The 57671-nt window shown below is 59.9% G+C and carries 49 protein-coding genes and 1 tRNA gene (2 of these 50 only partly in view); 16 read left to right on the top strand and 34 right to left on the bottom strand.

Annotated elements, in window-relative coordinates:
- The 7 genes from KF841_08860 to KF841_08830 form a co-directional block, all read right to left on the bottom strand.
- Positions 1–2090 carry the 5' portion of an amidohydrolase family protein gene (locus KF841_08860; GenBank protein MBX3395466.1) on the bottom strand. Its footprint begins 763 nt before the window's first position, so only the first 2090 of its 2853 coding nucleotides appear in the window; its start codon is at positions 2088–2090; its stop codon lies beyond the left edge, outside the window.
- A gap of 108 nt (positions 2091–2198) precedes the next feature.
- On the bottom strand, positions 2199–3665 hold the full coding sequence (locus tag KF841_08855; protein ID MBX3395465.1) for an amidohydrolase family protein: 1467 nt from the start codon (positions 3663–3665) through the stop codon (positions 2199–2201).
- 110 nt (positions 3666–3775) lie between these two features.
- Entirely contained in the window at positions 3776–5104 is a 1329-nt protein-coding gene (locus tag KF841_08850) for an amidohydrolase family protein (protein ID MBX3395464.1), read from the bottom strand.
- Positions 5101–6258 carry an amidohydrolase family protein gene (locus KF841_08845; protein ID MBX3395463.1) on the bottom strand — a complete coding sequence of 386 codons (1158 nt, stop codon included), beginning with the start codon at positions 6256–6258 and terminating at the stop codon, positions 5101–5103. The genes KF841_08850 and KF841_08845 overlap by 4 nt, the downstream gene beginning before the upstream one ends.
- Before the next feature lie 99 nt (positions 6259–6357).
- Positions 6358–8238: an amidohydrolase family protein gene (locus KF841_08840; GenBank protein ID MBX3395462.1), complete on the bottom strand. Its 1881-nt coding sequence runs from the start codon at positions 8236–8238 to the stop codon at positions 6358–6360.
- Between the two features lie 464 nt (positions 8239–8702).
- On the bottom strand, positions 8703–10637 hold the full coding sequence (locus tag KF841_08835) for an adenylate/guanylate cyclase domain-containing protein (protein ID MBX3395461.1): 1935 nt from the start codon (positions 10635–10637) through the stop codon (positions 8703–8705).
- The gene (locus tag KF841_08830; protein ID MBX3395460.1) at positions 10634–11761 is read right to left on the bottom strand and encodes a hypothetical protein; all 1128 of its coding nucleotides are present in this window, start codon (positions 11759–11761) and stop codon (positions 10634–10636) included. The genes KF841_08835 and KF841_08830 overlap by 4 nt, the downstream gene beginning before the upstream one ends.
- Positions 11762–12179: 418 nt before the next feature.
- Here KF841_08830 and KF841_08825 point away from each other — a divergent pair, with 418 nt between their 5' ends.
- Complete coding sequence (locus KF841_08825) at positions 12180–12605, top strand: PilZ domain-containing protein (protein MBX3395459.1); 426 nt, start codon at positions 12180–12182, stop codon at positions 12603–12605.
- 42 nt (positions 12606–12647) lie between these two features.
- On the opposite strand, the gene KF841_08820 is transcribed toward KF841_08825, so the two are convergent.
- The 8 genes from KF841_08820 to KF841_08785 form a co-directional block, all read right to left on the bottom strand.
- Positions 12648–13037: a zinc ribbon domain-containing protein gene (locus KF841_08820; protein MBX3395458.1), complete on the bottom strand. Its 390-nt coding sequence runs from the start codon at positions 13035–13037 to the stop codon at positions 12648–12650.
- Between the two features lie 53 nt (positions 13038–13090).
- Positions 13091–13729 (bottom strand): nucleotide exchange factor GrpE, encoded by a 639-nt coding sequence (locus KF841_08815; GenBank protein MBX3395457.1) that lies wholly within the window; start codon positions 13727–13729, stop codon positions 13091–13093.
- Positions 13730–13921: 192 nt separating this feature from the next.
- The gene (dnaJ, locus tag KF841_08810; GenBank protein MBX3395456.1) at positions 13922–15052 is read right to left on the bottom strand and encodes a molecular chaperone DnaJ; all 1131 of its coding nucleotides are present in this window, start codon (positions 15050–15052) and stop codon (positions 13922–13924) included.
- 180 nt (positions 15053–15232) lie between these two features.
- On the bottom strand, positions 15233–16852 hold the full coding sequence (gene groL, locus KF841_08805) for a chaperonin GroEL (GenBank protein ID MBX3395455.1): 1620 nt from the start codon (positions 16850–16852) through the stop codon (positions 15233–15235).
- Positions 16853–16943: 91 nt separating this feature from the next.
- Positions 16944–17243 carry a co-chaperone GroES gene (groES, locus tag KF841_08800; GenBank protein MBX3395454.1) on the bottom strand — a complete coding sequence of 100 codons (300 nt, stop codon included), beginning with the start codon at positions 17241–17243 and terminating at the stop codon, positions 16944–16946.
- A 129-nt stretch (positions 17244–17372) separates the two neighbouring features.
- Positions 17373–19085, bottom strand: a complete 1713-nt coding sequence (groL, locus tag KF841_08795) for a chaperonin GroEL (GenBank protein ID MBX3395453.1) — start codon at positions 19083–19085, stop codon at positions 17373–17375.
- Between the two features lie 348 nt (positions 19086–19433).
- Positions 19434–21164 carry a DNA polymerase/3'-5' exonuclease PolX gene (polX, locus tag KF841_08790; GenBank protein ID MBX3395452.1) on the bottom strand — a complete coding sequence of 577 codons (1731 nt, stop codon included), beginning with the start codon at positions 21162–21164 and terminating at the stop codon, positions 19434–19436.
- A gap of 45 nt (positions 21165–21209) precedes the next feature.
- On the bottom strand, positions 21210–22418 hold the full coding sequence (locus KF841_08785; GenBank protein MBX3395451.1) for a glycosyltransferase family 39 protein: 1209 nt from the start codon (positions 22416–22418) through the stop codon (positions 21210–21212).
- A gap of 243 nt (positions 22419–22661) precedes the next feature.
- Between KF841_08785 and KF841_08780 the strand changes: the two genes are divergently transcribed.
- From KF841_08780 to KF841_08770, 3 genes are all read left to right on the top strand, one after another.
- The gene (locus tag KF841_08780) at positions 22662–23765 is read left to right on the top strand and encodes a 6-phosphofructokinase (protein MBX3395450.1); all 1104 of its coding nucleotides are present in this window, start codon (positions 22662–22664) and stop codon (positions 23763–23765) included.
- A 261-nt stretch (positions 23766–24026) separates the two neighbouring features.
- The gene (locus KF841_08775; protein MBX3395449.1) at positions 24027–25952 is read left to right on the top strand and encodes a hypothetical protein; all 1926 of its coding nucleotides are present in this window, start codon (positions 24027–24029) and stop codon (positions 25950–25952) included.
- A gap of 225 nt (positions 25953–26177) precedes the next feature.
- A complete protein-coding gene (locus KF841_08770; GenBank protein MBX3395448.1) occupies positions 26178–27023 on the top strand; it encodes a trypsin-like peptidase domain-containing protein in 846 nt (281 codons plus the stop codon).
- A 44-nt stretch (positions 27024–27067) separates the two neighbouring features.
- Here the strand turns inward: KF841_08770 and KF841_08765 are convergent, their stop codons facing one another.
- Positions 27068–27745 (bottom strand): methyltransferase domain-containing protein, encoded by a 678-nt coding sequence (locus KF841_08765; protein MBX3395447.1) that lies wholly within the window; start codon positions 27743–27745, stop codon positions 27068–27070.
- Positions 27746–28092: 347 nt separating this feature from the next.
- Here KF841_08765 and KF841_08760 point away from each other — a divergent pair, with 347 nt between their 5' ends.
- The 3 genes from KF841_08760 (at position 28093) to KF841_08750 (ending at position 32494) form a co-directional block, all read left to right on the top strand.
- On the top strand, positions 28093–29187 hold the full coding sequence (locus tag KF841_08760) for an alcohol dehydrogenase catalytic domain-containing protein (GenBank protein ID MBX3395446.1): 1095 nt from the start codon (positions 28093–28095) through the stop codon (positions 29185–29187).
- A 68-nt stretch (positions 29188–29255) separates the two neighbouring features.
- Complete coding sequence (locus tag KF841_08755; GenBank protein ID MBX3395445.1) at positions 29256–30017, top strand: hypothetical protein; 762 nt, start codon at positions 29256–29258, stop codon at positions 30015–30017.
- 371 nt (positions 30018–30388) lie between these two features.
- A complete protein-coding gene (locus tag KF841_08750) occupies positions 30389–32494 on the top strand; it encodes a glycogen debranching enzyme family protein (protein ID MBX3395444.1) in 2106 nt (701 codons plus the stop codon).
- Positions 32495–32540: 46 nt separating this feature from the next.
- On the opposite strand, the gene KF841_08745 is transcribed toward KF841_08750, so the two are convergent.
- The gene (locus tag KF841_08745; GenBank protein ID MBX3395443.1) at positions 32541–32864 is read right to left on the bottom strand and encodes a hypothetical protein; all 324 of its coding nucleotides are present in this window, start codon (positions 32862–32864) and stop codon (positions 32541–32543) included.
- 781 nt (positions 32865–33645) lie between these two features.
- Here KF841_08745 and KF841_08740 point away from each other — a divergent pair.
- Entirely contained in the window at positions 33646–33849 is a 204-nt protein-coding gene (locus KF841_08740) for a cold shock domain-containing protein (GenBank protein ID MBX3395442.1), read from the top strand.
- A gap of 125 nt (positions 33850–33974) precedes the next feature.
- On the opposite strand, the gene KF841_08735 is transcribed toward KF841_08740, so the two are convergent.
- Positions 33975–36200 (bottom strand): DEAD/DEAH box helicase, encoded by a 2226-nt coding sequence (locus tag KF841_08735; protein MBX3395441.1) that lies wholly within the window; start codon positions 36198–36200, stop codon positions 33975–33977.
- 320 nt (positions 36201–36520) lie between these two features.
- Between KF841_08735 and KF841_08730 the strand changes: the two genes are divergently transcribed.
- Positions 36521–37810, top strand: a complete 1290-nt coding sequence (locus KF841_08730) for a SpoIIE family protein phosphatase (GenBank protein MBX3395440.1) — start codon at positions 36521–36523, stop codon at positions 37808–37810.
- 113 nt (positions 37811–37923) lie between these two features.
- Here the strand turns inward: KF841_08730 and KF841_08725 are convergent, their stop codons facing one another.
- Both KF841_08725 and KF841_08720 read right to left on the bottom strand, forming a co-directional pair.
- Complete coding sequence (locus KF841_08725) at positions 37924–38883, bottom strand: decaprenyl-phosphate phosphoribosyltransferase (protein MBX3395439.1); 960 nt, start codon at positions 38881–38883, stop codon at positions 37924–37926.
- A gap of 119 nt (positions 38884–39002) precedes the next feature.
- The gene (locus KF841_08720; protein MBX3395438.1) at positions 39003–39512 is read right to left on the bottom strand and encodes a PilZ domain-containing protein; all 510 of its coding nucleotides are present in this window, start codon (positions 39510–39512) and stop codon (positions 39003–39005) included.
- A 220-nt stretch (positions 39513–39732) separates the two neighbouring features.
- Between KF841_08720 and KF841_08715 the strand changes: the two genes are divergently transcribed.
- The 3 genes from KF841_08715 to KF841_08705 all read left to right on the top strand — a co-directional run bounded on the left by KF841_08715 (position 39733) and on the right by KF841_08705 (position 42038).
- Positions 39733–40299 carry a sigma-70 family RNA polymerase sigma factor gene (locus tag KF841_08715; GenBank protein MBX3395437.1) on the top strand — a complete coding sequence of 189 codons (567 nt, stop codon included), beginning with the start codon at positions 39733–39735 and terminating at the stop codon, positions 40297–40299.
- Between the two features lie 8 nt (positions 40300–40307).
- A complete protein-coding gene (locus tag KF841_08710; GenBank protein ID MBX3395436.1) occupies positions 40308–40853 on the top strand; it encodes a hypothetical protein in 546 nt (181 codons plus the stop codon).
- Positions 40854–40976: 123 nt separating this feature from the next.
- Positions 40977–42038 (top strand): hypothetical protein, encoded by a 1062-nt coding sequence (locus tag KF841_08705; protein ID MBX3395435.1) that lies wholly within the window; start codon positions 40977–40979, stop codon positions 42036–42038.
- Positions 42039–42233: 195 nt separating this feature from the next.
- Here KF841_08705 and KF841_08700 read toward each other — a convergent pair whose 3' ends face one another.
- The 11 genes from KF841_08700 to KF841_08650 all read right to left on the bottom strand — a co-directional run bounded on the left by KF841_08700 (position 42234) and on the right by KF841_08650 (position 52469).
- Positions 42234–42437, bottom strand: coding sequence for a hypothetical protein (locus tag KF841_08700; protein MBX3395434.1), 204 nt, complete (start codon positions 42435–42437; stop codon positions 42234–42236).
- Positions 42438–42536: 99 nt separating this feature from the next.
- A complete protein-coding gene (locus KF841_08695; protein ID MBX3395433.1) occupies positions 42537–42692 on the bottom strand; it encodes a hypothetical protein in 156 nt (51 codons plus the stop codon).
- Positions 42693–43070: 378 nt separating this feature from the next.
- Positions 43071–44471: an MFS transporter gene (locus KF841_08690; GenBank protein MBX3395432.1), complete on the bottom strand. Its 1401-nt coding sequence runs from the start codon at positions 44469–44471 to the stop codon at positions 43071–43073.
- Between the two features lie 631 nt (positions 44472–45102).
- Positions 45103–45687 (bottom strand): BMC domain-containing protein, encoded by a 585-nt coding sequence (locus KF841_08685; protein MBX3395431.1) that lies wholly within the window; start codon positions 45685–45687, stop codon positions 45103–45105.
- A gap of 129 nt (positions 45688–45816) precedes the next feature.
- The gene (locus KF841_08680) at positions 45817–47322 is read right to left on the bottom strand and encodes an aldehyde dehydrogenase EutE (GenBank protein MBX3395430.1); all 1506 of its coding nucleotides are present in this window, start codon (positions 47320–47322) and stop codon (positions 45817–45819) included.
- Between the two features lie 123 nt (positions 47323–47445).
- Entirely contained in the window at positions 47446–47742 is a 297-nt protein-coding gene (locus KF841_08675; GenBank protein ID MBX3395429.1) for a EutN/CcmL family microcompartment protein, read from the bottom strand.
- 117 nt (positions 47743–47859) lie between these two features.
- The gene (locus tag KF841_08670; GenBank protein ID MBX3395428.1) at positions 47860–48168 is read right to left on the bottom strand and encodes a BMC domain-containing protein; all 309 of its coding nucleotides are present in this window, start codon (positions 48166–48168) and stop codon (positions 47860–47862) included.
- 152 nt (positions 48169–48320) lie between these two features.
- Entirely contained in the window at positions 48321–48941 is a 621-nt protein-coding gene (locus KF841_08665) for a hypothetical protein (protein MBX3395427.1), read from the bottom strand.
- Positions 48942–49130: 189 nt separating this feature from the next.
- On the bottom strand, positions 49131–50495 hold the full coding sequence (locus KF841_08660) for a PQQ-binding-like beta-propeller repeat protein (protein ID MBX3395426.1): 1365 nt from the start codon (positions 50493–50495) through the stop codon (positions 49131–49133).
- A gap of 57 nt (positions 50496–50552) precedes the next feature.
- Positions 50553–52028 (bottom strand): hypothetical protein, encoded by a 1476-nt coding sequence (locus KF841_08655; protein ID MBX3395425.1) that lies wholly within the window; start codon positions 52026–52028, stop codon positions 50553–50555.
- Between the two features lie 210 nt (positions 52029–52238).
- Positions 52239–52469, bottom strand: a complete 231-nt coding sequence (locus tag KF841_08650) for a hypothetical protein (GenBank protein ID MBX3395424.1) — start codon at positions 52467–52469, stop codon at positions 52239–52241.
- Positions 52470–52884: 415 nt separating this feature from the next.
- Between KF841_08650 and KF841_08645 the strand changes: the two genes are divergently transcribed.
- Positions 52885–53478: a DUF2062 domain-containing protein gene (locus KF841_08645; protein MBX3395423.1), complete on the top strand. Its 594-nt coding sequence runs from the start codon at positions 52885–52887 to the stop codon at positions 53476–53478.
- Here the strand turns inward: KF841_08645 and mutM are convergent.
- From mutM to ilvC, 3 genes are all read right to left on the bottom strand, one after another.
- The gene (gene mutM / locus KF841_08640) at positions 53457–54293 is read right to left on the bottom strand and encodes a bifunctional DNA-formamidopyrimidine glycosylase/DNA-(apurinic or apyrimidinic site) lyase (protein MBX3395422.1); all 837 of its coding nucleotides are present in this window, start codon (positions 54291–54293) and stop codon (positions 53457–53459) included. The genes KF841_08645 and mutM overlap by 22 nt on opposite strands.
- A 131-nt stretch (positions 54294–54424) precedes the next feature.
- A tRNA-Ala gene (locus tag KF841_08635) sits at positions 54425–54497 on the bottom strand.
- A 124-nt stretch (positions 54498–54621) separates the two neighbouring features.
- Positions 54622–55659, bottom strand: a complete 1038-nt coding sequence (ilvC, locus tag KF841_08630; protein ID MBX3395421.1) for a ketol-acid reductoisomerase — start codon at positions 55657–55659, stop codon at positions 54622–54624.
- Between the two features lie 119 nt (positions 55660–55778).
- On the opposite strand from ilvC, the gene KF841_08625 reads away from it, so the two are divergent.
- The 3 genes from KF841_08625 to KF841_08615 form a co-directional block, all read left to right on the top strand.
- Positions 55779–56642: a hypothetical protein gene (locus tag KF841_08625; protein MBX3395420.1), complete on the top strand. Its 864-nt coding sequence runs from the start codon at positions 55779–55781 to the stop codon at positions 56640–56642.
- Complete coding sequence (locus KF841_08620; GenBank protein MBX3395419.1) at positions 56639–57487, top strand: hypothetical protein; 849 nt, start codon at positions 56639–56641, stop codon at positions 57485–57487. Before KF841_08625 ends, KF841_08620 begins: the two co-directional genes overlap by 4 nt.
- Positions 57488–57640: 153 nt before the next feature.
- Positions 57641–57671: the 5' portion of a tetratricopeptide repeat protein gene (locus tag KF841_08615; protein MBX3395418.1), read on the top strand. Its footprint extends 2300 nt past the window's final position; 31 of the gene's 2331 nt are visible here — the first part of the coding sequence; its start codon is at positions 57641–57643; its stop codon lies off the right edge, out of view.

Here is a 57671-nt window from a genome sequence, read left to right as displayed (position 1 = left end):
CCGCGAACTCCGACGCTCTCGCCTCCGCCAATGATCGTCTCGATGCTCCCGACGACTTCTTCGCCGGTCAGCTTCATCTTGAGCACAAATTGCTGCGGTTCGGGCAATGGACCACCGGACACTTCACCTTCCCACGTTCCGGTTACGGGATCTTCCGGCGGCTTCTCGGTGACCACCTCGTCCGGCTTTTTCTCGAGTTCCGTTTCCTTCGACGCGGGAGCACCCTTGGCCTTGTATTCGGCCAGTTCCTTTTCATACTTGGCCCAGGCCTCGTCGTACTTCCTGCCCGCCGCAAGCGCCGCCCGAAGCCGGTTTACCGCCGCCTCGGAATCCTGACCACGAAGTGACAGCATAATCCCGGCTGTCTCCTTGACGATCAGCGCGTTCCGGTCGTCGCCGGCCGTGTGGATCGCCGCCACGCGGGCGCCGTTGCCGCCGGGACGATAGGGCGAGGTCAGCACCGTGGTGACACCTGCGCGACACACACGCTCAAACTCAGGTAGCGCCTGGAACAAAGCCCTGGCGATCGAAAGGTCCGCCGCAGCCGAGGAACGGTCGCCCTCACAGCCCAGATGCCCGCGAGCGTCGATGAAACCCGGCGTGACGACCGCATTCGGACCCGCATCGACGATCCGACTGAACGGCGGCACGGGAGTGGTTTCTCCGACGGCCGTCACTCGGCCCCGCTCAATCAGCACCGCTCCCTTCTCGACCCAGCGATCGCCGGTCCAGACCCGGCCGGCACGCACAATGAGCCGATCTTCCGCGACCCGATCTGCATCAAATGCGATACGGCCGTTGACATAGACGCGGCGAACCTGTGAGTTTGCAGCCAGTGGCTCGCCCGCCAGCACGACAAAATCCGCATCGCGGCCAGGCTGAATCGAACCGACGCGCCCATCAACGCCCAGTACTCGCGCGGCGTCCGATGTTACAGAAGCCAGCGCCTTGCGATCGGACAGACCGCTCCGCCTTGCAAGCGATGCATAAAGAAGCAAGTCGCCATGCGGCGCGCCTTCCGGACCGACCACCGCAATCGGCAGCGAATGAAGCTCTGGCGGAATCCTGACATTTTCGGTCAGCAAATCGGGTCCCGCGCCAAGATCCCAGCCTGGAGAAACGGGATTCACCGGCAATTCAAAAACGATTGGCGCTCCGGCTTCAGCCAGAAGCCCCGCGACGGCCGATGCCTCGCGAGCGCCCGTCAAGAGGAAAGCATGTTTGCGATTCCGGCAGAAGGCGACGGCTTGTTCAATATCAACCGCACGATCCGCATGTATTCGCAGCAGCGACTTCGCGCGAACACGCTCCGCGAGTGCCTCCATCGACGCATCAAAAAGCGGCCGCTCATTCGCATGAGGCTTTTGACGATCGGCGGCATACCGAAGCGCCGCCTCAAACGACTCATTCAACTGCAAGAGCTGAGTCAATCGCGACGAAGGTCGCTGAGCCTCGCTCGGCATGATCTGCAAGTCCGAGGACGGCGGGATCAGCCAGTTCTCCTTTTTCGGAGGATCGAACGCCGCCTCGCCGAGGTTGATCACAAGATCGGACTCTTCAAGCAGAACCGAATCCCCGGGCCGCGCACCGAGCTTGACAACGCCACCGACGCCGCTGACAAGGCGGTGACGCCCGGGATTCAGATAGGCTGTTGTGACGCCTCCGGCCAACAGGCGATCAAGATTCGCATAGGGATCGAACGCATCGACCGCTCGATACTGGGCTCCGACGGACTCCTGACCCATATGCCGCCGAGAAAGCCACGAATCGGCCGACACCAGACCGGGCACGATGATGGAATCCGGAAGCTCGATCACCTCCGTGAACGGCGGCGGAACAATCTCGGCCCCGACCGACACGATCTTCCCGTCCTTGACGAGAATCCTGCCGCCATCGATGCACCAGGCGTCGCCTCCCGCCATTGTGTAAACACGGCCGGCCTTGATCAGAAACGTCGGACCTTCGGCGTAAACAATTCCGGACGAACCAAATAACACGGCAAAGAGCGTCCATGCCGTCGCGCGCGTAACGGAGGCGCGTCGCCTTGCGACAGGATGGTTGGCTCGTGAAATGTCATTCGTTCGACGCATTACTGATTCACTCTCTCACTGACGACGCCGGCATGCGTTGCTACATCACTGCCGACCGCAACCCGCGCGCCCTCAAGCGAAGCCGGACGGCAGCGACCGAAATCTCCCTCATTCGACTTTGTCGCCGGACGGACTCGGTGGACGCGGTCCGCGCCGCCGCGGCGGGCCATCGCCTCGGGGGCGTCGCTCACCGCGAGGCCGATCTTCCGAGGGCGTGCGCATTTCTCGCTCTTCGGAAGATTCGTCGGCCTTGGTCGTCGTTGGCACGGGCTCGGTCGAGCTGCTCGGTCCCGCTTCTTCCGCGGGGGTACTGAACAGTTCGCGAAGTCGAATGTCGTCCGCCCGCTCGTATACCTGCTCGCCTTGAATGAACACTTTTTCAACCCAGGTCTGCGCGTCGAGCGGATCGCCCGTCAGCACCAGGATGTTCGCCTCCTTGCCGACCTCCAGCGAACCAAGCCGATCGCCCAGGCCCAGCATCTCCGCCGGCCAGAGCGTAATCGACTTGAGCGCATCGTCTCGCGAAATCCCCTCGCGAATGCATCGCGCGGCCTGAAACCAGAGATATCGTTCTCCAAGCGAAGACCCGGTCTTCCGCTGAAGGGCGAATTTCAATCCCGCTTTCGAGATGACCTTCGGGACAAAGGTCTCCTTCTCTTCGCCGGTGATTGGATCGGTCTCGATATGAACCAGCGTCGAATCCAACACGACCGGCAAACCTGCCTTTTTCAGTTCGCTGACGGCCTTGAAGCACTCGGAACCAAGAACCAGAACGGCCTGATCGACGAAGCCATGCGATCTGGCAATTCGCACCGCCGGCGCGACATCCATCGCATTTCCGCAATAGATGAACGCCCGAATCCTGCCCTGGGTGAGCAGCAGCAGGTTGCGGTTTTTCTCATCAATGTCCTCTTCGCGGATCAGTTCCTTTCCACGTTTCTGCTCCTCTTCGGGCGGTACATCGAGATCCTTGCCCTCCTCGCGCAGTCTGGCCTCGTATCGCTGCTCGGCAAGTTTCTTCATGTCTTCGTCCAGCTTCGCGAACGCCTCGCGAAGCGTCGCAAGCTGCAACATGCGGTCGTAGCCGCCTTTGGGACTCAGGCTCAGCTTCATCGCTGCATCCGGCAGCGTCGTCATCTGTTCCGGCGTCATGCCGATCGGATGCACCACGCGCGACATGCCGCCGATGACGCAATCATTGCCGTGAATCACATGAATCGACGTAACGCCGTCACGCAGGGAATCCTCATAAAACAGTTGTGACGGATCGATGGCATCGTACACGTTCAGGTACGGTGTGACCGGCGGCGACTCATTCGGCACGTCGATTCCGCGCGATGTATGGACATCAACCATTCCCGGAAAGAGCGTCCTGCCGCCGCAATCAATGACTTTCGCATCAAATGGCGCCTCGACGGTCTGTCCGATCGCCGCGATTCGGCCGTCTTTGATCAGAATGCTCCCCTTCTTGATCGGGTTGCCAACGACCGGAACGATGGCCGCGCCTTCCAGCAGCACCGTCTGCGCTCGAGCCGACGGAGCGATTGCGAACGCCAGCACGGCGACAGCGATCAATGACCGCCTCCCTAAGCAGTAACTCCCGGCCGGCGACACCATACGTCGGGACCGACAGCCGCCCGCGCCACGTTGTTCTTGATTCCTCATCGACAGTCCTCGCGTCCGCCTCATTCCGCTGTCCGATCCAGCACAATCTCGCCGCCGACAATCACCATGACCGGTCGCGACGTCAATTCAAACGGCTCACCGGACCAGACAACCAGATCGGCCGGCCGATTCCTTCCGATCTCCCCTGCAACGTCCTCGATCCCAAGCAACTTCGCCGGCGTCGTCGTCACCGCCGCCAGAGCCTGTTCGCGAGTCAGCCCGAACCGCATCGCATACGAGGCCTGCATTGCGAGCGAGGCCTCGCCCGACAGATCACTGGCCGTCAACGCCAGCGTGATTCCCGATCGCACCAGCTCGGCCGGCGTGCTGTAACGCGCACGATTCACTTCGCCCGAGCCGGCGCGAAATCCGGTTGGGTAATCGAAAATCGGGCCGTATATCACCGGCACTCCCGCAGCCTTCAACTCCGCGGCGCACCGTGCCGCATCCGTGCCTTCTTCAAGGACAAAATCGAAGCCGAACTCTTTCGCGACGCGCAGCGCCGCCAGGATATCCAGTTGCTGCCTGGCCTGAATTCGAATCGGAATTTCGCCTTTGAGTGCACGCTCAAGGAGCGGAAGCGCATTTTCCGATGGCGAACTGTCGCCGTGGGTGCCCGGACTTTCGCCCCGAATCGCCGCGGAGGCGTCGTGAAATGATTTCCGAAGAGTCCAGATGAGGCCCATCCGGGTCGTGGGGCGCCGCGTCATGAAAGACACATCGCCCCAGGGACCGCGGTTCCAGCCGCGTCGATACATCGGCTCCCGTCCGATGGTCACCTTCAATGCGTCGGCCGGTTTGATGGTGCGGGCGCCGATCGGACCACTCGTCCGCAGCGTAGCGCCGCGCGGTCCGATCACTGCGACCGGCTCAGCGGTTACATGAATTGCCGTAACGCCTGACTCTGCGAGCTGGCGCAAGGATTCATCGCGCAGATCAATGCTGTCAAGCACACGAAGCTGCGGCGTGCACTCCGTCTCGTTTTCCGGACCTTTGTAATTCTGAAATGCAGCCGCCGAAATGCAGGCGTCGATCAAGCCAGCCGTGATGACAGCGTTCGGCAATTCAATCACGCGAGCACCAGCCGGCACATCAATGTCGCGACCGAAATCAACCACTTCCCCGTCGCGAACAACAAGTATCGAGTCGATCAGCGGCTTCGTGGGCTTTTCATAGAGTTTGCCGACTTTGAGTACGACCGTATCAGCTGGCTCAGACGCCGGGGCAGATTTCGAATCGGCGGCCGGCACCCGTTCAGTCTGACCAAACAGTGGCGAAACCGCAGCCATCATCATCAGTGCCATGACGCCGGCGTGGCACACCCTCATCGAAAGTCGCGGTCTGGTCACCGAACCACCTCCGATTCCGAGTTGGTGTGCTTGCGCGAGTAAACCATGCGGCCCCCGATAAAGACCGCTTCAATGCGAGAGCTCAAACGCATCGGATCTCCGTCATAGAGAACAAAGTCCGCGTCCATGCCCGGCGCGATTTTCCCGATGCGTTGCTGCAATCCCAGAATCTCCGCCGGAATGGTCGTGATGGAAGCCAGCGCCGCCTTCCTGGAAAGCCCCTGGCGCATCGCGATGGCCGCTCCGACCCGCAGCAGTTCCGGCGCGTACCTCGGCGGCTGACTCGTTAACGCCACCGGCACGCCAACCGATTCGAGAATCGCCGGAGCACGCGTGAACCGAAACGGATCGCTGAATTCGTAGACGCCCAGTACGATCGGCTGATTGAAGGACCTGGCATCCTCAAGCCGCTCGGCGGCATAATTCGCATGAACCGGAATGCACTTCAAGCCCTCCTCTTTCGCAAAACGTGCGAGCGACGACATTGCGGCCGCGTCGTCCACTTCGACAAACGCCGCTCGCTCCGACCTGGCCCACTTCGCGAACGCTGATTCGTCTTTCTGGTCACCGCGCGTCGAAACAAGTCGGCGTCGCAGTTCATCCAAGGCGCCCTGAAGCGACGTCGGTGTTCGATCGGCAGCGAAAGCTCGTGACGCAAATGACAGATAAAGCGGACCATCGCCAAGTTGCCGCGATGATGCCTCACCGTCGCCGGTCTTCAGCACGTAAGTCGCACCGCCGACAATGTTCACACTTGATGGCGACAAAACAACCGTTGTCACACCAGCCGACGCCGCCCTGAGAAAGTCAGGATGGCTCGCGTTCACAAGGTCCACGGCGTGTGCGTTCGGCTCGATCGCGCGGGACGACTCGCCGGTGCGTCCCATCGTGCCCAGCATCACGTGTATGTCGATCAACCCGGGGCCGATGAAGCTGGTCGAACGATCGAGAACAACCGCGCCATCGGGCGGCTGAACACGCTTTCCGATTTTCTTGATTCGACCGTCCTGTACGACGAGTGTGACGTTTTTTACCAATTCGCCGTCAGGATCGAGATAGCCCTTGGCCCGAACCGAATACGTCAATTCCTCGGCGAATGACGCAGAGACCAGACACGAGAGTACCGCGACAAGCGTTACAAGATACTTACCCAAACGCCAATCCACGCGATGCGCGCAGCGAGTAGTCTGGTCACCTGTTCGCGCCACCCCAAGCTTGATCGAGTTGTGCGGCAAACGATTCAACGAAATTCCTCACGGCGCCGATGGATACACCCGCTTGCCGCCGACAAAGACGTACTCAACGACTGAATCAGGCGCGAGCGGGTGCCCTTTCCAGATGACGACATCGCCGGCTTTTCCCTTTTCAATGCTTCCAATTCGATCGGCAACCCCACATAGTCGCGCTGCATCGATCGTGATCGCCCGAAGGGCGGACTGCATAGGAAGGCCCTGGCCCGCCGCCAGCGCGGCGTTCTGAGCCAGGTAAGCGGATCTCGACCCACCCTCAACCGCACCGCTGCCGATCACAAGTGTCACGCCGGCGTCGCGAAGGCGGCCGACATTGTGTGACGACAGATCGCGCGTGTGCGTCAAATCAACCGATGCACTCGGAATGAACTCGGACAAAAGCACGGGATATTCGGCGGCAGCCAGATGCTCCGCGACCCATCCCGCCCCGGATCCGCCGCTGATCGTCGCATCCAGGTTGAATTCCTTTGCGATGTCGATCACGTTCAGGATATCGGCGGGGCGGTGCACCTCGAACCGTACGCGAAGTTCGCGCTTCAAGGCCTTGACCAGCACTTCCTGATCCGGATCGCGGGCCGGCTTGTCCGGTTTCTTAAATTCGTCGCCCTTCTTGCCATCCTTCTTATCCGCTGTTTTTCCCGGCTCGACATCAAGCGTCAGCCAAGAGGGCAATTCAGGCGTCTCAGGATGATCATGCTCGCAGTTCGCCTCTCCGCTGTGATCCTCCGGACAGCAGCACACGACAATCACCCAAGGATGCTGCGGGCATCGTGGCGCATTCGGAATCGAATCACCGTCGCCGACTTCGACCGGACCGTGATCATGGCCCTCGTGCGAATCGTCTCGCGGTGGACGCGGTCGCCGGCCTCGGCGAGGTTCGGGACCGGATGGCGGAGGCTCAGGCTTCTCGGTGGTTTTTGGTCCGGCGGGCTTGGCATCATCCGACAGTTTCACCGTTTTGCCGGACTTCAAGTCCTTCTCGTATTTCTCCAACGCCTCGTCATACTCTTCCCATCCCTCGCGATACTCTTTTGCGCTGCGGAACAACTCGCGGAGCGATTTCATCTCCCCGAGCCGCGCAAAAGGCCCGACGCGGCCCATGCCGACGCGAATCACCAGACAGGTGTGTTCTGTTGTCAATGCGCCTGGATCGCTCAGATCCTGAAGACGAACCAACGCGGCCAGTCCCGCGACACCGCTCCGCCCAGATGGCTCGACACACAAAGCGGTAACGCCCTGCTTAATGGCTTCGCTGAACATACTCGTGCGAAAACCATCGATCGCGTCGCGAACATCCAGCGACGCCTTTCCCCCACCCGATGGACCACCCGCCGTTACACCGGCCGAACTCCACGCGTCCACCAAACCGGGAGTCACATAGCGGCCCTTGGCGTCAACGATCGTTAGAAATGGATTCGGTCGTCGCCCCCCACCCATCGCGCCGCCGCCGCCCTCGGACACCGTGGCGATCTGGCCATCGCGGATCGTGACAGTACCGTTGATCACGCGATTCTCGGCATCCATGGTCAGGATTCGGCCGTTGCTGATGATGAGGGTGGGCTGGGAAGCCGAATCGCCCCCGCCACGTCCGCCGCGATCACGTCGCCCGCCACGCTCCGCCGCCGGCGCTGACGATGGCTGAGTGGTCGGTTCGTTGGATTCAACGGCGACGACCGGTTGCTCGACTCCGTCAGCCGGCTCGGTGGCTGCCTGCGTGGTCGCTGGTTCGTCTTCAGCGAGCGCGGATGCAAACTCGTCACGGCCACTTACAGGATCGTCATGCACAGACGCGCCGAGGCGTTCGGTGGCCGCGCCGAACAATCCGAGTAGCGCGGTCAATGCGACAGCGGAGCAAACCAGACCTGTGCGAGGCTTCCACTTCACGTTGTCCAACCCAACTTTAGACTAGGATTCCCCACGCCGAGGTGGCAGGAAGGCGATGTTGTAAACGAGCTAATTCTCTGCCGCTCACACAAAATCCCGGCAGCGTATCCCGGATTCTGGAAGGCCCCCGCCCAACCTGAAATTTCATCGCCCGATTCGGGCGACGGCAGCGCTTAAATTCGGAACAGAAACGTCCCAAAACACGCGCCGCGTATCCCGCCGACCCGCCCCAGCGGTTGGCATTTCGGCCGGACAGACCTTTACAATTAGCTCGAATATACTGATTCTCGTCGCGCGATTCAATACGATGGCGCCGGCTGGCAGAGGCAACACAGGCCAGCCACATGCCGCACACACCCTCCACCGACCACCACGCGCGGATCGGTGGCCGATGCCCGCATTTATACCATCGTCTATTTCATTCAAACCAACCATGTCGCGACAATCGAAAACCACGCCGATTGTCAGGCTGGGATCACAATTTCATACAGCGCATGTTTGCCGGTCGCCCCGCGTAGTTCCACCATGCCGAACGGCCGGGCCCGTTTCTGAAACGACGGATCCAGCCGATCGAACAAAGCCTGACTGGCCAGAATCTCTCCGCCGCGCGTGTGCCCCTCGATGCGCGACGCGAGATTCACCGTCGCGCCGACGACCGTATAGTTCGAACGTTCCGCGCTCCCGACATGCCCCAGCGCTGCAGGCCCCGAATGCAGCCCGATGCCGCACGACAACGCGGCTTCGCCGCGCGAGGTGCGATGTGCATTGAGTTCCAGCAGCCGTGCCTTGAGCCCCATCGCCGCACGGACCGCGCGCGCCGCATGATCCGGCTGCTCAATCGGCGCTGAAAAAACCGCCATCATCGCGTCACCCACGAACTTATCCAGAAAACCGTCCTCTTCGAAGACGGCCGACGTGATATATTCGTAATACTCGTTCAGCATCGCGGCCACCCGCATCGGCGGCATGTCGTACGTCTGTCTGGTGTAATCGCGCAGGTCACAGAACAGGATCGTCACGTCGCGGACCTCGGTGGCCGCGATTCGCTCGGGATTCGCCTTGATTGCCTCCAGCACCCGCGAGGACACGCTGCGGCTGAACAACCGTTCAATGCGACGGGCACGCTCAGCCAGCCGCCCGGCCTCCATTGAAACCAGAATCCACCGCGCCCCGTAAGCCACTGCCAGCGCCACGACAATACCCAGCAGTGGACCGACCATCGGCACCACGATTGATTGATCAAACGCCCAGTGAGCCATCGCGATCCAAAGACCCGGCAGAAGGCCCGCGCTTAGGACGGCGAACCACGCAGCTTGAATCCATCGGCCGCGCCGTCGTCCATAAACCAGCGGAATCCACGCCAAAATTCCGGCCGCCCACGCCGAACCGCCGGCCAGCGCTTCGGCCGACGACGGCCTGCACCATGAATCGTCGAGATGCCGGTCTTCGAGTATCTGTGCCACTACATTGGCATGGTAATAGATGCCGGGCGTCGGCTCCGACGACAACGGGGTCCTGAACGAATCAGACACCATTCTTGACTCACCGATGATCACGATCGCCCCATCTATCAATTTCGAATCAAATCGCGCCAGCACCGCATCCGCGAGAGACATGGTCTGCCACCGAAAAGCGTCCCCATCACCGCCTCGCTTCACCGCGACGTAGTCCACCAGTTCGCCGGCCCGCAGTTGATGCGGGCCGACAAGCGCCCGATCATCACTGAACGAGATCGCCGCATGGTCGTCCTGATCCAGAACCGCAAACAAGGCAAGCGACAGCGGGAAATGAGCAAGGCGCGACGACTCCGAAAGCCTGCCATCAACCAGCACATCCAGAAATAGGCAAGGATTCACACGCCGAAGCACGTTATCGCCTGGATCCGGCTCAACCGAAATCACTCCCTCGACTGCGCCCGCTTCGAGAAAAAGATCGGCGGCACGAATCACGCCGCCATCGCTGTAAACCGTCGCAACCACCACATTCGAACGAGCGATGGCTGTCGCCAGCGCATCGTCGACTTCCGGCGTCGTCCGATCCTCAAGCCAGATATCCAGCCCGACCACGAGTGCCCCGGCCTCCGCAAGATGGTCGATCGCCTTCGCAAGATGTTCCCGCAAATTGAAAACCAGACCGTCGTGCTTCAATTCACGCCGGCTGTCCTCATCCACTTCAATGATGACCAGTTTTGTGGTGGAACTGCGCGGGCTGCGAGATTGGAATCGCCAGTCCAGCGTCGCGCCTTCCAGCCGGGAGATTCCCGGAAGATTGCACAGCCAGATCGCAATGATCGCCGTCGCCAGCGGCCCCACGACGACGCAGACCCACGCCCCCGACCGCGAAAGAACCGGGCGATCCTGAAGATAGGCTGCCGGACTTTCGCGATCCCGATCGCTCAATTCGACGGTTGCTCCGTCGCCAGATAGGCGTCGTCTCCGGCCGATTCGCCACGCCCTTGCACACCCGCCGCAACCGTGTCGACGACCACGATCACTCGGCCGCTTCGGATAAGGCTCGCCCCCTCCGCACTCTTCGCCAGTTCTTCCGCATCCGCCTTTGTCAGCACAATCTTCGTGTCACCCGAAGTCGGCGTTTTCACCGCCTGGATGACACGTTTCCTGCGTCGACCGCTCGATTGCGTCGTGGGTTGAGAAGCAGCCGGCGGCGCCGACACAACCCCCAAGGCCATGACTCCTGACTCCGAGCCCTCAAATCCAAACATCAGCTCGACCGGCCACTGCGGCGGCGCCCCAACCTGCTGAAGCGATGCCACCTGCGCTTCATCCCACGAGATCTCCGCCCATGCCCTGAGTTCCTCCGAAGACATCGATGTTTCGGCATAACGCAGCGGTCTCTCGCAACGATCGACCCCGGCCTGCATGACGCTCACGTCATAGATGACGCGGCCACTTGAATCAATGATTGACGGAAACAGGCACGGCTCAATTCCCGTACCCCGTGCGTCAATAATCAGCACGCAGTCCGACACATCGATCCGCTCACGCACCAGCGCGACATGCGAGACGCCGCGCGACGCCTCCTGATGTTTCCGCTCATAAACGACTGAGCTGACCCCTTCCAATCCCCAGATCGGCACACGAACTTTCACCTTGAATCGTGGCGGCCGCTCGTCGGGATGCCACTCGGAAAGATAGACTTTGTATCCCTTCACCTTGCCTCGAATGCGCACCTCACCGTTCCGCACGCCACCGAGACGACCCTTGTCGTCGATCTTCAGACCCATCGACAATGCGAGCGCGTTTCGCACCGCGACCACCGTCGCCGCACGCTCTGCCATCTGCCGATCCTGGGGGCTGCGGCCCTTCGCTCGACCGAATCCGCGCGCCTGCACGAATCCGTTCGTCCAATCAATGTCGCCATTGGCCGCGGGCCGCTTATGTGGCTTCAGTCCAGGCGGCAGCGCTTCCTGTGCACCGAGCGGCGTCGAGATCGCGCCCAATACACCGAAGGCCAGAGCGAATGGGAGTAAACACACCGCGCGAAAGAGAATTCGAGAATTCATAACACCTCTCCACGGGTCCGACGGCGGTGCGGTGTGACTCGGAGTTCCGTAATTAGAAATGATTGCCTGGCACAGGCCTGCCAACAATCGACAGAAACTCTATGCCGCGATGCAATGACAGACAAGTGAACCGGAACACGAAATAATGAATCGCCGCAGAATGGCTCATCAGCCGCGCCGACCCTACTGTCAGCCCGCCCATTCGATCGCGAACTCCCCTGCGGCTCCGAAAAACCAGGCGGCAACCCGAGATCCGAGCGGTCTGGGTCCGAGAAGTGCCCCTGCCTCGCGCAACGGAGGCAGACTGTATTGTAGGATAATCCACGCGAAGACCGCGATGCAGATGCGCGGCGCGATGAAAACCATATGCGCGTGGGAACAATCGGCAGCGACGCGCCAAGGCCATTAGAGGAAGCTTATGACCCAGACGGCCCCAACTCCGATTGCGCACATCATGGAACGCGAGATTCAACGTTTTGTCGAACGCGCGGCAAAAATCTCGAGCAGCGCGCTTTATCGAAACCGCCGAGCGTCCACGCGATATCATCGCGCTGTGCCCATCCTGTACGCGCGTCTCGATGCCGGCGCTCATCATGACGAATCCGCCACACTCCAGGATGTCTCCAGCGACGGCCTGGCGTTCTACTGCGATCACGGCCTGAGCGTCGGTTCGATTCTGGCGGTGAAGTTGTTCTGGTCTGACACCGAAGCGCACCGGGTGCCGGCGATCGTCCGACACTGCACGATCACTCAACAGGGATTCCTGATCGGCGCGGAGTTCGCCGTCAACCACCCGGATGCGTGCCGCCTGATAGAATCCCAGCCGCCCAGTTGGTACGGATGAGACGGCAATCGGTCCGTGCGTGCCGCGGCATCTGCACCGCCTTCATTTGGAAGATTTGGATTGCTTGCCCGGCTTGCCACCACCGGGTTTGGGCGCCTTTGATTCAGCGGATTTCGCGCCGGATGACGAGGCCCCGGCGGAGTTGGATTCCGATGTTGACTTGGCGTCGGAGCCGCTCTTTTCCGCCGATTGGCCCGAACCGGCTTCAGAGTCTGACTTCGCGGCCTTGCGATAGCTTTCGCTCCGATAGTCGGTCTGATAGAATCCCGCCCCCTTGAAAATCACGGCCGCTCCGGTGCCGATCAATCGACTGACCCGGCGCAACTTGCCGCAGGTTTCACACTCCGCTTTCTTGAGGGGGGATGCCTTGATCGACTGAAACACGTCGAACACGGAACCACATTCCTCGCACTGATACTCGTACGTCGGCATATCTGCGTGCTCCTACCGAACGGAACCTGTCCGGCCTGCACTCAATCCAATGCTCACGACTTCAACACGGTCTCGACGCCATCGTCAACGCCGTCGCCTTCGCGAGGCTTTGCCGAAACGGCGACTTTCGCATGCCGAAGAACGCGATCATGCAATTTGTAACCGCGTTCGAATTCCTGGGAGACCGTGCCGGAAGACAGATCTGAATTTGTATCCTGCATGAGCGCTTCGTGAAATGCGGGATCGAACGGGCGACCGACCGACTCAATCGGCTCCACTGCGTTCGAGCGAAGCGCCTTGATGAATTCGTCACGAAGCAGCATGACGCCCTCGTAAATCGGATCGTTCCGATCAGCTGGCTCAAGGCTTTGCAGCGTGCGCTCCAGGCCGTCCAGAATGGGCAGCATGCTTCGAGCGAAGCCGGACGACGCATGTCGCAGCGAAGTCGCATGTTGCTGATTGAGGCGCTTCGCGATATTCGCGCACTCCGCCTGCGCTCTCAGGAGCTTGTCCTTCAGTTCGTCTCGCTCGCGCACCAGTGCGGCTTTCTCATCTTCCGGCCCGGCTGCGACGCCGGAACCGATCGGCGCGCCGTCGTCCGACACGACACCATCCGGACGCCCGTTTGAGGTCGTGCCTTCAAGTTCTTCAAGGCCGTTGCGTGCCATGTTGTCTTCTGTCTGGTCTCCCATGGTCAGTTCTTTTGCGAGTTCATTTGTTCCTTGTGGGAGGCGACGGCCGTCGTCGCATCACTCCTGAGGCACAGCTCGGTGGAATGGGTCTGCGATTTCCACCGACCGGAATCGCCCCGCATCTCTCAATAGCGGTTCAATGCACACCGACTAACGCAACCCGGGCAGCACCCATCTTCGATCACCGCCCGCTCAACCGGTGCGACCGTCAAAGAAATCCTTCAATTTGTCGAAGAACCCGCGGCTGTTCGGCATCACGCGAGCATCTTCCGTCTGAGCAAATTCCCGGAGCAATTCCTCCTGTCGTGCATTCAACTTGCGCGGAATTTCAATCAGCACGCGCACCGCCTGATCACCGAGCCGTCCGTTGCGAATGTCCGGCAGCCCCATGCGATGCAGACGGATCAGCTCGCCGTGCTGCGTGCCCGCGGGAATCACCACCTCGTGGCGCCCCCTGAGCGTCGGAACTTCGATCTTCGCGCCGAGTGCGGCCTGCGAAAAACTGATCGGCAATTCGCACAGGAGGTCATTGCCATGTCGCTGAAGGAATGGATGCTCCTTCACACTGACATAACAGTGAAGATCGCCGCGAGAGGTCCCGTCATCGCCGGGCTCGCCCTCGCCACGCAGTCGAATCGCCTGACCGTCATGAATGCCGGCGGGAATCTTGACCGTCACCACGCGCCGCTTCGGCATCCGCCCGGAACCACTGCAACTCTTGCAGGGCTTCGTGATCGACTTGCCACGACCATGACACACAGGACAAGCCGTCACTACGCGCGTCGAGAAAAACCCGCCGCCGCTCGTTCGCTCGACCTGGCCATATCCGCCGCATGTGTCACACGCGACAACCTTGCTGCCCGGCTCGGCGCCCTTGCCGGCGCATGTGTCGCAGTAGTCATTTCGGGTGAATTCGATCTGGCGTTCGGTCGCCTGGGCGACGTCCTCGAGCTTCAGCACGATCTCCGTTTGCAGATCGACGCCGCGCGAAGCACGACGGCCGCCCCCAAACACGTCCCCGAAGATGTCCCCGAAGATGCTGAAGATATCGTTGGGGTTCATCCGCGAAAAATCGTGACCCGCAACACCGCTCAGACCGGCATGTCCATGTCGATCGTATCGCGTGCGGCGTTCAGGATCGGAGAGCACCTCGTAGGCTTCCGAGGCCTCCTTGAATTTTTCGTCCGCTCCGGGATCCGACGAACTGCGGTCCGGATGATACTTCATTGCCGCCTTGCGAAAGGCGCGCTTGATCTCATCCGGCGACGCGTCGCGGCCGATTTCGAGCACTTCGTAGTAATCGCGCTTTTCCGCCACGTTCATCGTTTCTGTGTCTAGGCAACGAAAGGGCGCTGCGTTCGCGGCTTGACCGTCGGCTGTGAACTGATCCCCGTCGTCAGAGCCGGTGACAGAGGCTGATGCCTCCTGATTCTTCCAACAAAAATCGGCATCGGGCGGGGCAATCCCCCGGCCCCGATGCCGAATTCACTTCAGGATATTCCTTTATCGGATCGAACCAGGAATCGCATGATCCTTGTCTTTGTCCTTCAGTTCCGTGACCATCACATTGCTCATCAGCAGCGTGCCTGCCACGCTTGCCGCATTCTGCAACGCCGAGCGGACGACCTTCGCCGGATCAATGATGCCGGCCTTGATCATGTCGCAGTACGCGTCCTTCCGGGCGTCGTACCCATAGCTGCCCGACTGTTCAAGAATCTGCTCGACGACGACCGAACCATCCTTGCCGCCGTTCTCGGCGATCTGTCGCGTCGGATACCTCAGCGCCCGCGAGACAATCATCATGCCGGTCTGCTCATCGCCGTCCACCTTCTTGGCTGCGGACTTGATGGGATCGATGCAGCGAAGCAGAGCCACGCCGCCGCCCGGCACCACACCCTCCTCAACCGCCGCTCGCGTCGCATGAAACGCGTCATCGACCAGGTCCTTGCGCTCCTTCACCTCGATCTCGGTGGCGCCGCCAACCCGAATGACCGCAACGCCGCCCGTGAGCTTGGCCAGACGCTCCTGTAGCTTCTCGCGATCGTAGTCGCTCGTGGTGCGCTCGATTTGCGCACGAATCTGGTTCGCCCGTGCCGTCACGTCCGACTTCTTGCCGCTGCCTTCGATGATCGTCGTATTCTCCTTCTCGACGATGATCTTCTTGGCCCGTCCGAGCTGGTTCAGCTCGATGCTGTCCAGCTTCAAGCCCCGATCCTCGCTGATGAATTCGCCGTTTGTAATGACAGCGATGTCCTCCAACATGGCCTTGCGCCGATCACCGAAGCCGGGAGCCTTGACGGCACAGACCTTCAGAATGCCGCGAAGCCGATTCACGACGAGGGCGGCCAGTGCTTCGCCATCGACATCCTCCGCCAGAATGAGCAGCGGCTTCGATGATGTAACGACCTTCTCCAGCAGCGGAACGATATCGCGAACGCTGCTTATCTTCTTTTCGTAGATGAGCACGTACGCGTCTTCAAGCACGCACTGCATTTCGCTCGTGTCCGTGATGAAGTAGGGAGAGATGTAGCCCTTATCAAACTGCATGCCCTCGACGACCTTCTTCTCGGTCTCGAAGCTCTTGCCTTCTTCAATTGAGACGACGCCCTCCTTGCCGACCTGCTCCATCGCCTCGGCCAGCATGGCGCCGATTTCCACATCGCCATTCGCACTGACAGTACCAACCTTCGCAATGTCGCTTGATCCCTTCACAGGAGTCGACATCTTCTTGATCTGCTCAACCGCAACATCGACCGCACGATCAATGCCACGCTTCAGGAGCATCGGGTTTGCCCCGGCCGCCACATTCTTGAGGCCTTCCTTGAAGATGGCTTCGGCCAGCACAACGGCCGTCGTCGTGCCGTCGCCGGCAATGTCCGAGGTCTTGCTCGCGGCCTCGTTCACCATCTTGGCGCCCATGTTCTCGAACGGCTGGGGCAGTTCGATTTCCTTCGAAACCGAAACGCCGTCCTTCGTCACCCGGGGCGAACCCCAGGACTTCTGTAGCAACACGTTGCGGCCGGTCGGACCCAGCGTCACTTTCACCGCCGCCGCCAACTTGGAAAGACCGGCGACCACGTTCTCGGCGGCCGAATGGTCAAACATCATCTGCTTTGCTGCCATAACTGTTTCCTCATCTCCGCGTGTCTCGCGGCGCTAATTCTGTCTGGCGACACCGGCAGTCTCCGCCGGCGCGAACGACCATCCAATCGCCTTACTTCTCAATCACCGCCAGCACGTCGTGCTCACGGAGCACCGTGTACTTCTTACCGTCCAGTGACACTTCCGTGCCGGAATACTTTCCGTAAAACACCTCGTCGCCGATGCGGACCGACAGCTTCGCACGATTGCCCGAATCGAGCATCTTCCCGGGACCCGTCGCCATGACCGTTCCGCGCGTCGGCTTTTCCTTCGCGTTGTCCGGCAGAACAATGCCGCCGGCCGTTTTCTCTTCGGCCTCATGCTGCTGCACCACGATGCGATCATCCAACGGAGTGATATTCAACTTCGCCATTGTCGTAACTCCTGATTTCATATCTCAGGCGGCCGATGGGCCGCGTTTGAATTCCATCACTGACACATCAGAATCGAGCGAAACCGCGAGAGTCACGTCAAACTACCCTCGCGAAATCCCACTGGGGGATTACATCATGCCGCCCATGCCGCCCATGCCGCCCATGCCACCCATGCCGCCCATGCCGCCCATTCCACCCATGCCGCCCATCTCGTCGTCATGGTCATGATCATGGCCGGCGCCGGCGTTCTCTTCCGGCTTCGACGTCACGCAGCAGTCAGTCGTCAACAGAATGCGTGCCACACTGCCGGCATTCTGCAATGCCGTTCGAACGACCTTGGCGGGATCGATGACGCCTGCCTTCACGAGGTCCTCGTAGGAATCCGTGAGAGCGTTGTAGCCAAACGCCCCGGATTTGCCCTCGACCTTGTGAACGACCACGCCCGGCTCGACGCCGGCATTCGATGCGATCGTCATGATCGGGGCGAGAATTGCCTGGCGAACCACGTTGACGCCGGCCTTCTCGTCGTCCCCGCTGGCTCGAACCTTGTCAATTGCCGACCGCGCACGGAGTAATGCCACACCGCCGCCCGGAACGATGCCCTCTTCCACCGCAGCTCGCGTCGCGTGCAAAGCGTCTTCGTAGCGAGCCTTCTTTTCCTTCATCTCGCCCTCTGTGGCCGCTCCGACCAGAATCTGAGCCACACCGCCTGCGAGTTTCGCGAGGCGTTCCTGAAGCTTCTCGCGATCATAGTCACTGGTCGTCGCATCGATCTCACGGCGAATCAACTCGATGCGACCCTGAATTTCCTTCGATGAGCCGGCACCCTCAATGATTGTCGTATTGTCCGCGCTGATCTGAATCTTCTTGGCCTGGCCCAGATCGGCGATGTTGATGCCGTCCATCTCGATGCCGAGATCCTTGAAAATCGGCTTGCCGCCCGTGAGAACCGCGATGTCTTCCATCATGGCCTTGCGCCGATCGCCGTAGCCCGGCGCCTTCACCGCGGCCACCTGGAGAATGCCCCGAAGCTTGTTTACGACCAGCAGCGCAAGTGCCTCACCCTCGACATCTTCCGCGATGATAAGCAGCGGCCGCTTGGTCTTCGCCACCTTCTCAAGCAGCGGAACCAGCTTGGTCACATTCGAAATCTTCTCTTCGAAGACCAGGACGAACGCTTTTTCCAGAACGCATTCCATTTCATCCGGATCGGTCACGAAGTGAGGCGAAAGATAGCCGCGATCGAATTGCATGCCCTCAACGACCTCAACGGTCGTTTCAAGGCTCTTGCCCTCATCGATCGTGATGACCCCATCCTTGCCGACCTGCTTGAAGCAGTCCGCCAGTTTCTCGCCAACCTCGCGATCATTGTTCGCGGAGATCGACGCGACCCGAATAATGTCTTCCACATCCTTCGAATCCGCCTTCACAGGGCGAGACATCGATTGGATCTCTGCGGAGACGGCGCGAACCGCCTTCTCAATGCCGCGGCAAACCGCCATCGCGTCCGCGCCCGCCGTAACGACTCGAAGCCCCTCCTTGAAAATGGCCTCCGCCAGCACCGTCGCAGTCGTGGTGCCGTCGCCGGCCGCGTCGGATGTCTTGCTCGACGCTTCCTTCACAAGTTGTGCGCCGAGGTTTTCATACTTATCAGAAAGTTCAATCTCTTCCGCGACCGTCACACCATCCTTGGTGACCGTCGGCGCGCCCCAGCCCTTGTCGATGATCGCGGTTCGCCCGCGGGGACCGAGGGTCGCCTTGACCGCCGACGACAGCTTCTGAACGCCGGTCAACAGAGCCGACCGAGCGTCCTCCCTGAAAACAACTTGCTTTGCACCCATGGGCCAATGCCTCCTGTAGCCTTTTCTGCCGAAATAGTCTTGCGTTGCCTGTTCCAAAGCTCGGGCCATCGACCGAAGTCGAACGCCGCCGAGATTGACAAACGAGACGATGAAATCAACAAAAGCGCCTATGAAACCCTTCGTTCCTGACGCCTTCCGCGTTTCCGCAACGCGGATAGAAAATCTCCGGCAGGTCGTAGGGCAACCCCCATGCCGAATCGCCTCGGCACGACAGAAAGTGCTAATGTCATCTAAAATAAGAAGTTAGAAATTTTGGCCACTGGCGCCACCACGTGAATTCGACTGCCGAAACGGCAGGCGCGATCGTAACACCTGCCGTTTCGGCTGCTATTGAGACCGCTTGCGCTTTCGGGCGACCCATTTCCGCAAGCTCGGCAACGGCAACGTGTTAACGACATCCCGGGCCGTAACCCAGCCGCGACGAGCCGTCTTGATTCCGTAGATCATCTGGTCAAATTGCGCGATGGAATGCGCATCTGTGTTGATGCAAAATTGGGCCCCGGCCTCCATCGCGATGCGAATATGAAGGTCGCACAGGTCGAGCCGCTGCCATGATGCGTTGATCTCCAGCGCCGTGCCTGTCTCCGCGGCGCGTGCGGCAATCGAAGCGATGTCCATATCCATCGCCTCGCGGCGACCGATCAGACGGGTCGTCGGATGGCCGATCACATTCACGCACGGATGGTCGATCGCGTCGAGCATGCGTTTGGTAACGCGATCGCGATCCTGCTTCATGGCGTTGTGAATACTTGCGACAACAAAATCACAGGCGGCAAGCAGATTATCTGGATAATCCAGCGAACCATCCGCGAGGATGTCGCACTCACAGCCGACGAGCACCGTGATGCGATCGTGCTCATGATTCAGCGATTTGATCTTCTCGATCTGACGCCACATGCGGTCGATCGCCAGTCCGTTGGCGATCGCGCTGGATTTCGAATGATCGGTGATGGCGATGTACTGATAGCCGCGTTCACAGGCGGCCGATGCCATCGTCTGGGCATCGGCGGTTCCGTCACTGGCGGTCGTATGGCAATGCAGGTCACCGCGGATGTCGGCCAGCTCGATCAGTGCGGTCGGCACTTTCAGATCAAGCTCGCCGCGGTCCTCTCGCTGCTCGGGCGGCACGCAGAGGACTCCGAGACGCTCATAAATTCCAGTCTCGTCCGCGCCCGCGAGGCGTTTTTCGCCATCGAACAAGCCCCATTCGTTGAGCTTCCAGCCGCGACGTGATGCCATCTCGCGCAAACGAATGTTATGCGCCTTGTTGCCCGTGAAATACTGAAGCGCGGCACCGAATGATTCTCCGGGCACGACTCGACAATCGACCTGGATTTCGGCGCCGTCACGCCGCTGCACGAGGATCGATCCCTTCGTATCACCGGAAGCGAGCACCCGACGACTTTGCGGCAACGCGACAAACGCGCCAACTACTGACGGTCCATCGTCCGCCTCGCACAGCAGATCCACATCGCCGATTGTCTCGCAGCCGCGCCGCAGGCTGCCGGCAATTTCCACGCGACGAACGCCCTTGACCGCTCGCATCGCACCGGCCAGTTCCTCGGCCAACGGCCAAGCGATTCCCAGAGGTGTCCGGCCGCTTGTCCGTTCCAGAAGCTCGATGCCCTTAGCGATCTGATCGACGCTTTTGGCCCCCATTCCCTTCAGCTTCACAAATTCACCGGACGCAATGACTCGTTTCAGATCCCCTATGCAGGTCACTCCCAACTGCTTCCATGCGAGCGCGACCTTCTTGGGTCCCATTCCGGAAATGCCCAGCAGCGCAGGCAAGCCGGACGGCACGGTCGCGAGCAATTCATCGTGCATCCCGATGCGGCCGTCGGCGAGAAACTCTTCGATTTTCGACGCCATCCCCTTGCCGATCCCCGGCAACATTCCTAACTCACCGGCGCGAGCCAGGTCTTCGATATCCTGCGTGAGATCTTTGACGGTGCGAGCGGCGCGGCGATAGGAATTGATCCGGAATGACTGCTCGCCAGTGATTTCGAGCAGGTCGGCAATGTCGTCGAGAACGGCAGAAACTTCCTTGTTTCTCATACTCTGCAATATAGTCAGCGCTGGAGAGGTTTCAACCGGACCGGTTTAAGAGCGCAGTGGTGGATCGCCGGGCCTTGTCAGATCATGCGCCGGGGTGCGCCAGAAATCGCCATCCTCATGAATGCGACCGCGCAGATCGATGTGCAACAGCCCCGCGCGGCTGATAAATCCGATTTTTCCGTCGACGATGCGCTTCCAGCCCGCGCTTTCGCTCGACCAGGGGTACACAATGAACTGCGCGGCTGTGAGGATCGCGACTGTCGCCGTGGCCCATGTTCTCCGGCGGGGTTCCACGCGACGGCTGACGTACGCACCGATGCCGAGGTAGCCCGCCCCGAGCAGAGGCAGGAAGTAGCCCTGAACGACATGGGTCAGCAACAAAAGCGTGAGCCCCGGCCCGACCCAACATGCGGTGAGCCAGCCGGCGGTCGGAGCCGCGCCGGGTGAAGGCAAGTCCACGCCGCGAATTCTCCGGCGTGACGATACGGCGATCGCCAGCAATACCGGAAGAGCCGCGGCGAAGTTCCATCCCAGATTGACCAGAATCTTGACCGCGTTTCGAATCAGACCGTCAACCAGACCGGCCCGAAACACACTCTGGCCGAAAAGAATTTCGCGGGTGTGCGCCAGTCGCGCCGATGCGGACGCGGGATCGCCACGACCGTAGAGCCACCAGCCGGCAGCATAGAGCATCACGAAACCGAGCAGGGTGAACCCCAACGTCAAAGCTGGCAGAGTCTTGCGACCGACCCATCGCTCCGACAGCAATACGAGCAGAAAAAGATAAAGGACGAGGTCGACGCGCAACAGGCACGACAGCGCCATCAGCGCGGCTGCGACCAGAATCAAAGCCCGACTCCCAGTCGATACAGCGCGGACGCATGCCAGGACGATGAACAACCCCAGGGCCGTTGAGGTGCAATAGGTCAGGGCCGTGACTGACGAAAACCACATCAGCGGACTCGCACCGAAAGCCAGTGCCGACCAGAAGGCGACCGAGCCCGACATGAATCGTCGAAAAATCAGAAACGCGACAGCCGGTGAGACCACGGAAGCGAGCAACGACCAGACTGCAAAAGCCCAATACGGCTCGACACCGAAACGGGCGAGCGACATTCCCAGTGCAACCCATAGCGCGTAGCCGGGATGATGCACGGGGTAATCGGCCGGATACCCAATCCCGGCGATGAAAGCCATCTCATCGGGATGCACCGGGTGCGGATGTTCCAAGACCAGCATCCGAAGGCCGAGCATCAACAGTGCAATCGAAGCACACGCCCAACCGACGGAAAGCCGTTCCACCCCCAAGGCGGAATCATCACTGTTCGATGGCGTCTGCTCCACGACCTGCAAGCGTATGAATGGACGCTACACGGTGCAAGTCATACACTGACCGCGCCGCGCAACTCCCTGGCGGTGGCGTGCAAACCGATAGGCCGCGTCGACCCATTTGTCAGGCACGCCCCTCTTCAACGCCGATTCACGGAGCGCTCCTCCATGGCAACACCGACTATCAAACGCATCGGCATCCTCACCGGCGGCGGCGACTGCCCGGGTCTGAACGCCGTGATCCGCGCCGTCACCAAGACGGCCATACTCGATCACAAATGGGAGGTATTCGGTATCGAGGACGGTTTCCTGGGATTGATTGAGAATCGAATTCGTCCAATGGATTGGGAAAGTGTCAGCAACATTCTCACCCGGGGCGGCACGGTCCTGGGCACATCCAACAAAGCCGACCCCGCACGGTTCGCGGTCGGCACGAATGACCAGGGACAGCCGATATTCAAGGATGTCCGCGACCGGGCGATGGCCAATTACAACGCTCATAAACTAGACGCCGTTGTCGTGGTCGGTGGTGACGGGACCATGACATGCGCGAATAACCTGACAGGCATGGGATTTCGGTGTGTCGGCGTACCAAAGACGATTGACAACGACCTGATGCATACGAACACCACGTTCGGATTCCAGACTGCCGTTGAAATCGCCACGGAAGCGATCGATCGACTGCACACGACCGCGGCAAGCCATCACCGTGTCATCGTCGTCGAATTGATGGGCCGCAATGCCGGCTGGATTACGTTGCACGCCGGCCTGGCAGGCGGCTGTGACATCGTGCTGATTCCTGAAATTCCGTATGATATCGGCGTGCTTTGCGAAGTATGCAAGCACCGCATGGAGACGCACCGGGCATGCACCCTGGTTGCCGTGTCGGAGGGTGCGAAACCACTCGGCGGCCAGGCCGTCATTCAGCAGACGATCGCCGACAGCCCGGACCCGGTCCGATACGGAGGCATCGCCCATGTACTGACGCGACAGCTCGAAATGTGCTCCGGAATCGAGTCCCGCGCCGTGGTGCTGGGCCACGTCCAGCGCGGCGGCACGCCCTGCGCGGCGGATCGCGTCCTGGCGACGCGTTTCGGCCATGCCGCGATCGACCTGCTGTCGACCGGTCAATTCAATCGGATGGTGGTTATCCAGCATGGCCAGACTGGCAGCGTGTCCATCGCAGACGTCGCGGGCCGCCAGCGAACGATTGAGCCGGAAAACGAATTGCTGCGAGTTGCTCGGTCGATCGGGACCTGCCTCGGGTATTAAGCCCACCCGGCGCTCGGACGGACAGCTCTCCGGCAAATGCGGGTTTGCAGCCCGATATTCCGCAATGCCCGGATAACAGCAGCCTCGTCGGGCCTGACACGAAGTTACAACGCCGGAATCGATTGACAAGGGGAGGAGATCGGTGTTAAATATTGTATTGGCAAAGCCTTGAAGTCATACCTTCCGGGGGGCCGGACGACTTCGGTCCGCCTGCCTTGCGCCCCAGCGCAGTTGTAACGGAATCACAAAGGAGACAGTGCCTTGGCCACGCGACCCAGTCTCGGTGTGGGTGGAATCGTCGGCGCAGCCGTCGGACTTGCGGTTGTCGGCGCGCTCGTTGCGTCCCCTTTGTACCTGAGTCCCTTTCAGAGCGAGAAGCAACTACTCGCCAAGGCGGCTGCCGACCCGATCGAAAAGATTCGGCGCGTCCTGCTGAACCTTGACGAAAGCCTGGTTGCGTTGGCTGACGCCCGGGCAGCATCCGAACAGGAGCTCCGACTCGACACGTCGCGAATCGACGAGATTCTGAAGCAGTCGCAGGGGCTCGTCGCGAAGGATCTGCTGGATGCGCTGTCACAGTCCGCGCAGGCCATGCAGGCGATCGAACAGTCCGATCGCGACCGCGGGACGGCGATCGCCGGCGATAGCGTCAAGTCCGGCCAATTGCAATTCCGCACCGCTCCCAATGAATTGAAGAATAAATATGTGGCCGCACATAAAGAGCTGCTGACCAAGGCAGCCACGGCCGTTCGCGAACTTGAGAACGCACGTGGCGGAGATGCAAATACATCCAATCTGCTCGGGGCCAATCGCATCAAGGCGATTCTGGATCAGGCCAAGGGACGCATTGAACGCAATCGGGCCGCATTCGAAGCCTGGCAGGCCGAGGTCTATCGAAAGCAGGCGTCTTCGCTGGTCGACTCCGTGACGCTTCTTCAGCGAATCGCCGGTTCACTCGAGGCGGAAGCTCCCAACGATGTGATCGCCGATCTGACCCGTCAGATCGAGGAGCAGGAGAAGGAAATCACGGGTCTGAAGTCGACCGTGGCGCAGATCGCGCAAGCGGTCGCGCAGGCCGAAGGTCGCGTGGGCGAACTGGAGGAAGTGGCGGTCCTTTCACGCCGGCGGATGAGCGAACTGGAAGCACAGGGTGCACCGATTCACGAACCCGACAGCGAGTACGGCCGCCTTTCGGAAGCCGCCCGAAATGCCGAAGCGGCAATCGATATCCTTCGCAACGGCACGATTGCGAACGCCCAGGTCGTATCTCCGCCTCCCGGCGGTGACATGCTCGAAACGAAATACGAGGGCGGCGACCAGCAACTGGGAATTCGGGATTTGCTTGATCGCGTTCAGCAACGAAAGGAGCAACTGGCGTCTCGCGAGAAGTTTCAAGCGACCTTGATCGCCCGCAAAGCGGACATGGTCAAGCAGCGCGATGAGATGAAAGCGCGAGCACGGGCGGCCTTGCAGTTCGCCGATGAGCAACTGGGCCAGATCGATCAGTTGCTCTCGATCGCCGAAAAACACCTTCGCCTTGCCGACAGCGCTGCCGTGGAGGCGGCGAAGTCTCTGCAGCAAAGCGCGCTGTGGTCCGTGAAGGCCGTGACCGGCGCGACCAATCGACAGAATGACGCTCGTTCCGAAGCGACGGGAGCGACGGAGATGGACCAGGACCGCATCAAGATGATCTCTGAGGATGTCGACATGAAGGCTGCCGCGGAGATCATCGGGGCGGAGAGCCTCTTGATGCTGGCCATCACGCATGCCGATCAGTATGAATGGATCCGCTCGGACTACGAAGTCCGGCTGAGCATCTCGCGCCGCACCGGCCGCGATGAGCCGATTGACATGGAATCGAAGTACGAGGACCTTCGCGTCAAGGCAATGTCGAAGGCGTCCGAGGCGGCGAAAATCTATGCATCAGTCGGCAAGACGCTTGCCGGTTCATCGTCGAAAATCGGCTCGGCCACAATTCAAGGCAAGGACCAGAAATGGCAGTCTGAAATCGGCGAAGCGACGGCGCACCTGTTGCTTGCATCGCTCGCGGCGTCTGACGATGAACGCCGGACCGAACAGGACGCGGCCTACGCCCTGCTGAAGGGCGTCGTTCAGGGTCGCGAGCAGAGTCCGAACGCCCAGGCGGCGATCCAGGCATTTCTCTATCTCCAGGAGAAGGCGAACTGAGGCGGGCCAACCGCTTCTCATCTCTGATCGTTCGAACGTCAACCCGCAATTGCGCGAGGTCCGGCCACCCTTTCGGTTGCACGGCAAACTGTCGGCTCGACTGCGCATTGGGTCTATCACGAATGCATCTTGATTGAATTGTAGATTCGGCGAATACTTTCCCGGAGGTCAACGGCACGATGGATCGTCGCCGCTTGATTTAATTCCCTCTCGGGAGATCAGCCAATGACTTGCAAACGGATGCCACGACACCTCGCGGACCTTCGCAGCCAGCCGATAGTGTGCCTCGTTCTGATCGCGATTGCGATCGGCATGGCCGTCGCCGGGCGCATGACGATCGGCGGCGAGCAGCCCCAGGCGGATCGAAACCAGTTCGAGAAACTACTCGACCTTGCTGAACATGCGATCGTGACCGTGAAATATGTGAGCAAGACGAGCTATGGCGAGGAGACCGACGAAAGCGATGAAGAGTTCTACGCCGTGATGATCGAGCCGACGGGCCTTGTGCTCTGTTCGGCCTCTCAGATGTCGTCCGGCTGGGGCGGTCAGTCGGTCCCGAAAGACATCAAGATTCTGATCGGCGATGACACCGAAGGTGTTGAAGCAAAGGTGCTCGCAAAAGACAGCGAGTTGGACCTGCTCTGGCTGCAGATCACAAACCCCGACAAGAAGGGATACAACTGCATCAAGTTCGATCGCTCAGCCACGCCGCGTCTGGGAGACTGGATTTACTCAATCGAAAAGAAGGGCAAGTACTACGACCGGGCAGCAATCATCAGTGAAGACCGCGTCGGTGGCATTCTTAAGAAGCCGCGCGACCTCGTCGCGCCGAGCCGTGGTGTTTTCAGCGATATCGGCATGCCGGTCTTCGCGGCGAATGGCGGACTAGTCGGCATGTTTGTCATGCACTCGTCGGACTCCGGCGCACTGGACGCGGGCGAGTCCGAATGGAGCGATACGGAATACATGGTGCTTCCGACTGAATCGCTGAAAAAGGCGACGGAGCAGGCGAAAAAGCACCATGCCATGAAAGAGAATGCGACGGCCGATTCGAGCGAGGAAGACGAGTAAATCGGCGTGGGGCAAATCCGGTCGAATGAGTTGCCCAGTGCGGATCAGCCGATGTTCTCGCAGACGTAGACGCGCTGACCTGTGTAGGGAGCTCGCAATTCCCGCATCTTGCGGAGCCATGGCCGCGCTTGGAGTTCGGCCTCGAAGTGTCGTGGATTTGCATAAACAAGCGTCACTCGGCGCGGAGCCTCGTCAATCGAACGGCGGATATTATCCAGCACGTTTGAGAGGATCTGACCCACGAATGAGTTATAGATGAAAATGACGCTCACGTCATGAGGCAGCGCGAATGAGTTCGCGTCAGCCGCGATGAGTTCGATATCGTGGCATCGAAGGTGCGGCCGAGCACGACGAACATTCTCGCGGGCAACGATGTCCAGTTGCGGCGCAATTTCGATTCCCATGACGCGCTTGAACGGATAGGTTGCGGCCACGACAACAACGCGACCCATTCCTGACCCGAAATCGATGAAGACGTCCTCACCGGGACGGATCTCCAGACTGTTCATGATCCGCCGCAGCGTGCGATGTTCGGCAGGCGCGTAGGGTTTGCACTGCGCGTTGTGAATGCCCAGTTCCGGCAATTGGATGTAATCGGCGGAGCGAATTCCCAGTCTCCGCTCGTACCACTGCTCTGCGAGTCGATGTACGGCATGTTTGACCGTTCGAACGACACCGAACTCTCGTTGATAGGCGATCACTTTCCTTGACAATGCCAACATGCAACGGTCTCCCGGATGCGGCGCGCACGCAATTTCTACCGAACAGGCGGATCGATCCGGCCGCGGGGCAGACCACGCCGCATAGCTAACATCGTCGGAAACGTCCCGTTCAGATTTGCAACTCGTTCGCCAGTCCGGGGGTTCATGCAATTCTTGCCGATCGCCAATCGGGGCGTCGTCCCGATATACTTACGCAAACAGTGAAGGCACTCGTTTACAACATCACGCCAGCACGGTGGATAGCGTGCAAGCTCGTTGGCACGGTTTGGAAGTCGGCCTGGCTGTCGAAACTCGGCGGCCTGCGCAGGGTCGAGCGGCCGATACCCACGCTGCCAGGGCAGGAGTGGGTGAGACTGCGAACGCGCCTCGGGGGCGTGTGCGGGACCGATCTTGCACTCGTCGCGCTGCGCAACCACCCCAACACCATACTCCAGCAGTATGCATCATTTCCCGCGGTCCTCGGACATGAAAACGTCGCTGAGATTGTCGAGATTGGATCGGCGGTTAGCGGTTGGCACATTGGACAACGCGTGTGCGTTGACCCGGCGGTCGGCTGCCAGGGACGAGGGATCAGTCCGCCCTGCCGTGCTTGCACGAATGGCGTTCCCTCGGTCTGTGAGTCGCCCGGTGGAAACGGCTTTCCACCACGTGCATTGCTCGGCTTGAATTCGGTCACGGGCGGCAGCTGGGCGGAATATTTCGTCGCGCACGCCTCGCAACTTCATGCCACGCCCGAGGGCATTCCGGATGAAACGGCCGTTCTGGTTGATCCCATCGCATCGGCAGCGCATGCCGTGCTTCGAAGGCGGCCGCAACCGGGCGAGGACATACTGGTACATGGCTCCGGGATTATCTCGATCGGCGTGATTGCATCGATTCGCACGCTGGGTCATGACAACCGCGTGACAGCAATCGTCAGGCATCAATTTCAGGGAGAACTCGCGCGACGATATGGAGCCGACAAAGCGATCGTTCTTCCGCGGCGGACACGACGAATCGATCGATACAAGGCCGTTGCTGCCGACACGAACGGCATCCGCATGGATGGACGCATGGGGAATCAGAGTCTGATCGGCGGCTACGAATTGACATACGACTGCTCGGGCAACGCGGCGGGGCTGGTGGACGCGCTCATGTGGACGCGCGGCCGAGGTACGCTCGTTGCCGTCGGCACAACCGGCATCGCGATGCACGACTCCACGCCCATCTGGTTCGACGAACTCAGTGTGATCGGCGCAAGCGGCCGACAGATCGAACAACTCGATGGCCGGAGGATTCACACCTATGATCTGGTTTTCGAGTGGCTTCAGTCCGGGCGACTCGATCTTTCGGCGCTGCCTCAGGCGCGCTATCCGTTGTCCCGATACCGGGAAGGCCTTGCAGCACTGCTGAATCGATCGCGTCGGCCAATCATGAAGGTCGTTTTTGATCCCCGCGAATAGTGAGAAATCAACCGCGGCCGTTCGCCACTCGAACGATATGCAGACACCCGAACGACGGAATTGGCATCATGGCACATGTCGTCGAATGCCCGGTATGCAGCATGGCCGTTTCGACGGAACACGTCACAATCGATCGGACCGTCGAATGTCCCCATTGCGAGACGCGCATTCCGCTGCCATTGAACGGCGTCGCGAGAAATGTCACTGAGCCCGGCGAGTCGACCAGGAACCCCGACGCCAGCGCGATTCGATTCTACTTCCAGTGTCTCAGATGTGGCACGCCGATGGAATCCGTGAGCCAATTCTGCGGGAAACCAGGCAGATGTCCCACGTGCGGCGTGGTGTTCATCATTCCCGATGTTGATTCACGCACCGGCGCGGCCACCCATCCGCCCATCTATCCGCACGACAATCGACCGCATTCGCCGCTGCACGCCTATGCAAGTGCCGGCGGTCACGCTCCGAAGCTCATTCGCCTCGAAAACGGTGAGCACGAGATTGAATGCCCCCGTTGCCGGCGCCGCAGCCGTGTTGATGCAAACATCTGCGACACCTGCGCCACGCCATTCACGTTGGACAGCGCATCGGCGTTCGCCGGATTCCAGCCATCCCGCTCGAACAGCTGTGCGTACGCCGCCCTCCTGGTGGGTTTTGCTTCTCTCCCCACATTTCATTTGCCGATTCTCGGCGTCATCGCAATCGGCCTGGGATGGATCGCACTGCGGCGATCGGCACGCCGCGCATCACGCGCGGGACGGAGTTCCTCAATCACCGGGGTTATCTGCGGGTCAATCGCGATTCTACTTGCGGTCCTGCGTCATCTCCCGTGAGCAACTTGCGATCCGGCCAAACTCCTCCATTACGGATGTTTCAGGGATTGAATCGCGACGAGCGTGCAAGTACAACGTAAAATCGCCGGCTGAACTGGTGATCGGGTTCATGCAGCGGTCCGGCGCCGGTCGATGCAAACATGGGCGCTCGGTGCGGCCGGCTCAATTCAACTCATTGCGAGTAAATCGGATGCCGACCGAAACGCGAGTGCCTACAATCAAGATGTGTCACCGCGGCAACGCTGTCGCCGTGGTTTGACGCGCCGGATTAGTTGGAGTTCAATCTGATCATAGCGGGCGACAGCACTCCGCCCGCTATCACACAGACTGTCCGACCGCGTTCACGGAGCGGAACTTGCGGGGCGGGTGGCATGGATGCCGCGAACGGACAAGATGACAAGAAGGGTATCACTTTGAACGCGCAGAACTTCCGAATCGACTCTCGGAGATGTGGTGATATTCAAGCCGGGCGCCAACTCGAATGGATCGTCGTGAACGGCCGCGGTGGTTACGCGTCCGCCGCCGTCAATCAGATGCTGACGCGACGATATCATGGCTTGCTGGTTGCGGCCGTCGAACCGCCGGTGGGCCGCTATGTCCTCCTCGCGAAGCTGGAAGCCACGGCTGTCGTGGATGGCTTGACGTATGAACTGGGCACAAATGATTTCCCCGAAGTCGTCGCGCCCAATGGATATCGCCTGCTGGATTCGTTCTCACTTCGCCCATTTCCCACATGGCGATGGCGCGTGGGGGATTCGCTGATTGAGCAATCGCTCTGCACAGTCGAAGGCGAGGATACCACCTATGTTCGATATCGGCTGCTTCAGGGCGACACGCCCGTGACACTCACGGTTCGGCCACTCTGCACAAGCCGCCATTTTCATCATTTGAAGCGGGCAACCGATTTACGCGAACCAACAGTCCAGGCCGATGCCGGCGGATTGACCGTCAAGTGGGACGACGGATTGCCCTCCATGCGGCTGTCGCATAACGGCCAGTTTCGCCCGCGGTCCGACTGGTACTACAATTTCGAACTGGCGACCGAGCGCGACCGAGGCTACGACTTTGCCCAGGATCTATTCATGCCCGGTCCGATCACCATGACGCTGCGGCGCGGCGACGCGAACGGTATGATCTTCGCCGCATCGACCCATCACGAGAGAACCTGGCAGGCGCACGAATCCGCCTTTGCGGCCGCCGCCGAACGCGACGAAGACATTCTTGCGGCGACGCCTGAATCCGAACCGCTCGTCTCCGCACTCGCACGGGCGAGCGGCGATTTCATTGTGCGCCGCGATGACTTGTACACCGTTATCGCCGGCTATCCGTGGTTCGAGGATTGGGGTCGGGATACTTTCATTTCGCTGCCTGGGCTATGTCTTGTAACCGGTCGATTCGAACAGGCTCGCGACATCATCAGGACGTTTGCCGGATACGTTGATCAGGGGATGATTCCCAACCGGTTTCCATCCTACGGGGAGCCGCCGACCTACAACACGGTCGACGGCACGCTGTGGTACGTTCATGCGATCGGCCGATATCTGGCCTACTCCGGTGACTGGAGCTTTATCGCCAATGAGATTTATCCGGTCGTCACGCAAATCATCGAATGGCACGAAAAGGGCACGCGCCACGGCATCCATCAGACGGAGGACGGCCTGCTTTTCTCCGGTGAGGAAGGATATGCGCTAACATGGATGGATGCTCGTTTCGGGGACCGCTCCATCACTCCCCGCATCGGCAAGGCCGTGGAAATCTGTGCGCTATGGTACAACGCACTCCGCATAGCCGCTTCCTTCGCGGATCGAATGCAGGACACCGCCCGCGCAAAGCGCTGGCGCGCGACGGCCGATCTGGCGCATGCGTCGTTTAATGAGCGGTTCTGGCGACGTGATCTCTGCTGTCTGTACGATGTGGTGGACGTGAATGGACGCCAGGGCGAAACCGATGGATCCGTACGGCCGAACCAACTCATGGCCATCAGCCTGACCTATCCGGTGCTCGAAGAATCCCGTCGTCGAGCCGTTGTTGCAATGTGCGAACGCGATCTGCTGACCCCAATGGGTCTGCGAACGCTTTCACCATCCGATCCGAACTATCGCGCGCATTACCAAGGAAGCGTGGAAGCGCGTGACGAAGCCTATCATCAGGGAACCGTCTGGCCCTGGCTGCTTGGACCGTTCGTCACGGCCTATATCCGCGCCTACGAGGGCCTGGAGACCGCACGAAAAAAGGCACGTGTTTTCCTCGACGGCCTGCTATTCCACCTCGAAGAAGCCGGCATCGGCAGCATCAGCGAAGTGGCGGATGGCGATCCGCCGCATATGCCGGGAGGCTGCCCTTGGCAGGCGTGGAGCGTTGCGGAACCGCTGCGTGCGCTCTGCGAGGACATCCTCGCCACGCATCCGATGCAGCCCTCGCGCAAGGACGCAAGCTCGCCGCAGCGTGTTCCGGCCGGAACAACCGGCGTGCGCTGACCGCGAGCGGCATTAAACTGAACTGCACTGGCGCAATGCGAGCTGATCAATGGGCGCCGATCCCGACGGGCCACGGCGACGAAATCGCGATATCCGGAACGTCGCCACGAAATGGCGCTTGCGGCGCGTCGCCTTCCACCGCTGATTTCTCAAGCCGCTCGGCGCGTTCGATCAGCATCGCGTCGGCCAGCGCGTAGGCCACCCGTGCATACCATCGGGTTGTGTGCTCGTTGAACATCTCGGCATCCCGAACCCGCGTGAACCCCGCCAGCGCCTGGCCGGCAAACCAGTCCCGCAGGGCCATGCCCTTGTGAATTGGCGAATTGCAAGGATAAATAGGCCCGCCGTCGCCCGCCTGTGTCGTGGACATGACTCGCTCCGTTCGATTATTGGTGGAGTGCGTCGAATCGTCAGCCCGAACGAGGTGGATCTGTGTCCGCGGGTCTACAGACGCCTCGACATGACGCTTTCGCCGGCTTCGTCCTGCCACAGCGAGAAAACGTCGCAACCTAAAATTACAATATGGACTCCCGAAGGGCGAACAGCGTCCGGCTCATCATCCAACTCCCTGCGTGGTCACCGGCTGAAGCTCCGAGAATCCAATCACGACGGCTTAAGTGCGAGCGCTTGTTAGCAATTGCGGATGCGGACCGAATTCCAGTCCGCTACGCCGGATATTTCTTGACTGAATCGATTCCGATGCGATAAAATCGTTCAGATATCGGCCGGACCCGCCACTTCGATGAATTCGGCAAACTGAAGCACGGCAAGCACTTTAGAGGTCCGCCGTGCGCAGCCGGATCGAAGGCCGTCTCCGCGGTTGTCGGCCGTTGAATCCCTGCCTACTCTCCCTAAGCCGCTCTGATGTACCCGGCGCGCACAACGCAAATCCTTCCCCCCCCAGAGCCGATGCGTTTTGGCGCCAGGGCACAGAGCGGCCCCTTTTTGCACTCCGTTAGAAGCCGGGCATGTCGATTTTCCGTGAACCGGATTAGCCGCTCAGAGTGCGCGACTTGATTGACACCGACAAATCCAACGACGATATTTAATGATGACATTGCGCCGTCGATCGTTCGGGGTTTGTTCCTCAATCGAAGCTTTGTCGTTTCAAACAGGCTCCCGCCGCGGCGCGTGATTTTGAGGTTTGTGTCATGTCCGAAGGTACTGTGAAGTGGTTTAACGACTCCAAGGGCTTCGGCTTCATCCAGACGGATGACGGCCAGGACGTGTTCGTCCATCAGACCGAGATCAAGATGGACGGATTCAGAACGCTGGCCCAAGGCTCGCGGGTCCAGTTCGAAATTACACAGGGTCCGAAAGGCCCGAAGGCGACGAATGTCGCCCCGGTTGCCTGATACACCATCCGCACCCTTTGATCGCTGAAACAGGGCGCCGTCGAGAATAACGACGGCGCTTTTTTTATGGACCCGCGTTGTTTGGCACACGGACCGTCGTCACGGTCCTTCGAAATCAGCATGATTCACTTTAACTTGATTTCGGCGGCGGCCAGCTTGCGAATCTCCTTCAGATCAGACAGGTACTTGTCTGTGTACCGCGGATCGACCGCCTGGCATACCTTGGTTGCGGACTCGCTGACGCGCTGATAATCCGGGTCTTCGGTCATTCCGTAGAACTCCTCCGAGAGTGTAACAAGTCGAAGCAGATGGCGCAGAATCAATCCTTCCTGCTTCACCAATTCCCGATTGCGGACAAACCGGTAGAAGTCTTCATCCTCGAACACGTCGCCCGCAATGAACTTCGATTGAACGAAGACCGGCTCCGGCGCGGTCAAACGGGCTTCGAACGCCAATTTGAGCATTTCCGGGAAATTGGGCGGCCGGTTGCGGGATACACCGTCCCACCACGGATCATCCTCCGGATACCGAACGTCATCATCACCGCCGTCGCCCTCCGCCGACGGCATCTTCGTAAGCACGACGCCCATCGAAATCATCAGCGGAACCATGACGTCGCGTTCCAGCGGCCCCGCCTCGCGATCGGGAATTCGAACCTTCCGCAGAATGACCGGCGGCACTTCCAGCACGGAGTCAAGCGCGAGCAGCTTTTCCGCGTAATCGGCCCGATTCAGTTGCTCTACAAGGTACATCCCGTACAAGGGATCAACGCCTCTAAAATTTAGCAGCCGATAGATGCTTTCATGCAGAGTCACGTGGTCGCCATCGGCCGAGCGCGTGAGATAGCCCAGCGCTGCCAGATTGCCAACCATGAAATCAAGTTGCTCCTGATAGGAGGCGATTCGTCCGGGTTCGTTGAATCGCTTCGACACGAAGGCCCGCGTCTCATGCAGGGTGCCGGTCTTCGTCAGCAGAAAGATGAGCACCGAATAAGGAATCATCGACCGGCTGTATAGTTTCGCCGGGCCGGCCTCGATCAGGGTCTTGAGTTGACCTTGGGACCAGTACTGTTCGGTCTTGCGGCGAGTCGGGCGTTTGCGTTCCAGTTCCTTCCGCGCCTTCATGATGCCGAGATCCTTCGACCGCGGATCCAACTGATCGTACTTCAACTTCCATTTGAAAATTTTGACGTCATCCTCATGCGGCAATGCGAACACGAAGCCCCGGGAGTCGAACTGCGGCCGTCCGGCTCGCCCGAATATCTGGTGGGCCGACGCCGAAGGAATGAGTTTGCGTTCGCCAGGCTTCCCCTTGAGCAGCGTGCTCAGGACAACCGATCGCGCGGGCAGATTGATGCCCGCCGCCAGCGTTTCGGTGCATATGACAAACGGCACAAGCTTCTGCTGAAACAGGTCCTCAACGATCTCCTTGTGTTTGGGCAGGACGCCCGCGTGGTGAACACCGACGCCGCGAATCAACATCTGTCGCAGCTTCGGACCGACGCCCTCCTTGAAATCTTCTATTCGTTCGTCGAGCTGTGTTTCAATCGCCTTTCGTGTTTCGGCGCCGATTACCGACAGACCCTTGAGCTTTTCGGCTGTTTCCCAGCATTCGTCGCGATTGAAGCAGAACACCAGCGCAGGCGAGCGATTCTGCTCGTCTTCGGGCGAGACCATCGCCGCGAGTTGCTCCGTCAGCAGCTTGTCCTCGATCCATACAAACTCAAGCGGGACGCGGCGTTCATTCGATACAACGACCCGAATCGCGCGACCATGCGACGTTCGCAACCATGCGGCAAATTCTGTCGGATTGCCGACTGTCGCGGACAGGAGCAGCACGCGGACATGTGCCGGCAGGAGCACAAGGGACAACTCCCATACGATGCCGCGCTCCATGTCATTGAAGGAGTGGAACTCGTCCATCACCACGGCGTCCACATACGTCATGTCCGCCAGGGCGGGATCCGTGGAGAGTAGATGATTCAGCAGTATTTCCGCGACCACAACGCGCACCAGCGCGTCCGGATTCACGCGACGATTGCCGGTGATCAGTCCGACATCGTCACGGCTGAATCCCCAGTTCTCAGCGAGGAGCTGCAATTCTCGGAATTTCTGGTCGGTCAGTGCGATGAGCGGCGTCGTGTAGTACAGCCGACGGCGTGTATGCAATGCCTCGAAGACGGCAGCCTCGGCAATCAGTGTTTTTCCCATGCCGGTCGGCGCGCAGACCATCACCCCGCCCGCTTCCTGAAACCACGCGAGCAGCGCCTCTTCCTGATAGGCGTACAAATCGAACGAAAGAGAATCGAGAAACCGGCTGCAGACTTCGTCGCGCGTCATGGGAACTAGCATAACCTCCACCGCCGAACATCAAAATCGCGGGACCGGTACACCGAATCGCGATGCCGGCGAGACATCAAAACGGTGAACGATCAGCAGAGGTCCGGGTTGCGACCGGACGCTGCGCCGCTCCGCGTTCGAGATCCGTGTCGCCGGTTCGCAACCCATTCGAGCTCGGCCATGATCGGTTGCCGTGTCCCAGGTTCGTTCGACGTTTCGAGCCTCATTGATGCGGTTGTCGCAATCATCCGGCTGTTCGGTTAGGATTGGGTGGGGATGCGGGTTGTTCACCGTGATCCCGGCGGCGACGCGAGTGGTCGGGCAAGACGTCTATGAGCGCCACACACAACCACGACACGGCAGCGGGCCCGCACGCCCTCTGCGAGAAACAGATCCATGACCTCCAGGCCGTGCTGGAAGTCACGCGCGACATCATCGGCATTGGTGAACTCGTGCCGCTTCTTCGTCGCATCGAGACTGCCGCGCTGCGCGTGCTTGAATGTGAACGGGCCACCATCTTTCTTCTGGACCGCGAGCGCGGAGAACTGGTCAGTCGGGTATCGACCGGCGTGGACGAGATTCGATTCAGCGTGGAACAAGGCATTGCAGGCGAAGTTGCCAGAACCGGCGAAATCATCAACGTGCCGGACGCCTATGCCGATCCCCGATTCAACCCGGAGATCGACCGCAAAACAGGCTTCAAGACGCGCAACATGGTCACTTTTCCTCTCGTCGGGTTTGATCGGACGATCGTCGGCGTGCTACAGGTGCTCAACAAGCGAGACGGGCATTTCGACCCCTGGGATCACGACCTGGTTGAGACTTTCGGGGCGCAAGTTGGCGTCGCTGTTCAACGGCAAATTCTGCTGGAGCATTTCGCGCAGAAACAGCGGCTCGAGTCGGACCTGAACATTGCCCGCGACATTCAGCGGGAATTGATCCCCAAATCGGCTCCAGACCTTGACGAGTTCGATATCGCCGGCTGGAACAAGCCCGCAGATCAGACGGGCGGCGACTGCTTCGATTACTTCATGCTGCCAGACGGCTCGCTCGCGATGACCATCGCCGACGCAACCGGCCACGGCATCGGACCGGCACTGATGATCGCTGAATGCCGCGCTCTCTTCCGCGCGACGGCGTCGATGTCAACGCAACTGGACCAGATCATCGGGCGAATCAATGATCTGCTGTGCGACGACTTGCCCGACGACCGCTTCGTCACCGCTTTTTTCGGCATTCTTACACCTCAGCGAAAGCGGCTCAGCTACCTCAGCGCAGGCCACGGACCGATTATTCATTACCACCGCGCCACCGGCTGCATCGAAGAATTGCCCGCCAATGGCGTTCCGCTCGGAATCATGCGTGAAGTGGACTGGCCCGAGCCGGCGACCTTTGAAATGGACTCCGGCGATATTGTCCTGCTGATCACTGACGGCTACTTTGAATGGAAGAACGCTTCCGGCGAGCAATTCGGCACGGAGCGCATCCTGCAAATCGTGCGCAAGCTTCACGAACGCCCCGCCGCCGAGATCATTGCGGCACTGAACGCGGCCGTTCTCGATTTCGCCGACGGCGTACCGCAGGCCGACGACCTCACCACACTGATCGTCAAGAAGAATTAGCGGGACCGCTGTGTCGTCTCATTCCGTCGAATCGATTCCGTAAACTGTGCCCAAGGGATGTTGTCTTTGGCGAAATTGCAGTCCAGATCAACGGATTCGGCAAAAAAAGACGCTCACGGACCCTGAATCGGAGGGCTCGCCGGCATGCCCGGATAGCGCAGCTCAGGCAAAAACCGCTCAATGCCCTTTCCATGGAAGAGCACGAGACTCACCGTGATTGCCACCCACAGCACCGCCGTCACCAGGAAAGGCCGATCCTGCACGAGAATTTCGCTCGGTCCGGTCTTTTCGCCTTGAATAATGACCATGGCATATCGAAATACCGCGTAAAAGACGAGCGGCGTTGTGAAAACCATCGACCGCGGCGCCGGTGTATTCGGATCGAGCGTGTAGAGCAGGAATGTGATGACTGCCATCGCGCCGGTCACCGCGAGCAGGTTCGTCAGCAGTTCAACATTATAATGGGCCAGCGTCGCGCGGTGTTTGACCGCGCTACCATCGCCATGCAATATCGCAAGTTCGCAACGCCGCTTGCCGAAACCCAGAAACAAACAGAGTGTGAATGTGCACACGACAAGCCATGCGGAAACCGGCACTTGAATGGCCTGAGCCCCGGCCAACGCTCGCATGACAAAACCGATTGCAATGAGAATGACATCCAACAGCGGCTGCTGCTTTCCCCAGAGTGAATAAAGCAGGTTGAGCAGCAGGAAGCCGATCGCAGTCAATGCAAATCCCGGCGGAAGGTAGAGCGACCCCACGACGCCGATGAGCGCGAGCAGGACGGATTCAAATCCGGCAAAAGCGGGCGACAGCGCGCCGCTGGCCACCGGCCGCATCCGCTTGGTCGGATGGTGAGCGTCCTCACGATAATCGAGCAGGTCGTTCAACGCATAAACAGATCCGGAGAGCATGCAGAAGATTCCGAATGCGGCAACAGACTTCAGCACTTCGTCGATGGCTTCGGGCTGATCGAATCTTACACCGAACACCAGCGCCGCAAACACGAAGACATTCTTGACCCACTGCGCCGGGCGAGTGAGTCGAATCGCGGCTACCAGCTTTGTGACCAACTATTGTGCCTCCGTTGCGAAATTCGGCGCATTCTCGCGGAATGTGGGAAGGCGTCAAACCGCCCGGAAGTTGTTGGCTGTCATTCGGTGGGGCTTTTCGAGACCACGTTTGCCTCAAATCAGCGCGATGCGTCCGTGTCACGCAACGAGCGGGCTCGAATACCGGGTGCAATGTCCTGTCCATCACGCCGTTTCGCGGGACGAAGTTCATCTAATTTCAAGGTGCGTGCCAGGCGAATGCCGACGCGATAGCGGCCGCCGTCCAGATCGCGGCAATGCCGCACGCTGCCGCTGACATGAACGGGCTGACGACTGACCGTCCGATAGGCGATCGTGCAAGCCGTCCCGATCGCCAGCCTGCGGTCGAACTCCAGGGCCAGCCCGCTCTTCGAAAAATCAAAGACCGGACACTCGACATATTCAGCCCGCCCCATCGGGTCCGACGCCGAAAAACAGACGAAGATGCGTTCGCACTCATGACGACTATCGCGACGGCGTGTCGTCAGGCCGCTGGCATGGCCTGTACCGAAATTCGTGGCGGATCCGGCTGCGTCGTGGCGGACCGTGTCGTGTCGAATTTCCGCCCCGCTGGGTTCCCCGTCCCAGAGTGGAATGGGTTCGTCAGACATGTGCCCCCCTTTTCTTTCGCCGCGCGGCATTACCCGGTGACTCCAGCCGGATGCCCATCTCCCGGGGGCGCTATCGGTCGATGCCCGTACCGGCTTTCTTTTGCTTCAGCGAACCGGACGCATGCACAGCTCACGACAGGCCCGGATAACGAATTCGATCGCGACCGAAAAAAAGTTGGTTGTAGAATCAAACAGTTCGCGCTGCTGTGACAGTTAGTAATTGACAAGCAAAAACGATGGTCCGGTGGTCCGCGAGATGACCTATGCCCTGAAGCCTGCGTCTGACGCGCCGAACCGGCCCGACCCGGTTGTTGGACTGTCATCATCCGCCGCGATGGAAGAACTTCGTCGCAGGCTGGTTCGATTTGCGTTTCGCATGTTGTGGAATCGCGATGATGCCGAGGAAGTGACGCAGGATGCCTGTTTGATCGCACTTCAGCGAGGCATCACCCTCTCGGATGCGAACTTCGGTCCGTGGATGTTCAGAACCGTGGCGAATCTAAGCCTGAATCGTCGGCGAAGCAGAAAGGCCGATCCGCTGGATGAATCGATGTATGCCGCCAGCGGAAGCAACCCCGCCACGCTGGCATCGGACGCCGAGCGGTTGGAAAGGCTTCGCAAGGCGGTCGAATCGCTGCCGGACCAGCAGAGACTGGCGGTTGTTCTGAAGACGCAGGAGATGATGGACTACGCCGATATCGCAAGAGTCATGGAAATAACCGAATCGGCAGTGCGCGGGCATGTGTATCAGGCTCGCCGAAAATTGGCTGAGTTGCTTTCAGATTGAGGAATTCGATGGCGCGTATCGAGCTTGAAAACGCGAAAGGCGATTGCGGCGAAGTTCGTGCCGGTCTCGACGACTGGCTCGACGGCGCGCTGGATGAGGCTGCGCTCGGGAAGATCGACATGCACTGTGCGAATTGCCCGGCGTGCCGCGATTGGTTCGAGCGGCACCACCGAATCGCCGGCGACCTTGAATTGCTCGGGTCTGTCGCAGACCGGATTCTGCAAAAAGCGCCCGCCGCAGCCCCACCGCGAAAAACAACACCGATTGCCTGGCGAATCGCCGCGCTCGTCGCGATGGCTGTCGGTGCGGTCTTCGCCGCTCGGGCGATCTGGAAGGCGCCTATGTCGCAACCAACGGCGATCGGACCGATTGAAACCCCCGCAAGCCATCCGGTGAACTTGGCCAGTTCCGCCGGCCCGGCCTCTCGCAGAGGCGTAAGTATTGACCCCGGCGAAGGACGGTTCGCGGTCTCGATTCCGTCGAATGACCCGACCATTCGAATCGTCTGGCTCTACGACGACCGGAACGCTCGATTGAAAATTCACGAACCTTGAACGCTCGGCCCCGGTGCTGACGCTGCGTCACGAGCCGGCCGTTTCGTTATGTGAAGACTCTGGCCATACCCGCGGCGAATTCGCCGCGCGATGGCATGCCAAAAAGAAAGGAACCGATCAACCATGTTCACCACGCTTCTATTCTCACTCACGTTCATCGGCGTCGCTCCGTCCGATTCGACACAGCCCACAACCACGAGAACGAATCCACCCGTTCAACTCGCCTTACAGGATCCGCCGGTTGAAGGTCATTCGCCGGGACGCCGGCGCATGGAATCGTCGCCCCCTCCGCCTCAGGAGCCGAGCGGCCGTGTCCGTGCTGCGGCAAGCGATCTCGGTTCTCCCTTGACGGTCGCACCGGAGTTGCGAGTCATCCAGCTTGAGAATGCAAATGCCGCATTCATCACCCGGATCATTTGCCGTGCCTTTCAGGACGAAATCGTGTTTGCAGACTCGACACGAAACGCCGTGATTTACATCGGACCGCCGGGCCTGGCCGGGAAGGTCGTCGAGATGGTCAAGCAGCTCGACTCATCGGGGAATTTGCCGTTGAATCAGGATAGTGTCGTCATGCTGCCCATCCGCAACCGCCCGCCGCACGAGATTGCCGACCAGCTTTCGTCGGCGTTGGCGCGACGTCAGATTCGTATCTCTCCGGATGCGCGTGCCTCGGCAATCGTCCTTTCAGGCGATCAATCGGACATCGACGCCGCAAAGCGAATTGCCACGGAGCTTGATGTCGCTCCCCCATTTGTGCATCTGGAGTTTGCGTTTTTCGCGGCTCGCGCCGCAAGCCCGGACGCGAAGAAAGAGCCACAGCTCGCCACGCCTGAAGATCTCAAGAACGTCGAGAAAGAGATTGCAAGATTCGGACGCACCGAATACCTCGGGCGGTTGTCCACATCCGCACTTCAAGATCGAAAATGGAAAGTAAGCGGCGGACTGTCGGGGACTGTCGAAGTCATGAATTTCGGCGAGGTCATTTCGGCTCCCGCGGAAGGGCCGATCAAGATCGAATTCGGCATGCGCATCAACCAGCCGTCCACCGCATCTCAGAACTCGCCGCCGTTTGAACTCTCCACGTCCGTGGCAGTCCAACCGAATGACTATCTCGTGCTTGGAAGTGCCCCGGCCGGCGCGAACCCCGGGGACTCGATCATCCTCGTCATGAGGGCATATCGATGAAATCGATGCGTCATCGATAGCCGCGGTATTGAATGTAATCCAATCGCCAAGAGGCTGCCGCGAATGCCGTCCACTAAAGCGAAAGCGGGCGGAGCCGAGATTCGGTTCCGCCCGCTCGAATACTGAGAAATCCCCGACTGGGATCAGGCGAGGCTCGATGCCAGGAATACGTTACCGGAGTACAAGGCCTGTCGACTAGAGCGTATTGACCAGATCGAGCGCCAATGCACCGAGCAATGAACGAATCGGGATGAGCGCCAGATCCGTCCAGAGGACGCCGCCAAACGTCGCGATCGCCAGGGCTTCAATGCAGCCCGTGGTCAATGGGAGCAGCGCCAGTGCAGCCAGCGACAACACCTTGATCTTGTTCCCGGATAGCAGATGCTTTGTGCCAGACATAAGTTGGATCCCCGTACTTGATGGTCTAAGTCGCGATAGACGCCTCCGGATCGTCCCTGCCGTGATTGGCTGAGCGCCCGACGCGAGAATCGACGATGGTCAGAATCCCACGACGTTGAAATTGATTCCCAGCAGGCCCAATCCTGCACTTACCAGATCGGCTATCACATTCAGAATTTGCAAGAAAAAACCGGTCGGGAAAAAAGTGAAGAAGATCTCAAACGCGTCCCGCAAAATTCCACCGTCAGCACCCATGATTCTTCCCTCGTTTGTTATCGCCTGCGCTCAGGGCGAGAGCTGGCGCGGCGCAACTCAACTCTGAATCGTACCGAATCGGCACAAACCTGTTCGGAATTTGAAGCACTGCCCCCGCCGGTCCGCCTAAACGATCAAATGACCGGCCGCATTCGTTCCAGCGGAATCCGATGGCGCATGCATCCCGCATCCAGACTTCGTCAATTCTATGTCTGAGCATTCGTAGGTTCAATGGACAACGATCCGGCGAACGACTTTCAATATGCGGTGCGTCCCAATATCACCGCGATTCTCATATTACCGGTCGAAAAACGACCGGCTGACAAACTCGACCCGGAATATTGTAGTCAGATAAATCGACGAAAAGCCGCCAGCGCGTCACTCCTCACTGCCATCCTTGCTGGACGACAGCAACGACAATTGCGACTGGGTCAGGCGATCCCGCGACTGGGGATCATCCAGACTCGACAGAATCGGCCGGTCAATGGAACCGCCGGAGGGCCGCACCGTCAGAATCTGCGGCGCGACATCGAGCATGACACCTGGTTCGACGCAAACGCGCCGAAGCAGCGGAATAATGGCAGCCCGGGCAATCGACGAAATGGCAAAAAGCCACATGTACGCGGAATAGCTCGCATCCAACGATCGAAGCAATGCTCCGCCGAGCAGCGAGCCCGTCACAATCGCCGTCGAGTTGACGAGATTGAATGTGGTCAGAACGCTTGTGCGCTCGTCATTGGGAATGGTCTCAAACAGAAGCAGAAACGTCGCAAACTCGTACGTTGCCCAGCAGACACCGGCAAGAACCTGCGTCGACATCAGATAAACGGGCGAATCAGAGACAACCCACATGACAGCCAGCGGAATCAGACCAATCCCGCCAAACCACAAAAGCTTGATCGCACCGTAGCGCCGGGCAAATCGTCCGAGAAAAATCAGCGAGAGCGAGCGGGCGAAGTAAGACACTGCCAGCATTCCAACGTACATGCCATACGTGAAGTGCAGCTTCTCAAGCATGAAGGGTGTGAAGTACGGCGCCGCCAGTTGCGTGGCAATCTGCACCGATGCCATGTAAACCAGGAGCGCGCCGCGTCGGCTCCGAAATCGGTTGATCATCTCTCCGAGCCTGACACGCCGCTCGATGAAATCCTCGGATGCAGGCTCGACCTGCTTGTACAGGTAATACGACGAGATCAGTCGAGACAGGCACGCCACCGCAAATACGATGGTGAAACCCAGCAGCGGCACGCCGACGGATTTCGTGTTGTGCAGAATCACGCCGCCGACGATCAGGCCCAACATGACGAAGAACTGCGCGAACCGCGTTCGACGCGAGAAGAAGTGGGTTCGAATGCGCGGCGGAACCAGGTGACTCATCCACGTGTTCCACGCCGGCGCCGCCGCCAATGCGCCAGCCCAATAGAGCGTCGCGGTGATCAGCACGCACCATCCCGGAATCCACCCCTGCCACGCCCCCACACAAAGCGGTACGAATGCAAGCGCCTGCGTCGACGCGCAGAGGATCACCCATCGTCGGCGCGACCCGGTATGCTTCAGGACAATCGGCGAGATCATCTGAAGAATGGAGCCGGTCAGCATCGGCACGGTCGCCATCAGGCCGGCAACCACTTCGCCCAGTCCGACGGCCAGAACGAACGCAGGTAAATACGTCTCGCCGAGACCGACCATCACGCTGAAGGCAGATGCGTCGATCACGCTGGATCGAAGGCTGGATCGAATTGGATCAACAGGCTGCTCGGCCTGTCCACCTCGCTTCATTCGATAACTCTCAGATACGTCCCCAACGAAAAACCGACCAGTGTAACCGGATCAGCGGATATCGCGATGCCTGGGATTGAACGCACAATACCGCCAGAATCCGCTCGATCCACCCACGACGATAAGGAAATTCGAAACAGCGGTGCTGTGCTGATCCGGGCGAACGTCCGCCCTTCGCCGCAGGCATTGTGAGCTTTCCTGGCTGAGCATGCGGAGCGGCATTGCGGGCTGATTACTTCACGATGAACATCCGAAATTGAACGCAGTCGATTCCGGCGGCGCCCAGCAAATCTCGGGACGGAAGTGTGCCGTCGCGGTGCCCCCTGCGATTGGTGATTTTGAATGCCTACCGGAGCACGAGCACCGCGGAAGCGGTTGGCTTTCGCTATCTAAATGTGCAGGAATGTGCAGGCCGGACTCGTTCCTGAGAAACCGAGTGGGTCCGAAGTGTTTTTCCAGCGCAGGGCGCGGTACAGAAAAGGATCCGCCCCTGCCGTCGCGTGCGCGGAGTTGGAACTGACCGGTCGCGACCGGAACAGTACGCATTCATTTTGACTATCGAAGACGGTGCATGGCGCAGAGGTTGCGGGAATCCGGACTCGGCAAGCGCGCGCCGCATCGTGCAGCCCGGCTACCAGCCTTCGCCGAACCGCGTTCGGCCTTTCAGGGCCGAACGAACATCGGCATCAAATCGCGGGATAATCGAGACGCACGCCGGTTGCGGTCGATCGGAAATCGCGGCACAGCCAATTTCTACCGCCGCCTGCACATCCGCCAGCAAACCGCTGAAGTGTGCCAAACCTTTGCCACCGAGGCCGTCGCCGAGCCGAATCTCGATCAGCGACACGACTGCCCCCTTCATCGCCGCATCGGCAGCCTGAATTACAGCGGCGAGAGTCGGCGTCTCGATCACACCCACTGCGTCGTCGCCCCATTCTCCGAGGCGGCCGGACACCGCATCACGCACTGCTTCGTGTGCGTCGGGAAGCAGTACCGAATCAAGGATCGCGGCCTCGCCGATTCGCCGCCCCTCCACGAAGGACTCTGTCACGCTTGCCACATCGCCGCCGAAGAGGATCGCGAATTTTCCCGGTTGCACGGTGCCGACGCCGATCATCCTGACCGGCGCCTTCTTCGCCAGTGCATCCGCCGCACGAACGCCGATGGCGACACTGGAAAACTCGAGCATTGCAATCGCGGAAAAGGAGTCAGGCATGTTCTGGATACAGCATCAGATCAGGAACGGACGTCTCGACCGTCTTTGGATGACGCGACACGAACGTTCAGTGGGCGTTGACAGTCTCTCGGGTTTTGCAAGCCGAGCTACACACTCCAAGTCGCGGCGTCAGATAATTCGAAAATGGTCCACAAGCACGCAGCGCCGCTCGCGCGAGAACGATCTCGGATCGGTCAGACCTTCACCCGTCGGACTCGCAATCGAAAACGAGGTGTACCCCTCGCCACCCTCGCCGAGACCGCAATAGATCGGCCCATTTTTCACGAAAATACTGCAGTTGATTTGCCGAGCCATGCGCGACAGCCGTCCCAGGTGCATCGAATGCATCGACGCCGAATGCCCGAAGCCATGCTCCGCGGCAACAGCAAGATCGATGCCCTCCTCCGCGCTCCGGACCCGCGCGACCGGCAAAACCGGCATGAGTTGTTCCGTCCAGATCAGGGGATGCTCCACCGGCACATCCATCACGGCCAATCTGACACTGTCAGGCACGCGCAAGCCGATCTCCGCGAGTATCGCGCCGGCGTTCTTGCCGATCCACTTTCGATTAATAACGCCGGGCTTGCGCGGCCCGCGTGTCTCTTCGAAAATCACTCGCTCAATCGCTCGGATCTGCGGTGGCGTCAGGATGACAGCCCCGCTGGCGCCCATCGATTTCAGAAACCGGTCCGCCACCGATTCGACGACGAAAACCTCCTTCTCATCCGTGCAGATCACATTATTGTCAAACGAAGCGCCGCATACGACATCCCGCCCTGCCTTGTCCACGTCCGCCGTCTCGTCCACCACGACGGGCGGATTCCCGGGACCCGCGCAGATCGCCCGCTTTCCGCTGGCCATCGCCGCCTTGACCACGCCGGGCCCGCCTGTGACGACGAGGAGGCGAACACCCTTGTGTCGCATCAGTTCCTGAGCGCTTTGGATCGTCGGCTCGGACATCGCGGTCACGACATTCGGCGGACCGCCGGCGCGAATAATGGCTTCGTTGATCAGCCCCACGTTCCGACATGACACATTCTTGGCATTGGGATGCACATTGAATACGATCGAATTGCCCGCGGATACCATGCCGATCGTATTGCAGATGATCGTCGATGTCGGATTCGTCGTCGGAGTGATCGCCGCGATGACGCCGAACGGCGCCCGCTCCATCAATGTCAGGCCGTGGTCACCACTGACGGCACGAGGCTCAAGCACTTCGGGCCCCGGAGTCTTCCGCGTAACAAGCCGATTCTTGACGATCTTGTCTTCGGCGCGGCCGAGTCCCGTTTCCGCCTGCGCATCGCGCGCCAGGGATTCGGCATGCGACATCATCGATTCGCGGATCGACGCAACGATTGCCTTGCGCTGCTCCAGCCCCAACTGGCTGAATGCCTCAAAAGCCCGTCTCGCGGCCGCAACGCATTCGTCAATCGTGCAGAACACGCCAGGCGGCAGTTCTCCGCCGCGAGCGAGAGCCTCGGACGCGGAGGGCGACAGCCGCGGCGATGCATCCGGCGAGGCGGCCGATCGGCCCGGTGTCGCCGAATGCGATGGCGTCGCGCCACTGGCGGAGGCGCCGCCAAGCTTTTCGGCGACGCTCCGTGCGATGAGCTCGATCTGGGCATCGCTCAGGTTCGACAAATCTGAAACTCCGATTACGCGCGACGCAAATCGCGATCCGGCATCAACCGATGCACAGCCGCGGGACAGACCGCACCGTCAGTCTCGACTGTGCGATCCCCCCGAACCCGCTACTTAATCCTCGCTCTTGAGGTACTTCGTTTCTCCGTGGATCTCCCACTGATCAACGATCGCCATTACGACCGCATCGACCGGACGCTTGTCGGTGGCAACTGTCTGACGCGCGCTGGATCCCGAAGCGAAAAGTACGACCTCGCCCACGCCGGCACCGACCGCGTCAGCCGCCACGACCGTCCGGTTCGTCTCCTTCCCTTCAGGATCCAGCGGACTGAGCAGCAGAAATTTCAGCCCGGAAAGGCTCTCTTCCTTTCGCGAGGCGACGACCGTTCCAATGACACGAGCAAGTAACATGTGATTGACACTTCGCGATTAACGATTGGCAGCGGGCGATTGGCGAAACCGCCGTCGGATCCGCCAGGCAAATCCGAGGGCAATATCAACAGTACGCGAACGCGCGCTTCCTGAAGACTACTTGGCGCCGGACTTCTTGCCTGATTCCGCGCCACGGCCCAGCGGCAAGACGGAATCCACGTTGGTATGCGGCCGAGCGATCACATGCACCGACACGATCTCGCCGACACGCGCCGCGGCAATCTGCCCGGCGTCACACGCCGCTTTCACCGCGGCCACATCCCCGCGAACCACGGCCGTGACATAGCCGCCGCCGATTTTCTCAAAGCTGACCAACTCAACCTTCGCGGCCTTGACCATCGCATCCGCCGCTTCGACCATCGCGGCGAACCCGCGCGTCTCGATCATGCCCAGTGCATCTGCCATTTCGATTTATCTCCTTGGTCCGATCCGCGCCGCGATCCGCTCGCCGCGATATCGATGTTTCGCCGATTCAATGCTCATGAAACTGCGCCCGGCCCCGCATGCCGAACGGCCTCTTGTTCAAGGCATCCGGTGCGCCGCACGCAATGAAATCCTTACTTCTCAACCCGCCCCGTCACGGCTTCAATTGCTGCTTCCGCCGCCCGAAATGCCACGTCGATGTCACGCTCCTCACCGCCAAGGTACACCCGGCCGAAGCTGCCGAACGCTCGAACCTCCAGCACGTTGATATTCGCCGCTTTCTCGGCCTCGTTGGCGGCCAGAGCGGCGTAGGCCGCCGGTTCCAGCTCCATGATGTACAACGTCTGCCCAGCCAGCAGCATGTTCCCGTGCCTCATTCGATTTATCAGCTGAGTCTGGTACGTGTCGACATGCCGAATCACCTGGCTCGAAGACAGTTTGGGCTTGCGCCGATCGTCCTCCTTCAGTTCCAATGCCTGAAGGATCGCGCGGCCGGCGTCGCGAATGTCCGCCTGCGAATCCGAGTGAATCTCCAGACACCCATAGAGCCGCTCGACGATCTGCATCCCCGGTGTGACATGCGTGTTCTTCAGCGCGATATCCGTCACCCTATTGATCTCAATGCCCGGTGAAATCTCCACGAAGAGCGACGCCTGTCCCGGATTCGGCAGGAATCCCTGTGCGACAGTCGCCAGGAAGGATGCAAATTGCGGCTGCAAATTGTCCAGAAACACGAACGAGCGGAGATCGACCATGACAAAACCTTTACGGATGAAGCGATACGCGGGTCATTCCACAGGCGGAAAATAGAGCCCCTGTCGAACGTTGTCAAACGGCCTCGGCGCGCAACAACCATACACAGCCGATTGCCGGCTCGCCGGATTGCCGCCATGCTCGAAAACGGGTTTGGCTCGCGGTAGAGCGATACCGCAAGAAGAAGTCGCTCACTTCTCTCCGATGCAGTACAGCGATTTTGCCGTGCGGAGATACAACCGTTTGCCCGAAACGGCGAATGAAGACAGGGTGTAGCCGCCGTCCAGACGGTTGACACCGAGCCGCTTGAACTCCGGGCCGGTCGCCAGAATCGTCGTCACGCCGTCCTCGTTTGTAATGTATACGCGCCCGTCAGCAACCAGCGGTGATGCGCTGTAAGGTCCTGATTCGATCCGCTCCGGCCCCCAAACTTCGCGACCGGTGGCCGCTTCAAGACACGTCGCGAACCCGTTGTCATGGATGAGGTACAGATACCTGCCGTCGGTTGCAGCGGAGGGTACATCCGGACCTTTGCGCCCGAGATAGGTCCATGCTGTTTGTGCCGAAGTGATGTCACCCTTGTCGCCGACCCGTACCGCCACGATCGGCCGTTCGCGACTGGTTGCCACAACCAGGTCACCAACCACCGTCGGCGAGCCGCAGATGCGGTAATTTTTCTGTTTCTCCGGATTCAGTCCCCCGACCCGCCAAACCTCGGTGCCGTCCTTCACATCATGAGCCGTGACATAGTCCGCTCCGGACACGACGATGAACTCGCGGTCACCCACGTTCAACCGGGTTGGCGTGGTGTATGCGTCCGGACACTCCGCAACCGCATCGGTCTTGCGCTCCACTTTCCATTTGGTCTTGCCGGTCAACCGATCGATCGCCATCAAGTAGGAGGGATTGTCATTCGTCGCCCCGTTGAGCACCTGCACCACCAGGGCGTCTTTATAGAGCAGAGGCGATGAGGCATAGCCCCAGTACAGCCCGAAGTCTCCATACTCTTTCTGCAGGTCGCGGGACCAGATCCGCTGACCCTCGAAGTCGTACGCGGCAACCAGGCCCGTGCCGGTCATCACCCACACATGCCGTCCATCGGTCACCGGCGACGGCGATGCCATGTTGTGCTTCGCGTAGAAACGATTGCCATCGCACAGTGTTCGTCGCCAACGTTCGGTCCCGTCTTTCTTGTTAATGCAGATCAGAAGGACATCCTTGCCGCCCGGCTCGCTGATTTTCACCGGCATTGATCGAAGCCGCCGGCCGATCTCGCCGTCCGCAGCAGCGGATGCCTCGGAAGGCGATGTCACGAATATGGCATCTCCCGCAATCACCGGCGACGAGCCGGCCCAGGCCGGCATCGGCGACTTCCATACGATGTTCTCGCCCTCGCTCCACGTCAGCGGCAAGCCCGTGGAATTGCTCTGGCCACGAAGCAGCGGCCCCCGCCACTGCGGCCAATCATCGTCGGCCCGCGTCCAGCCGATTCCAGCCAGAAGCACGATCGCGCCGGCGGACGCGGCCTGCAATTTCCTGTTTCCGATTCGTATCATTCAGACAGGCTCCGTGGTTCAGGACCGATTCCGTGGCGCCCGAAAATTCGAACGAGTTCAGGGAGAAGGATTCCCCATCGCCTTCAACGCGTCACGCAACGCCTGCGGGGACCAACTGATCACAACATAGCCCTTGGTGACCTTGAGTGCCGGACCGAGGATTCCAGCCTGAAGATACCAGACTTCATCATCGTCACGGCGAACGCGCACCCGCATCAGTGAATTGCCCCCCCGTTTCGCCACGTCGTCCAGATACTGGCCCCATGTCGACAGGATCGCATCAACGGCGACTTTCACCGCCTTCTCATTCTTAACCTGAATCGCCATGGTGTACGCAAGCGGAATTTCAAGAGGATGCGGCGGATAATCGAACAGGACAATGTACTCGCCGACATTGTTCAGCAGGTTGGCGCTCAGATCGATTCCGACCTCCTGTTCAATTCGCTCCCAGATCTTCGTCCACTCCTCAATATGCTGCTGGGACTGGGCCGCAAGCCACGCCCGGGGCACATTATCCACAAGCCAGCCGGACGGCACTTTGATCACCGCGAAGTGTCTCGCTTCCCGCGGAACGATGTTGGTTTGTGCACCGGGGAAGGTGGCCGGATCGCTGTATTCCTGAACCGAATCGACTCCGTTTCGACGGTAACATCGGTAACAGGACAGCGCCCGACCTTCGATGCCGACGGTCCAGAGGTCGTTGCTCAGGTGGTCCGCCGATAGCGCGGCAATCACATTCTCATGGCGTCCGCGAGCCACTTCATTCAGTCTCGACTCGATTCGCTCAAAGGCGATCGTCCATTTGACGTGAGCTGCGTCGGCCTTTGTCTTCTTGGCCGCCATGCGATACCAGTCGTCCACGGTGAGTGACTCTGAAGGATTCGCGTAGGTTTTTGCGATCTTCTGGAATGATCCCGCGCCAAAGCTCACAACGTAGAAATCGCCGAGCCGGCCCCATTCCCAGATCGCCCATCCCGGCATCCGTTCATCAACTAGCCGCTGATACTCGAAGCCGTTCGCCTTCTCCGTCGTCAGTTCCGCGACCTGGTTGTTTGTGTAACGACCGACGATGCGATTGAGCTGCTGCAACACCGGCCGGTCATCGCCGGAAGTTCGAAACACGATCGCCGCCTGCATATTCCGCAGCCGAAGACTCACGCGGGGGGATTCTTCGGGAGTCCTGCCGGGACGCCGGATCACTTTGCTCGAAACGTCCAGAAGAACCAGGGCATGCTCATACCGGCCCATGAGAGGCAGCGCAGTCGCGATGTCAGCGAAGACCTGGCCCTCATCCGGAATCAGTCCGCTCGAGTTCAGCATGGACAGAATCATGGCAATCGACACACCCTGCGAAGGTTGCGTCGTTGCCGAATTTGCATCGCCGGAATACGGCCGTGCCATGTAAACGATCAGGTTATCGACGGGCACCGTATCGGTGATGGGGCGCGGTTCAGCCGCATGGCCCGGAACGGTCGCCATCAAGAGCGGCGAAAATACACAGACGATGACTGATTCGAGTCGGATTCGATTCATGACTGGTTCAACGGCTGCCCGGAAGATCGTTCACGACCGGATCCAAATCATAGCGTTCCGAGATCGAATGCACCATGCCGGCAGCGCGCGAACCGCACGGCGCGCAATCCCGCGGATAGCACTCGAATCGGTGAATTTGCGGGGAGAATAGGGAAATACTTCCGGAAGGCGTCGGGAGATGCGGGCCTCGACGACCTGCCGCCTCGTCGATCAGCGACCCCAGAAGCTCTTACGAGCCGGAGGATTCGGCTTCGCGGCCGCGGCTTCCTGCTTGTACCGAAGGAGCGTCGTCTGATGATGATGCTGAGCCTCTTCAATCAAACGCTGAATACGGGTCATGTCTCGCTGCTGTTCCGGCGTCATGTGCTTTGCGAGTTCATGATGAAGACGCTTGGTCATATCAAGCGCCACCGTCAGCGGCATGGGTGAAGAATGCATCATTTCTGTAATATCCTCCGGGCAACTCGACGCAGATCGTCCGGAGTCGCTCCTCATCAGCTTGTAGGCCGCCGTCAGGCGGATCAGGGGTGTCGCAGTCGCCGGGGTGACCGGCGAGTGGGCTTCCGTGCCGTTGCTCTCAACATATTAGGCGGGCACTTGGTACATTTCAGCGAGGACGCACTAAGCACGCCTTCGGCGTACATTGCGTTACAAGGTATAAATAGTGAACTTTCGTGACATTGTCAACGTCGACTGAGGGAAAGGCTGCGCGGCAGGCCACTGAATTCGCGGCTCGGTCGCCACAATTGACAATACAACGCTATCATGCCCCGATAATCGCCGGACTGACGCGGGAGCATCAGTCGTGTCGAACAGCGACTGACCAATGGACGACCGAAGGGAATCCGCTCGCTTGGTGAATACCCCCCTACAATCCGAAGCGTTGCCGAGCCTGTGGCACCGCCTGAAACGCACGATCACGCTTCGAATTCTGCATCTGGACGACACCCCGCATCGAATCGCATTCGGCGTGTTTCTCGGATTCGTGGTCGGGTGGTCCCCCACGATGGGCGCCCAGATCCTTCTGTATTTGTTCTTCGCAACCATCCTGAGGGCCAATCGAGCATCGGGGATTCTGCCGGTGCTGATGACCAACCCCATTACCGCCGTACCGGTCTACGTATTCAACTGGCGCGTCGGGAGATGGCTCATCGGCCTGTTCAGTCACAAGGTCGCATATGATGTCGCCGCCGCCGAAGCCGCCGAGCGAGAAAAGATCAACCGTTTCTTTGACGAGTTCAGCTTCACCCGGCTCTTCGAGGCCGAAACTTGGTCGAAAATCGGACCTGCCATCAAGGCGATGGGGGTTGAACTCGTCGTCGGCTGCCTCGTGATCGGGCTTATCTGCGGAATCATCGGCTATATCGCGACCTATTTCGGCGTAAAGGCCTACCGCAGACACCGCGAACTGGCACACCATCGCCCGGATCACTCCGCGCCGACGGACTGACAACGCGCACAGAAATGCGTCGAGCGCCCCGCCGACATCTTCCGGACGATCGCCGCACCACAACGAGGGCAGGGCAGCCCTTCCCGTCCGTACACGCGATGTATCCGCTGAAACTCACCCGCGCGCCCATCCGAACGAACGTAATCGCGCAATGACGACCCGCCAAATTCGATCGCCTTGCGCAGAACCTTGCGGATGCTGCACGCCAGCCGCCTCACATCCGGCGTCGCAAGACCGCTCGCCAGTGCGTCCGGATGAATCTTCGCGTCGAAAAGCGCCTCATCACAGTAGATATTGCCAAGACCGCAGATCGCCGATTGGTCGAGCAGCAGCGCCTTGATCCGCTTCGCACGGCGGCAGATTCCAGAAAACTCGGATGCCGTCACATTCAGTGCGTCCGGTCCGAGTCGCGGAATTGCCACTGAGGAACCGAATTCCCCGGGCTCCACCGCGGGCGGCCAATACCAGACCCCTCCGAATCGACGAGGATCGCGAAGTCGAAGTTCATCCGCGCGAGACTGGAAACGCATCACAAAATGGGTGTGAAGTGCCACCTCTGAGGCACTCTGCTCAATGGTCAGGCGTCCGCTCATTCCCAAATGAAGTACGCATCGCGCACCGTCGACGAGCGAAAGGACAATCCACTTGCCCTCCCGGCTTACCCCCGCGATCCGCCGCCCGGTCAGCGCTCGATGAAGGTCCGTCTCGGATGTCCGAAGATAATCCGGTCGAAGTTGAATCGAGCGTATCACCGCCTCGACGAGCCTCGGTCGGATTTCCGCGACAATCGTCTCGACTTCAGGAAGTTCGGGCATGATGAATCGACCCGGCGCGGCAGGCACACCGCGCGCTGAAATGGAACAGTGCTGTCATTCTTCAGGAATCAATCCGACGGCGGGAAGCTGTTGTGGAACGGCCGCTCGGAACGCCGGCCCGAATAAGTCACTGGAGACGATGGGGCTCGAACCCACGACCTTCGCATTGCGAACGCGACGCTCTCCCAACTGAGCTACGTCCCCTGAACTCGATGATTCGTCATAATATCACACCCGCTCGGCCACGCAAGCCGATTGTAACTCACGGCGCTCCGGAGGGACCGACCTCGCCGGCGGGCCAACGCCTGACGCCTGTTCCGTCGTATCCTCAAAACTCATGCCTGGCGGATACACCTCCCAAAACCGAATCCGGCTTCGGGATCGCCTTGGCCGACAACTCACGGATCCTTTTTCCGACGGCTTCCGAGCAATGCATCGCTTCCGCTTCTTTCAGCGCATTCAACCGATGCCGACCGCTGACGTGCTCCGATACCCACTCCCTGGCAAAACGCCCGTCACGGATCTCAGCCAGGACGCGCCGCATTTCATCTTGAACTCGCCCATCAATCAGGCGAGGCCCGACCCGCAAACCGCCGTAACAAGCCGTCCCGGAAATTCGCGAACGCATCGCGGCCAATCCGCCGGCATATTGCATGTCGGTGATCTGCTTCAGCTCGTGAACGCATTCGAAGTATGCCAGTTCCTCCGGTAAGCCGGCCTCAACAAGAATATCGAACGCGGATTTCATCAATTCAATGACGCCGCCGCACAGCACGGTTTGTTCGCCGAACAGGTCCGCCTCACACTCCTGCGCGAAAGTCGCTTCCAGCATTCCCCCCCGCCCGCCGCCAATGCCGCAACCCCACGCCAGCGCGATGTCGCGCGCCTGGCCCGTCGCATCCTGGTGAACGGCCAGCAGGCAGGTCAATCCGCCGCCGCGGCGAAAGACATCCCGCACGAGCGGCCCCGGGCCTTTCGGTGCGATCATCACGACGTCCACCTCGGGCGGTGGTGCGATCAATCCGAACCGAATCGCAAATCCGTGTATGAACCCCAGCGCCTGACCGGCCCGCACGTTCGGCCGAATGTCCGATTCGTATATCAGCCCCATTTGTTCATCCGGCAGTCCGAAGATGAGCAGATCGCCCCGGCTGACCGCTTCCGATATGGACATGACGTCAAAACCATCAGACCGCGCACGGTCGGCATTTCCGCCCTCTCGCTGCCCCACGACCACCACGTATCCGGAATCACGAAGGTTCTGCGCATGAGCCTGTCCCTGGCTCCCGTAGCCCAGCACGGCGATCGTCCGATTAAACAGTATCGCCCGATCGGCGTCTGATTCGTACATTACATTTAATGGCATTGGGAACTCCAATCGATCTGCGACGGCGATGGTTTGCTTCGCTCCGTCACCGAATACAGTGTATTCGCGTTGCATTGATGCCGCATGGTCCCTTCGCGAAGAAGTGCTATGATTAAGCCATGAGTCCGTACGACGATGCTGCGATTGACCGGGCCTTCGAAGCCACCACCCCTCCGCAACGACGGTCCCATAGATGGTATTTCCTGATCGGGCTCAGCCTCGCCGCGCTGTTTATTCCGGCACTCCGGGGCGACGATCTCGGTCTGCCGCGCGGGTCGGTCATCATCGTCCCGTCGATCATTGCGTTCTCCATCATGTCGATCGTCGCGGCGATCACACGGCGGCGGCGACGGCGGCGAGCCGAAATCGTCACGGCATGGGATGCCGTCCAGCTCGAGGATTGGCAGGCAGCCGAATCGGCACTGCTTCCCAACCTGGCAACTCCGATCCACTCACCAATCGATCGCTGCCAGGCGTTTATCGCGCTGGCGGCGCTGGCTGAGCAGCGACGAAACTACGATGCCGCGATTCGAATCTATCAGCAGCTCCTGATTGATCGAATCGGCGATCCGGTTCAATTGCAGCATGCCCAGATATCGATGACCACCGCCAAGATCCGGAACGAGGAACTCACGGACGGCCTTCAGATGCTGGATCGCCTGGAGCGCTTTGAGATGCCACAGGCATTGAAGGCCTTCGTCGCATGGACGCGGCTCTACCAGCGCGTCTTCATGGGGCAATTCGAGGACGCCGTCGCGGGCCTGGCAGAAGCCCGCGCCCTCTTTCGGCGGTTTCTCTCCACAAAAGCTGGATATGCCTATGCCCTTATCGCGACCGCAATGCACCATCTGGCTCGCCACGATGTCGCAGCACGATACTGGCTCGATGCCACCACGCTCGTGTCCAGCCAGAGACTCATTCAGGAGTATCCGCTGCTCGCACCCGTGGCCGGAACCTATCCCGCCGCGGAGCATCCTCTATGACCGGTGAAATGTCACAAGACTTCATGCGCTCTATCCGACGGCAGGTGCGGTTCTCAACCTTGATGCGCCTCGCCCTGCTTCTGATTATCGCGAGCGGAATTGTCGCGACGCCCTTCTATTCCAGTGGCAACCGGCCGCTTGACCTGCTTTGGGCCGCATCGGCTTTCGCGGGGCTGACGTGGATCGGACTCACCGCACTGTCGATCAAGCAGATCCGAGCGGCCAATCAAGGCATCGTCTACATGGCCAACGGCCGTCTCGATCTCGCCGAGGAACAACTCATCAGCGCGGCGAGCCAGTTCAGCCTCTATCGCATTGGAAAGCTCCGAGCGTGCCACAATCTGGCGGTCGTCGCGCACAGCCGGGGCAGTTTCGACGAAGCCGCAGCCCTGCTCGACGGAGTCATCGCAATGCTCCGTGGTCCCGATCGATCGCTCGGCAAGACATCGAGGCTCGTGCTGGCGGATTGCCGTCTGTCACTCGGCAGTCCCGACATCGCGGCCGAAGTGCTGAAGCCGGTCATCTCACAATTCGATGAGATGCCGCTGGCGGAACAGCTCCTGCTGCTGCCGATCGAGACTCGATGCCAGGTCGCAACCGGTGACTATGACGCGGCCCTGAACAATCTCGCCGAAAGGGTTCGCCGAGCCGAGTTGCTCGATTCACCCCGAGCCGCTCAGGTGCACGCCCTGTTGGCGGAAGCCTGCCGCCGAAAGGGACGTCAGGCTGAAGCGGCGTTTTTCATGCGGCGTGCCCAACTGTACGCCGACCTGTCTGACCTCGCAGAGGAGCGTCCAGGCTTGCGAGATCTGGTCTTTCCCGATACAAGTGCCGATAATATCTAAGCTGGAACACTCCGGTTTGGAGTTCCCGCCGATGCCGGTCGCTCCATGCCGACCGGAATACGACGTTCGTCGTAATCCGCTCGGATCGATCCACCGGTCGATCGATCGGGCATCGCTATGCACAAAACGTCATCACCGCTGGAGAAGCACTTGATGCGTCCGACCCCATTTCTCCTCTTTGTCG

This window comes from Phycisphaerae bacterium (genome assembly GCA_019636475.1).
Classification (GTDB): Bacteria; Planctomycetota; Phycisphaerae; order UBA1845; family UTPLA1; genus JADJRI01.
This window is presented reverse-complemented; position numbering and strand designations above follow the sequence as displayed.

Coding starts and splice junctions, on each gene's coding strand:
- KF841_08830 (MBX3395460.1), bottom strand. CDS start 11,761: ATGAATTCTCGAATTCTCTTTCGCGCGGTGTGTTTACTCCCATTCGCT.
- KF841_08825 (MBX3395459.1), top strand. CDS start 12,180: ATGACCCAGACGGCCCCAACTCCGATTGCGCACATCATGGAACGCGAG.
- KF841_08820 (MBX3395458.1), bottom strand. CDS start 13,037: ATGCCGACGTACGAGTATCAGTGCGAGGAATGTGGTTCCGTGTTCGAC.
- KF841_08815 (MBX3395457.1), bottom strand. CDS start 13,729: ATGGGAGACCAGACAGAAGACAACATGGCACGCAACGGCCTTGAAGAA.
- dnaJ (MBX3395456.1), bottom strand. CDS start 15,052: ATGAACGTGGCGGAAAAGCGCGATTACTACGAAGTGCTCGAAATCGGC.
- groL (MBX3395455.1), bottom strand. CDS start 16,852: ATGGCAGCAAAGCAGATGATGTTTGACCATTCGGCCGCCGAGAACGTG.
- groES (MBX3395454.1), bottom strand. CDS start 17,243: ATGGCGAAGTTGAATATCACTCCGTTGGATGATCGCATCGTGGTGCAG.
- groL (MBX3395453.1), bottom strand. CDS start 19,085: ATGGGTGCAAAGCAAGTTGTTTTCAGGGAGGACGCTCGGTCGGCTCTG.
- polX (MBX3395452.1), bottom strand. CDS start 21,164: ATGAGAAACAAGGAAGTTTCTGCCGTTCTCGACGACATTGCCGACCTG.
- KF841_08785 (MBX3395451.1), bottom strand. CDS start 22,418: ATGCTCGGCCTTCGGATGCTGGTCTTGGAACATCCGCACCCGGTGCAT.
- KF841_08780 (MBX3395450.1), top strand. CDS start 22,662: ATGGCAACACCGACTATCAAACGCATCGGCATCCTCACCGGCGGCGGC.
- KF841_08770 (MBX3395448.1), top strand. CDS start 26,178: ATGACTTGCAAACGGATGCCACGACACCTCGCGGACCTTCGCAGCCAG.
- KF841_08765 (MBX3395447.1), bottom strand. CDS start 27,745: ATGTTGGCATTGTCAAGGAAAGTGATCGCCTATCAACGAGAGTTCGGT.
- KF841_08755 (MBX3395445.1), top strand. CDS start 29,256: ATGGCACATGTCGTCGAATGCCCGGTATGCAGCATGGCCGTTTCGACG.
- KF841_08750 (MBX3395444.1), top strand. CDS start 30,389: ATGGATGCCGCGAACGGACAAGATGACAAGAAGGGTATCACTTTGAAC.
- KF841_08745 (MBX3395443.1), bottom strand. CDS start 32,864: ATGTCCACGACACAGGCGGGCGACGGCGGGCCTATTTATCCTTGCAAT.
- KF841_08740 (MBX3395442.1), top strand. CDS start 33,646: ATGTCCGAAGGTACTGTGAAGTGGTTTAACGACTCCAAGGGCTTCGGC.
- KF841_08735 (MBX3395441.1), bottom strand. CDS start 36,200: ATGCTAGTTCCCATGACGCGCGACGAAGTCTGCAGCCGGTTTCTCGAT.
- KF841_08730 (MBX3395440.1), top strand. CDS start 36,521: ATGAGCGCCACACACAACCACGACACGGCAGCGGGCCCGCACGCCCTC.
- KF841_08720 (MBX3395438.1), bottom strand. CDS start 39,512: ATGTCTGACGAACCCATTCCACTCTGGGACGGGGAACCCAGCGGGGCG.
- KF841_08710 (MBX3395436.1), top strand. CDS start 40,308: ATGGCGCGTATCGAGCTTGAAAACGCGAAAGGCGATTGCGGCGAAGTT.
- KF841_08705 (MBX3395435.1), top strand. CDS start 40,977: ATGTTCACCACGCTTCTATTCTCACTCACGTTCATCGGCGTCGCTCCG.
- KF841_08700 (MBX3395434.1), bottom strand. CDS start 42,437: ATGTCTGGCACAAAGCATCTGCTATCCGGGAACAAGATCAAGGTGTTG.
- KF841_08695 (MBX3395433.1), bottom strand. CDS start 42,692: ATGGGTGCTGACGGTGGAATTTTGCGGGACGCGTTTGAGATCTTCTTC.
- KF841_08690 (MBX3395432.1), bottom strand. CDS start 44,471: ATGAAGCGAGGTGGACAGGCCGAGCAGCCTGTTGATCCAATTCGATCC.
- KF841_08685 (MBX3395431.1), bottom strand. CDS start 45,687: ATGCCTGACTCCTTTTCCGCGATTGCAATGCTCGAGTTTTCCAGTGTC.
- KF841_08675 (MBX3395429.1), bottom strand. CDS start 47,742: ATGTTACTTGCTCGTGTCATTGGAACGGTCGTCGCCTCGCGAAAGGAA.
- KF841_08670 (MBX3395428.1), bottom strand. CDS start 48,168: ATGGCAGATGCACTGGGCATGATCGAGACGCGCGGGTTCGCCGCGATG.
- KF841_08665 (MBX3395427.1), bottom strand. CDS start 48,941: ATGGTCGATCTCCGCTCGTTCGTGTTTCTGGACAATTTGCAGCCGCAA.
- KF841_08660 (MBX3395426.1), bottom strand. CDS start 50,495: ATGATACGAATCGGAAACAGGAAATTGCAGGCCGCGTCCGCCGGCGCG.
- KF841_08655 (MBX3395425.1), bottom strand. CDS start 52,028: ATGAATCGAATCCGACTCGAATCAGTCATCGTCTGTGTATTTTCGCCG.
- KF841_08650 (MBX3395424.1), bottom strand. CDS start 52,469: ATGATGCATTCTTCACCCATGCCGCTGACGGTGGCGCTTGATATGACC.
- mutM (MBX3395422.1), bottom strand. CDS start 54,293: ATGCCCGAACTTCCTGAAGTCGAGACGATTGTCGCGGAAATCCGACCG.
- ilvC (MBX3395421.1), bottom strand. CDS start 55,659: ATGCCATTAAATGTAATGTACGAATCAGACGCCGATCGGGCGATACTG.
- KF841_08625 (MBX3395420.1), top strand. CDS start 55,779: ATGAGTCCGTACGACGATGCTGCGATTGACCGGGCCTTCGAAGCCACC.
- KF841_08620 (MBX3395419.1), top strand. CDS start 56,639: ATGACCGGTGAAATGTCACAAGACTTCATGCGCTCTATCCGACGGCAG.